Genomic DNA, 57,322 nt, shown 5'->3' with positions numbered 1-57,322 from the left:
TGTCGATGTCCTATTGCGTCGGCATGGTGTCGCGCGCGGCGATCCGCCCGTGGGTCGTGCTGACGACAACCGCCGTGCTGCTCGCCCCGACGCTCGTCGCCGGGTTGATGCGCCCGGAGCTGCCCTATCAGCTCGGGGCCGTCCTGCTGGTGCTGTTCTGGTTCTCGATCCGCGAAGCCTCGCGCCATCTCAGCACCGCGTTCATCGAGCGGCTCGAGGCCAAGCACGCGCTGGCCCGCCAGGCCAACCATGATTTCCTGACCGACCTGCCCAACCGGGCGGCCTTCCTGGCTGCGCTTGAACGCACGACCGGGACTGTCGCGATCGTTGCCATCGATCTCGATGGCTTCAAGCCCGTCAACGACCGCCACGGTCACCACGCCGGCGACGACCTGCTGCGTCAGGTCGCAGCCCGGCTGTCGAGCTGTGTCGGCCGGGGCGGTCTCGCCGCGCGCTTCGGCGGCGATGAGTTCATGCTGCTGAAGCCGGTGGCGAGCGGCGCGGACGGACGCGACGAGGCGCTGGCGCTCGCGCGCGAGGCGGTCCGCTCGCTGTCGATGCCGTTCCTGCTGTCCGACATTCCCGTGGTGATCGGCGCCAGCGCCGGCCTGCTGGTGAACGACCGGCCGCTCACGGACGAGTCCACGGACGAGGTTCTGCGCCAGGTCGACAGCGCACTCTACGCCGCCAAGCGCGCCGGGGGCGGCTGCTGCACCTGGGCCGAAGCTGCGGACGGCGCGTTGCGGCAGGCGGGCTGACGCGCGGCCTTCGATCTCAGGCGACGATCACCTCGCGCAGCAGCGCGTCGATCTCCCCGGCGTCGAGCTCACCTTCGCGTCCGATCAGCACGAGCTGCGCCGTGAGGCCATCGGCGGGCGACACCGGCGACGGCGCCAAGGTGCCACGCGTCGCCACCGACTGAAACAGGATCGGCTGTCCCGGATGGTCGGTGAACAGCAGGATGCCCTTGATGCGCAGGGTGCGCGGCGCGAGCTTTCCGATCACCTGCTGGAAGCGGGCCAGCGACAGCGGAGCACGGGAGGTCCAGGTGAGGGTTGCGAAAGGTTGCGACATCGTCGGCACCTGCTTGGGTAGCTCTCGCGGCGCGCGAATGTCGCGGCTGAACAGCAGGTCCGGCGCGACGACGCCATGCGATATCTCGAAGATCGCCGATTGCGGCTTGATGCCGCCGACGACGCCGCGGACCGCATCGAGCGCGGCGCGGTCGAGCAGATCGGCCTTGGTCAGCAGCACGAAATCGGCGGCGCGCAGTTGCGAGCGCCACAGCGCGTCCTGCTCGATCCCGGGATCATCGCGCAGCCGCTGCGGATCGACCAGCGTGACCACGGTCTCCAGCGGCGCGACCCTGAAGATCACGGGATCCATCAGGCTGCGGATGATCTCGGCGGGATCGGAGATGCCCGATGTTTCGATCACGATCGCATCGGGTGCCGGATCGCGCTTGATGACGGAGGACAGCGTGCGCAGCAGGTCGCCCTGCAGCGAGCAGCAGATGCAGCCGTTCTTGAGGCTGATCACGCCTTCCGTCACGGTGCCGAGAAGCTGCGCGTCGATGTCGACCGCGCCGAAGTCGTTGACGACGGCGGCGATGCGCCGCCCGTCCGGATTGGCGAGCAGATGATTGAGCAGGGTCGTCTTGCCGGCGCCGAGCGATCCGGCGACCAGCAGGACCGGGACGATCATGACAGGACCGGACGGCGCACCGCCTGCCCCGGCCGGACGTCGCGAACGAGCTCGCCATCGGTGATGACGGCGCGGCCATTGACGAGCAGATGCCGCACGCCCTCGGACGGCCGGTTCATGTTGAGGAAGTCGGCGCGGTCACGCAGGCCGGCGAGATCCAGCACCGCGATGTCGGCGTCGCAGCCGGCCTGCAGCCGTCCCTTCTTGCGCATCGCGGGCGTCGACGGTTCCAGAATCCGGGCCGGGATCAGCGTACACTTGGCGAGACCCTCCATCAGCGGCACCGCCTTGCGGTCCAGCACCCATTCGCGCAGGAATTTGGTGAAGGTCGCCGACGAGCGCGGATGCGACACCGCGTCATCCGGCAGCGGCCAGGCGTCGCCGGTGTAGTCGGTGCCGTTGGACAGGATCCACGGCATCGCATCGGAGGCGATGGCGCCGCCCGGAAACAGCACGGAGACGTCGAGCAGGTCGCGGTGGCGCTGGTTGACGGCGACATCGAGGAAATGGATCAGCACCAATGCGCCGGGATCGTCCTGCTGCCGCGCCAGCAACTCGTCACGGCTGCCGAGCCGGTGGCGCTCGGCGACCATCTCGATCGCGTCATAGCCGGTGCCCATGCGCTGGCAGAAGGCGGGATCGGCGAAGAAGCCGGCCCCGACCACGGTCGAGCCGGTGCCGTACGGATAGGCTTCGGTCGTGACCTTCAGGCCCTGCTTCTGCGCGGTCTGCACCAGCTCGGCGCAGCGCTCGACATCCTGCAGGCTGGTGCTGTTGAAATGGCAGATGTGCATGTGGGCGCCGGTCGAGCCGGCCAGCCCGATCAGCCGCGTGTAGGCATCGACCGAGCTGCGCGGATCGACGTTCGACATGTAGGCGATGTGCGTATAGGTCGGCACGTCGTGCCTGGCCGCCAGGCTGCACAGCTCCGACAGCTCCTTCATGCCGGTGCCGGGCGCGTAGGCATTCGGGAAGGCGATGCCGAGACCGCCCTGCTCCAGACCCTGCCGGGTGCGCTCGACGATCTCGGCGGTCTCGGCCGCGGTCGCGACCTCCTCGACCCATCGCTTGTCGCGCATCGCCTCGCCCATGCCGGCGATGTTGGACGCGGTCTGCTGGGTCGTCATCGTCGCGATGCGCGCGAACACCCAGCCCGACGCTGCGCCGTAATTCAGAAGGCGGCCGATCGCCGCCTGCTCGTCATACCAGCGCGCCACCGGCATCACGCCGATCTCGAGCTCGAGCGTCGTGGTGACGCCGTCGAACGCCTGCATGCGGTCCGCCGGCAGCGACTGGCCGTGGGCGTGCAGATCGATGAAGCCGGGTACGACGGCGAGGCCGGCCGCATCGACCACCTGATCGGCAGCCCCGCCGACATCGCCCACGGCAGCGATTGCGCCATCCTTGATGGCGACATCGGCCGTGGCGTCGAGCTTCGTTTCCGGGTCGAGCACGCGACCGCCGCGAATGATCAGATCGTAGTGAGGCATGAAATCAGCTGGGCTCGCGAAGTGGAACTGCTGAAAGCCCTAACACAGATGCGCGACGATGAGAACGCGGCGGGAGAGATCGATTCTCTCCGAGCCATGCGTGGCGCACTTATCAGTTCGTCGAACTGCCGCCCCCGCTCTTCCCCTTGCGCAAGCGATCGGTCAGGATTGCGAAAAACGACCTCTCGGCATCCGCCGTTCGACAGAGGAGACCCGAATGGATTCGCCCACACGGCGCATCGCCGACTTCACCTGCGAGAAGCAGCCGGCGACCGGCGCGCGCGGGATGGTCGTCACCAACCATCCGCTCGCCTCCAGCGCCGGCGCCGAGATGCTGATGCGCGACGGCAACGCGATCGATGCCGCGGTCGCCGCACTGTTCGCGCTGACGGTGGTCGAGCCGATGATGGTCGGCATTCTGGGCGGCGGCCTGTCGCACATCCGACTTGCGGATGGACGGCACATCGTGCTCGACGGATTGAGCACCGCGCCGCGGCGCGCCACGCCAGGAATGTATGATCCGGTCTCCGACGAGATCGCGCTGGCGCGCGAGACGCGCGGCCGCCGCAATGTCGCAGGCGCGCTCGCGGTCGCCGTGCCCGGTGCGCTGAAGGGATGGTGCGAGGCCCTGTCGCGCTTCGGCCGGCTGCCGCTGGCCGAGGTGATGGCGCCGGCGATCCGGCTCGCCGAGCACGGCTTCATCGCCAGTCCCTATCTCAACGATTGCGTGCGGCTGGTCGCGGACGACCTCGCGCGCGATCCGCATCTCGCCGCGCTGTTCCTGCCGGACGGCACGCCGGTCAGGCCCGGCGCCCGCGTGATCCAGGCCGACTATGCCCGCTCGCTGCGGCTGATCGCGGAGCACGGTCCGGACGCTCTCTATGGCGGTCCGCTCGGGATCGCGCTGGCCAACTACATGGCCCAAAGTGGCGGCCTGATCGATGCGGCCGACCTCGCCGCCTACGCGGCGATCGAGCGCGCGCCGATCCGCGGGCTCTATCGCGGCCATGAGATCATCGGCCCCCCGCCGCCCTCGTCCGGCGGCGTGCACATCGTGCAGATGCTGAACATCCTCGAGGGCTTCGACGTCGGCGGGCTCGGCTTCGGCTCGGCCGACGGCGCCCATCTGCTCGCCGAAGCGCTGAAGATCGCCTTCGCCGATCGGGCGGTCGCCACCGCCGATCCTGCATTCGTCGACGTGCCGGTCGCGCGCCTGACATCCAAGACCTATGCCGCCGAGCGGCGGGCAGAGATCGACCTGCGCCGGGCACGGAGCTTCGGTCCTGGGCTTGCGCCGACGGAGTCCGCCAACACCACCCATGTCACGGTCGCCGATGCCGCGGGCAACGTCGTCGCGGCGACCCAGACCATCAACGGCCTGTTCGGCGCCTGCGTGCAGATCCCGGGCACCGGCATGACCGCCAACAACTACATGTATAATTTCGATCCGCATCCGGGCCGCGCGCTGTCGATCCAGCCGGGCAAGCGCGTCTTCACCTCGATGGCGCCGATGATGGCGCTGCGCGACGGCCGCTTGCGCTATGCGCTCGGCCTGCCCGGCGGCCTGCGCATCTTCCCCTCGGCTTTTCAGGCGCTGGTCAACCTGATCGACCACGGCATGTCGCTGCAGGAGGCGGTCGAGGCGCCGCGGCTGTGGACGCAGGGCGGCGTGCTCGAGCTCGAGCCGGCTTTCCCCGAGCACGTGGCGCAGGAGCTCGCCGCGCGCGGCCACGAGATCAAGCGCGAGCCGGTCGTGGCCGGCGGCATGAACGCGATCGCATTCGGCGACGACGGCACGCTGACGGGAGCCGCGTGCTGGCGCGCCGACGGCACGCCGATCGCGATCTCCGGCGGGCGCGCCCGCGCCGGGCTCCGCTTCGCCATCGCCTGAAGTCTAATAGCGCTTTCGCATCATCCGCGCGATCGCCTCGCCGATCACGACGGTGGTGAAATGCGTGTTGGCGCGGCAGTCCGACGGCATGATCGAGGCGTCGGCGACGCGCAGGCCGGCGATGCCCTTCACGCGGCCGTCCGGATCGACCACGCCATCGTCGTCGGTGACGCCGCTCATGCGGCAGCTCCCCGCCGCATGCTGGATGTCGCCGGTGACCTGCCGCAGCAGCGCATCGAGCTCGGCATCGGGCAGCGCAGCCGCCTGCGGCAGCGTGAACTCCGTATCGCCGAGGCGAATCCAGTCGGCGATGTCGCGCAGCGCCGGCTGCACCGTGATCAGCGCCAGCCGCTTCACCGCATCGCGCATCCGCGCGATGTCGCGCGGATCGGCCAGCATGTTCTCCTCGACGATCGGATCCACGCGCGGATCGGTCGAGGCGAGCTTCAACGTGCCGCGCGAGAAGGCGTTGAACAGGCCGGCGCCGATCGCGCCGGGCACGCCGATGCCGCGATGGTTGAACGCGATCAGGATCATGTCGCGCTTGCCGCCGCCGGCGAGGCCCGACGAGTAGGTGACGCAGCAATTGGTGTGGCGGGTGTCGCGATCGGTCGGACGCAGCGCGTCGCGCAATTGAATGGTGGTGCGGAACAGCGGATGATCGAAGAAGTGCCGTCCCACGGGAAGATCGCGCAGCACGGCGATGCCGAGCGCCTGCAGATCCGCCGCGGGGCCGATGCCCGAGCGCAGCAGGATCGCCGGACTGTGGATGGCGCCGGCGCACAGCACGACCTCGCGCGCCGCGATGTCCATCACGCCTTCACCCTCGACATGGACGCGCACGCCGGTCGCCCTGCCGTCGCTGATCAGCAGCCGCTCGACCAGCGCCCGCCCGCGGATCTCGAGGTTCGAACGGCCGCGCGCCGGCTCCAGATAGGCCTCGTTGGTGGAGATGCGCCGGCCATTGCGGCTGTTGATCGGATAGCAGGCGACGCCCTCGCCGTCAGGCCCGTTGAGATCGTCGCACCAGGGATAACCGCTCGCCAGCGCGGCATCGCGCAGGCCGCGGTCGATCGGCCCCCATGTGTCAGGCGGTGCGCGGTAGACCGGAAGCGGCCCGCCGCGGCCGTGACCCTCGCGATCACCGAGCGCGAGATCGTCCTCGATCACCGCGAACAGCGGCATGATGTCCTTGGCCGACCATCCCGTGCAGCCATTGGCCGCCCATTCGTCGAACGCATCGGCCACGCCGCGGATCGCGATCTGGCCGTTCATCATCGAGCTGCCGCCCAGCCCCTTGCCGCGCCAGTAGAAGCGCATGTCCTGCCCGGCGACGCGGCGGGACATCAGCTGCGGCCACTGCCATGTCTCCTGGAAAGCGCGATCATGGATGATCGGAATCGGGTTTGGCGTCACGATCTCCCACGGCGCCTCGTCCGCCCGCCAGTCGGCGCCGGCCTCGAGCAACAGGACCCGCGTCCGGGAGTCTTCCGACAGGCGTGCAGCCACGGCCGCGCCCGCGGAGCCGCCGCCGACCACAATGACGTCATACATGGACTGAATTCCCGCTGTTCTCTGGCATCGCAATCATGACGGCCAGCTTGCGCTGCCGCGAGCGATCCGTGAAGCCCTCGAAAACTCAGGCCACCAGCGTGCCGACGCAGAGCTGCGGCGCATCCTCGGCCACGAGACAGGAGGCCACGGCGATCACCTCGCGCGCCGATTTCCAGGCGCCGCCGCCGCCGGCCGGGCCATTGGTGTAGAGCGTCTCGACCTCGTTGCCGATGCGGATCGCCTCCGCCATCGTCTCGGTCCGCCCGGCGACACGAATGCGCACCTCATGGGGCTCGGCACCCTCTGCGCGCTCGTCGCCATGCAGCGCATTCAGCCCGATCAGGTCGCAGCGCAGCTCGCTCACGGCCACGCCGGTGAGCGCGAGACGCTCGCGGACGATATCGAGCGCGAGGCGGCCGCGCGCGACCGCGCCAGGGCCGGCATAGGAGATCTGCCCCTCGCCGACATAGGAGTCGAGATAGCCGACCGAGGTCTTCAGCAGTCCCGTCTTCGGCCGGCCGCGGCCGCCGACCACCCTGACCCGGTCCGCACCGAGCTCCTCGACGGTCACCTGCGAGAAATCCGCCACGACGTCGGGCTGGAAATATTGCGCGGGATCGTGGATCTCATAGAGCAACTGCTCCTTCACCGTTGCCGGCGTGACGCAGCCGCCGGAGCCCGCGACCTTGGTCACGATCAGTTCGCCATCCTCGCGCACCTCACCGATCGGAAAGCCGAGCCGGGCGAGATCGGGAACGTCCTTGAGTCCGGGATCGGCGAAATAGCCGCCGGTGATCTGGCCGGCGCATTCGAGCAGATGACCGACGACGGTGCCCTGCCCCAGCCGGTCCCAATCGTCCAAAGCCCAGCCGAACTCATGGATCAGGGGGCCGAGGAACAGCGCCGGATCGGCGGCGCGCCCGGTGATCACGACATCGGCTCCGTCCGCGAGCGCCTCCGCGATCGCGCCCGCGCCGACATAGGCGTTGGCGGAGACGACGCGATTGCCGAGGGCATGGATCGTGTCGCCGGTGTCGAGCACGACATCCGCTGTCTTCAACGGCTCCAGAACATCGTCGCCGGTCACGGCCGCGATCTTCAGCCCCGTCAATCCAAGCTGGCGCGCGATGGCGCGGGTGGCTTCGGCCGCGGCGACCGGATTGGCGGCGCCCATGTTGGTGACAATGCGGACCTTGTTGGCGCGGCAGATCGGCAGCACCGCCTGCATGCGCGCGGCCAGCAGCGGATCATAGCCGGCGGCCGGATCCTTCATGCGCGCCTGCTGCGCCAGCGCGATCGTGCGCTCCGCAAGGCATTCGAACACGAGATAGTCCAGGCCGCCCCTCGCCGCGAGCTCCACCGCGGGCTCGATCCGGTCACCGGAATAGCCCGCGCCGGCGCCGATCCTGATGCTTCGCATCGGCCGCTCCTCCTGACATCATGCGCCGTTCGTCGGCTTCTGCCGGCCACATTAGCGGCCGCGGTGCGACCTTGCCAACGTCCGCATCAGACGATCAGGCATGCTGCTCATCCGCGAACGCCCGCGTCGGGGCGTCGCAGCTCGCCGTGCATGCGACGGCAACGGCCATGTGCTCGTCGGCCCAGCACCAACGCCGGCCGCCGGCACGCTTGGCCGCCGGCTCAACTTGCCCAATTGTCTCGGAATTCACCGAACAGCGTGATGCCGCCGCAGGCATAGATCGTCTGTCCGGTGATGTAGCTCGCCTCGGACGAGGCGAGAAAGGCGAACACGCCGGCGATCTCTTCCGGGCTCGCTACCCGCCCCATCGGAATGTGGGACTCGACCGCCGCGCGCTTGGCGGGGTCATCGGTCCAGGCGGCGTTGATCGGCGTGTCGACCGCGCCGGGCCCGACCGAATTGACGCGGATGCCTCGGCCGGCGAATTCGAGCGCGAGGGTCCGGGTGAGGCCCGCCATCGCGCTCTTGCTGATCGAATAAGCGAGATAGCCGGGCTTCGGAATGATCTGGTGCACGCTCGACGTATTGATGATGTTGCCGCCGCCGCGCGCGACGAAATGCGCCAGCGCATGACGCGCGCACAGCACCGCGCCGTTGAGATTGACATCGAGGATCTTGCGATAGGCGTCGACGTCGAGCGCCTCGCTCGGCGATTCCCGCTGGAAGCCGGCATTGTTGACCAGGCAGTCGAGCCGGGGCCAGCGCGTCAGCACGGTCTCGAACATCTCGGCGATCTCGGCCTCGACGCCGATGTCGGCCTTCACGGCGAAATGATCGCGCGCGCCGTGACCATGCGCGGCGGAGGCCGCGTGCACCAGCGCCAGGGTCTCATCGCCCGATGGCGACGGACCGCCGAAATTGATCGCGACCTGCGCGCCCTCCTCGGCAAAGCGCACCGCGATCGCGCGGCCGATGCCTTGGGCCGCACCGGTCACCAGCGCGTAGTGCCCGACCAGGCGCGACGCCCGTTCGGCTGGTTGGTCAGATGGCTCCATGTCTCGACTCCCTGAAAATGAGCTCGCCTCGCTCGCGCTACGATGACTTGCGTTCGGATGACAAGGCTATCAGGAGTCTGGTATCGCTCCACTCCCTATCCGTCACTGCGCACGCACGCGTGAGACGTCATGTATCTCGGCATCGATCTTGGAACATCCGCGGTCAAGACGATCATCGTCGATGATGCGCAGCGCGTCGTTGCGAGCAGCAGCCACGCCTTGACGATGGACGTGCCGCGACCCGGCTGGGCCGAGCAGGACCCCGCCGCCTGGATCGCCGCGGTGTTCGCCACGCTCGATGCGCTCAAGGCCGATCATCCCGGCGCGTTGGCGGCGGTGGACGCCATCGGCCTGTCGGGCCAGATGCATGGCCCGGTGCTGCTCGATGCCGCGATGAAACCATTGCGGCCCTGCATTCTCTGGAACGACGGGCGGTCGGAGCGGGAATGCGTCGCGCTGGAGCAGCGCTGGCCCGCCTTGCGCACGATCACCGGCAACAAGGGGATGCCTGGTTTTGCCGCGCCGAAGCTGATGTGGATCGCGGCGCACGAGCCCGGGATCTTCGCGGCCACGCGGCTGGTTCTGCTGCCAAAGGCCTATGTCCGGCTGGTGCTGACGGGCGACGCGATCGAGGACATGTCCGATGCGTCCGGCTCGCTCTGGCTCGATGTCGTCGGGCGCGACTGGTCGGACGAGGGCCTCGCCGCCACCGGCCTGACGCGTGCGCAGATGCCGCGCCTCGTCGAAGGCTGCGCGCCGGCGGGCCGGTTGCGCAGCGACCTCGCGGAACGCTGGGGCATGACGAAGCGTCCGGCCTTCGCGGGCGGCGCGGGCGACAACCCGGCCGGTGCCGTCGGCATCGGCGCTGTCAGGCCGGGCGCCACTTTCATCACGCTCGGCACGTCCGGCGCCGTGATCACGCCGGTCGACGCCGTCACGGCCAATCCCGAGCGCGTCGTTCACACCTTCTGTCATGCCGTCCCTGCGATGTGGCTGCAGGCCGGCGCGATGCTGTCGGCGGCCTCATGCCTCGCCTGGATCGCGCGGCTGCTCGGCGCGAGCGAAACGGAGCTGCTTGCCCCGCTGGGCACACGGCCCGCCGCGCCGTCGCCGGTCAGCTTCCTGCCCTATCTCGCGGGCGAGCGGACGCCGCATGACGATCCCCATGCCCGCGGCCTGCTCGACGGCCTGAGCCATGCGACAGATCGCAGCGTCATCGTCCAGGCGGTGCTCGAGGGCGTGGCCTTCGCCCTGGCCGACTGCCGCGACGCGCTGAGGGAAACCGGCCTCGTGATTGCCGAAGCGGATGCGATCGGCGGCGGATCGCGCTCCGACCTCTGGCTGGCGATCCTGGCTGATGTCCTCGGCATTCCCGTTCATCGGCTGGCCGAGGGCGAGACCGGCGCCGCCTTCGGCGCGGCCCGGCTGGCACGTCTTGCCGTTACCGGCGAGGACATCGGCGCGGTCTGCACGCCGCCGGCGCGCGTGCGGACCTTCGCGCCGGACGTCGCGCTGTCGGCAGCCTATGCCGAGCGGCGGCCGCGCTGGCAACAGCTCTATCGTCGGCCGAGCTAACCCGATCTCCGAAAGGCATTCGTCGCGGCGACGCGTTGCAGCGGCGTCTCTTTCATATTGTATTCGGCAACAGCCTCTAGTTTAATGGCTACCCCGCGCCAGCGATCAACGAGCCGCGGACGACAAGACGACGTGCATTGGGAGGCACGATGAGCGGTCCGATCCTCGAGATGCGAGGGGTGTCGAAGTCATTCTTCACCATCAAGGCCCTGCACAAGGTCGACCTCACCGTCCATGCCGGCGAAGTCCATGCGCTGATGGGCGAAAACGGTGCCGGCAAATCCACGCTGATGAAGATTCTCTCCGGCGCCTATCGCCCGGATCCCGGCGGTGAGATCCGCATCGAGGGCCGGCCGGTGCGCATCGAAGGGCCGATGGGCGGCCGCAACGCCGGCATTTCGATCATCTACCAGGAGTTGTCGCTGGCGCCGAACCTGACGGTCGCCGAAAACATCTATCTCGGGCGCGAGCTGTCGCAGAGCGGCCTGCTCGCGCGCAGCACCATGCGCGAGGGCGCTGGACCGATCCTGGACCGGCTCGGCGCCGATTTCACCGCCTCCACCTTGGTGGCCGAGTTGTCGATGGGCCAACGCCAGCTGGTGGAGATTGCCCGCGCGCTGCATGCACGATCCAAGATCCTGATCATGGACGAGCCGACGACCTCCCTGTCAGCCGGCGAGAGCGAGAAGCTGTTCGCGCTGATCCGCCAGCTGCGCGCCGAGGGGCTCGCCATCATCTACATCTCGCATCGCATGGACGAGGTCTATGCGCTCGGCGACCGCGTCACCGTGCTGCGCGACGGCCGGCTGGTCGGCTCGCTCGACAAGCCGGAGATCCGCGCCGACAGCATCGTCCGCATGATGGTCGGCCGCGACGTGTCGTCGTTCTACAAGAAGGATCACGACCCGCACGCCAAGCGTGACCGCGCAGTGCTCAGCGCCGTCGATCTCGGCGACGGCCATCGCGTCAAGAACTGCTCGCTGACCGTTCATGCCGGCGAGGTGGTCGGCCTCGCCGGGCTGATCGGCGCCGGACGCACCGAGCTCGCGCATCTCATCATCGGCGCCGCGCCGAAGACGACCGGACACATCGAGCTCGACGGCGAGAAAGTCAGCATCGACACGCCGCGCGATGCGCTCGATGCCGGGATCGCCTATCTGACCGAGGACCGGAAGGCGCTGGGCCTGTTTCTCGACATGTCCTGCGCCGACAACATCAACCTCGCCGTGATCGGACGCGACGCGAAGCTCGGCGGCATTCTCGATCGCGACAAGGCGAAGACGCGCGCCGACGAAGCATTCGCCGCGCTCGGCATCCGCGCCCCCAATCCCGGCGTCACCGTCGGCGGGCTGTCGGGCGGCAATCAGCAGAAGGTGCTGCTGTCGCGCCTGCTTGCGACCGCGCCGAAGGTCCTGATCCTGGACGAGCCGACGCGCGGCGTCGACGTCGGCGCCAAGTCCGAGATCTATTCGATCATCGACAATCTCGCCAAGTCGGGCACCGCGATCCTGGTGATCTCGTCCGATTTGCCGGAGATCCTCGGCATCTGCGACCGCGTGCTGGTGATGCGCGAAGGGCACCTGGCCGGCGAGCTGCAGCAGAGCACGACATCACCCATCACCCAGGAAGACATCATGGCGCTGGCCACCGGGACGGAGCACGTCGATGCCTGACAACAGTTCGTCGCAAGCCAAGACCGCGCCTTCATCCGGCCTGCCGTCCGCGTCGGACAACAAGCAGCAGCGGCTGCGGCTGATGATCCGCGCCGCCGGCATGCTGCCGGTGCTGCTCATCCTTTGCGTCGGCTTCCACCTGCTGTCGGAGGGACGCTTCTTCACCGGACAGAATCTCGGCATCGTGCTGCAGCAGGCCGCGGTCAACACCGTGCTCGCCGCCGGGATGACCTTTGTCATCCTGACCGGCGGCATCGATCTCTCGGTCGGCTCGATCCTGGCCGCCGCGGCGATGGCCGGGCTGACACTGTCGAAGATGCCCGATCTCGGCGCGCTGTGGCTGCCGGCCGCGGTGCTGACGGGCCTTGCCTTCGGTGTCGTCAATGGCGCGCTGATCGCGCTGTTGCGGCTGCCGCCGTTCATCGTGACCCTCGGATCGCTCACCGCGGTGCGCGGTCTCGCCCGCCTGATGGGTGGCGACACCACCGTGTTCAACCCGTCCATTCCCTATGCCTTCATCGGCAACGCCTCGCTGACGATCATTCCGGGCGTCGTCTCGATCCCCTGGCTGTCGGTGATCGCGTTGCTCGTGATCCTCGGCTCCTGGCTGATCCTGCGCCGGACCGTGCTCGGCGTGCACATCTATGCCGTCGGCGGCAATGAGAGCGCGGCGCGGCTCGCCGGCATCAAGGTCTGGGCGGTGCTGATCTTCGTCTACGGCATGTCCGGCCTGCTCGCCGGCCTCGGCGGCGGCATGCAGGCGGCGCGGCTCTATGCGGCGAACGGCCTGCAGCTCGGCCAGTCCTACGAGCTCGACGCCATCACCGCGGTCATTCTCGGCGGCACGTCGTTCGTCGGCGGCATCGGCTCGATCTGGGGCACCTTGGTCGGCGCGCTCATCATCGCGGTGTTGTCGAACGGGCTCATCCTGGTCGGCGTGTCCGACATCTGGCAATACGTCATCAAGGGCCTCGTGATCATCGGCGCCGTCGCGCTCGACCGCTACCGGCTGCAGGGCTCGGCCCGCACCTGAGACGACATGGCGGGCTCCACCGGGGCCCGCCGCAACGCATTCTTCCACGGCCACTGGTCCGCCGTGCGTAGACGAACAGGAAGGGCCAGGGAGGAAACCAATGTTGAAGTCGGTTTTGTTTGCCGGTACCGCGCTTGCGCTCGTGATGAGCTCCGCGCCGTCGTCGGCCAAGGAGCTGAAATCGATCGGCGTCTCACTGGGCTCGCTCGGCAATCCGTTCTTCGTCGCGTTGTCGAAGGGCGCGGAGTTCGAGGCCAAGAAGACCAACCCGAACGTCAAGATCACCGCGGTCGGCTTCGAATACGATCTCGGCAAGCAGGTCACCCAGATCGACAACTTCATCGCCGCGGGCGTCGACATGATCCTGCTCAATCCGGGTGATCCGAAGGCGGTGGGTCCTGCGATCAAGAAGGCGCAGGCCGCCGGCATCATCGTCGTCGCGGTCGACACCGCGGCCGAGGGCGCCGACGCCACCGTGACCACCAACAACGTGCAGGCCGGCGAGATCTCGTGCCAGTACATCGTCGACAAGCTCGGCGGCAAGGGCGACGTCATCATCGAGAACGGACCGCAGGTGTCGGCCGTGATCGACCGCGTCAACGGCTGCAAGAGCGTGTTCGCCAAGGCTCCTGGCATCAAGGTGCTGTCGAGCGACCAGGACGGCAAGGGTTCGCGCGAGGGCGGCCTCACGGTGACGCAGGGCTATCTGACGCGCTTCCCCAAGATCGACGCGATCTTCGCCATCAACGATCCGCAGGCGATCGGCACCGATCTCGCCGCGCGTCAGCAGGGGCGCACCGGCATCGTCATCACCGCGGTCGACGGCGCGCCCGACATCGAAGCCGCGCTGAAGGATCCGGCCTCGCAGCAGATCCAGGCCTCGGCCTCGCAGGATCCGTTCTTCATGGCGCGCCGCGCCGTGCAAATCGGCGTCGGCCTGCTCAACGGCCAGAAGCCCGCCTCGACCGTCGAGCTGCTGCCCTCCAAGCTGATCACGCGCGACAATGTCGGCGAGTACAAGGGCTGGACCTCGGAGCGGAAGGAATAGACTTCGGTCGTCGACCTGCATCTGATTGAAAGCAATGAGAAGCGCCGCCCTCTCCGGGGCGGCGTTTTGCTTGGAACCACATTCTGTCTCGTCGGCGAGCCTTCAACGACCGATCGCCGCGGAGCTGGCGGATGGATGCCGATGGCTGCCAAGCTCGACGATCTCGACCGCGGGCTGGTGCGGGCGCAGGGCCTGTTCATTCCACAGCAGGAATTCCTCGCCGCGCTCGGCCGCGAAAAGGACCGCGCTCATTCAGCGTGGTTGTCGCGTTTGCGACAAGGCTCCTCTGTTTGTCCCGATTTTGCGCTGGTCCGGAACTTGCGTGAGCCGGCCTGACGGCATCAATCAGCAGGCGATCCGATGGCTTTTACCGCAGTCTGTCCGACAAGCGCCATGGCTGAAGGCGGCATGGGCCTGTACCAGGTCGGCAAGAAGAGCGTGCTGCTGCTCTGGCCCCGTGGCGGAGAGCTGAAGGCCTATCGCGGCCGCTGCCCGCATGCCGACGTGCCGCTGACGGAAGCGACCTTCGACGGCAAGACGATCACCTGCCCGCACCATCAATGGGGCTTCGACGGCGTGAACGGCAAATGCGTCACCCATCTGGTCCGCAACGCGCTGCACGCCTACCCGCTGCAGGTCGAGGGTGATGAGATCCAGGTCGATGTCGGGCCGGTCAAGCCGGCTATCCGGTCGCCATCAGCCGCTTCATGAACTGGTCGACCTCGCGACGCAGCGTCTCGACCTCGCCATGGACCCGCTCGGAGGCATTGTTGACTCGCGATGCGATCCGGCCGGTGTCGGCGGCAGCGCTGCTGATCGCGCCGACGTCTGACGCGACCCGTGCCGTGCCGGACGAGGCTTCCTGAACGTTGTGCGCGATGTTCTGCGTCGCCGCCGCCTGCTGGTCGACCGCGGCCGAGATGGTGGACGCGATCTCGTCGATCTCGGCGATCGTCCGCGCGATCGCCTCGACCGCCGCGACCGACGTCGAGGTCGAGTGCTGCATCTCGTTGACCTTGGCGCTGATCTCCTCGGTCGCCTTGGCGGTCTGGTCGGCGAGACTCTTGACCTCGGCCGCAACGACGGAAAAGCCGCGCCCGGCATCGCCGGCCCGCGCCGCCTCGATCGACGCATTCAGCGCCAGGAGGTTGGTCTGTTCAGCGATCTCGCTGATCAGCTTGACCACGTCACCGATCCGGACCGCCGCATCGGCAAGCTCGCGGATCTCGCCGCCGGCACGGTTGGCCTCACCGACCGCACGCCCCGCGCTTTCGGTGGAGCGTGAGACCTGCCGGCCGATTTCGGCGATCGAGGACGCGAGCTGATCCGCCGCGCCCGCCGCCGTCTGCACATTGGACGACGCGCGCCCCGAAGCCGCGATCACATCCTCGGTGCGGCGGCTGGTTTCCGTCGCGGCCGTCGCGACGTGGCCGGCGTCGGACTCGAGATCCCCCGCCGCGCCGACGAGGCTGACGACGATCTGATCGAGCTGCGTGCCGAACTGCCGTGCCAGACCCGCAATGTCGACCACCCGGCGGCCGAGGCCGTCGGTGCCCTGGTTGATGATCGCCGCCGAGCGGCGGAATGCGCCAGGCAGGCCCCGCACCATGATCTTGCGGAAATGCTTGCCGCGGCTGGCATAGTCCATCGACGCCGACGCCTCGCGCACGAAGGCGTCGGTGATGTCGAGCATGTCGTTGATCGATTTCTGCAACAGACCTATGTCGCCGTGCTGGCGCCGGCTCAGCAGCCGCGGCTCGAGATTGCCCTTGGCTGCGCTGTGACAGACCTTGGCCGCCTCCGCGATCACGGCAGATGCCACCCGCAGTTGCCACAAGCCAAGGCCGAGCAGCAGCGCAACAGCGATGAGCAGCGCTCCGCCTGCGGCGGGCGGGGTCGCGCCGGCGACGACGAGCCAGGCCAGCCCGCCGAGTGCCAGCAGCGCCGCGGCCGCGATCGCGATCTGGGCCTTAGAGAGAGAGCACGAACTCATCATAATCAACGCCTTGTTGTTTGATCGCCGAGACCATCATGTCAAAGCTTGCGCGCAGGCCGTCCTTGGCATTGGCGTGGCGCGCCTCCTCGTCGCACAACGTCTTGTAGATCGGCTTGAGGCTCTCGATCGGCCCACGCTCGGGTCTGCGGCGGTTGGAATGGTAGCCGATGATATTGCCCTGGTCGTCCAGCGTCGGCGTCACATGGGCGAGCACCCAATAATGGCTGCCGTCCTTGGCCAGGTTGACGACATAGGCGAAGATCTCGCGCTTGGCCTCCAGCGTGTCCCACAGCAGCTTGAAGACGCAGCGCGGCATCTCGGGATGGCGGATCAGGCTGTGAGGCGCTCCCAGGAGCTCGTCATAGCTGTACCTGGCCATGCGAACGAAGACGTCGTTGGCGTAGGTGATGCGTCCCTTGCGGTCGGTCTTCGAGACGATCAGGTCTTCTTCGCCGAGCATGTGCTCGATGCCGGTCGGTTTCACAATGTGGGCCATGACTGGTCCTCCTTGCGGTCATCACGATGCGGGGCGGACAGACGGGATGGCCCGGCCCGTACGGCCGGTCCGGTCGACGCGCGGGCACAACCGGCGCCGCCCGGCGTGCGGCCAGGTGTCGCCAGGACCCCATCGGCCGGCTTTCGCCGGGCCCAGGAGAAGGCTGTCCGCCTCCCGGCCTCAATCTGACGTTAACTGTGAAACATCGCGTTAACTGGGAGCCCCCGCCAGAATACAGGTGGCGCCCGCGGCGGGGACGGGGCGCGCCGGCTCGATGGCCGGCGATCGGTGCGGACCGCTGGCCGGAGGATCGCGTCGGCCGTCGCCTTGTTGGAAGATGTGGCACAAGGACCAGGAGGTGCGTACGTGACGCCCCGCAACCTCATGAGACGCGCACGGGCCGGTCGGGGCGCTCATGCCCGACCGGCCCGGCGCCCCCTGCCTCAGAAGAAGCCGAGCTTCTTCGGGCTATAGCTGACCAGCATGTTCTTGGTCTGCTGGTAGTGGTCGAGCATCACCTTGTGGGTCTCGCGTCCGACGCCGGACTGCTTGTAGCCGCCGAATGCCGCATGCGCCGGGTAGGCGTGATAGCAGTTGGTCCAGACGCGCCCCGCCTGGATGTTGCGGCCGAAGCGGTAGCAGGTGTTGGCGTCGCGGCTCCACACGCCGGCACCCAGGCCGTAGAGCGTGTCGTTGGCGATCGCCAGCGCCTCGTCCTCGGTCTTGAAGGTCGTGACCGAGACCACGGGTCCGAAGATCTCCTCCTGGAACACGCGCATCTTGTTGTGCCCCTTGAACACCGTCGGCTTGACGTAGTAGCCGCCGGCGAGATCGCCGCCGAGCACATTGCGCTCGCCGCCGATCAGGAGCTGCGCGCCCTCCTGCTTGCCGATGTCGATGTAGGACAGGATCTTGGACATCTGCTCGGAGGAGGCCTGCGCGCCGATCATCGTCGCCGGATCGAGCGGGCTGCCCTGCACGATCGCCCCGACGCGCTGCAGCGCGCGCTCCATGAAGCGCTCGTAGATCGACTCGTGAATGAGCGCGCGGCTCGGGCAGGTGCAGACCTCGCCCTGGTTGAGCGCGAACATCACGAAGCCTTCGATCGCCTTGTCGAGAAAGTCGTCATCTTCGGCGCAGACGTCCTTGAAGAAGATGTTCGGCGACTTGCCGCCGAGCTCCAGCGTCACCGGGATCAGGTTCTGCGAGGCGTATTGCATGATCAGGCGCCCCGTCGAGGTCTCGCCGGTGAAGGCGATCTTGGCGATGCGGTTCGACGACGCCAGCGGCTTGCCGGCTTCGAGGCCGAAGCCGTTGACGACGTTGAGCACACCCGGCGGCAGCAGGTCGCCGACGATTTCCATCAGCACCAGGATCGAGGCCGGCGTCTGCTCGGCCGGCTTGAGCACGACGCAATTGCCGGCGGCGAGCGCCGGCGCGAGCTTCCACGCCGCCATCAGGATCGGGAAATTCCACGGAATGATCTGGCCGACGACACCGAGCGGCTCGTGGAAGTGATAGGCGATGGTGTCGTGGTCGATCTCGGCGATCGAGCCTTCCTGGGCGCGGATCACGCCGGCGAAATAGCGGAAGTGGTCGATGGCGAGCGGGATGTCGGCGGCCGTCGTCTCGCGGATCGGCTTGCCATTGTCCCAGGTCTCGGCAAGCGCGAGCTTGTCGAGATTGGCCTCCATGCGGTCGGCAATCCTGTTGAGGACCATCGCGCGCTCGGTCACGCTGGTGCGCGCCCAGCCGTCCTTGGCAGCATGCGCGGCGTCGAGCGCGGCCTCGATGTCGGACGCATCGGAGCGCGCGATCTGGCACACCGGCTGGCCGGTGATCGGCGAGATGTTGTCGAAGTACTTGCCGGCGTTAGGGGCCTTCCAGGCGCCGCCGATGAAGTTGTCGTAACGCGCAGCAAAAGGCGGCTTGAGCGCCGCATTGACGTCAACCTTGGTCATCTCTCTCTCCCATTCACGCCGATGCACACGGCGTTGGAGAGAGGCTCGATCAAACCGGCGCGACAGACCAGAGGCCGGAACGAGCGCGTCCGAGGAAGTGTCGCAGTTCTGCGACATGTTGGCTGCGATTCGACAGCCACGGCGCGTTCACCGCTCGAGCCCGAGCCGCTTCATCTTCCGGTGCAGGGTGGCGCGCGACATGTCGAGCTCCTTCGCGGCCTTCGAGACGTTGCCGCCGGCGCGCGCCAGCGCGCGCTTCAGCACGGCGCGCTCGGCGGCGTCGATGTCGTCGCCTCCGGTGGTCGCGTCCTTGATCAGGTCGCCGGCCGGCAGCGGGCGCGTCAGCGCGGACGGAGACAGGTTGAGCGCACGGCGCGCCGCCCGCGTGGCACCGATGACGAGGTCGTTGCGATCGACCGCCAGCAGCGAGTTGATCTCGCGTTCGCTGTCCGGCGTGAGCACGATGCGGGCGTGCGGGAAGGCCTGGCGGAAATTCTCCGCCTCGATCAGGCGCGCGGCATCCGCGACGGTGGTCGCGATCAGCCGGCTGAAGCCCTCGGTGAGATCGGCACGACAGGAGGAGACGTCGAGCGCGGCCTTGAGCTGGCCATGCTCGTCGAAGATCGGCGCGGTGGTGCAGAACAGGCGGGCGTTGCGCGACAGATAGTGCTGATCGCGGTCGATGGTCAGCGGCCGCTTCTCGACCAGGCAGGTGCCGATCGCGTTGGTGCCCTCGTGCCGCTCGCTCCACACCGCGCCGGTCCACAGGCCCCAGGATTCGAAAGTGGCGTCGTCCCCGCGGGCGCCGCGGCGCTCGAGCACGGTGCCGTCGGCATCCGCCAGCAGCACCGAGCAGCCGACACCCCCGACCGCCAGGAACAGCCGGTCAAGGCTCGCCTGCGCGATCGCGAGCAGCCGTCCGAGCCGGGCGCGCGCGTCTGCGACCTCGGCGGCCGTCAGGCGGGCCGGCAGCTTCGGCGTGGCGGGATCGAGCGCATGGAGATGGCCGGAGCGTCGCCATGAGGCCGCGAGCGCCGAGACCGCCGGCGCGCCTCTGTCAGCTCCGTGATCGGCCTTGCCGTCAGCGTCAGCCTTCGCATCCCCCTTGGCCAAGGCCTCCAGGATCCGATCCGAATGGGCATTCCCGGGCGAACGCCCCATGTCCCTCCTCCCGGCTTTCCCGCCGCGGTTGGCGCAGCTTGTTGCTAGACTAGCGCAACTACAGCACCGCGGTTTGACCGGCGTCAAGGAACGCGGAGCTGGAGTGCCCCCTCCCTTCGGAGGGCCAATTGCGCCGGCACCTACGCCCCGGATGACTACGGGGGTGTCGCAACGCTGCGACACTCCCTCGCCCGAACTGGTCCGTGCGCCCTGGAATCGAGCCGGTGCCTTAAAGCGCATTAATCCCGATTCCGGATGGTTCCCGCACGCGCTTCGCACCGATGAACGTCATTGCCGGTCCCGCGAGGCAACCACGAGAGGGAAACATGCGCCTATCCTTTGCGACAATACGCTCCATCCAGACCAAGATCGCCTTGATCGCCGGCTTCTGCCTCGCGCTCACCTGCGTCATCCTGATCGGCTACGGCCTGTTCTCGACGCAGAGCATGAACCAGTACGTCAACCACGAGGTCATGCAGCTGGTCGATCGCCAGACCAAGGAGAGCCTGATGAATCGGGCCTCCACCGAGGCCAACGTCATCAAGGCCGAGCTGGAGGTCGGGTTCGACGCGGCGCGCACGCTGGCGCAGTCCTTTGCGGTTCTGGCCGATGCCAAGACCGGGACCGCCGCGAGCGCACGCCGCGCGCAGCTCAACGCCGTGCTGCGGCGTGTCCTGGAGCTCAATCCCGCCTTCAACGGCACCTACTCGGCCTGGGAGCCCGATGCGCTCGACGGCAACGATAGCACCTTCAAGGCCAACAAGGAGATGGGCTCCGATCACACCGGCCGCTTTCTCCCTTACTGGACGCGAAGCGCCGGCGGCGCGATCGCCGTCCAGCCGCTGGTCGAGTACGACAGCAGCGAGCGCCATCAGAATGGCCTCGTGAAGGGCGCCTGGTACATCAACCCGAGCACCACCGGGAAGGAGAACATTCTCGGGCCGCTGCCCTACATCGTCCAGGGCAAGCCGGTGTTCCTGGCCACGATGTCGGTGCCCGTCATGATCGACGGCAAATTCCGCGGCGTTGCGGGCGCCGACTACAATCTGGACTTCGTGCAGAGGCTGGCGGTCAAGATCAACACCTCCCTGTTCGACGGCAAGGGCAAGGTCGTGATCCTGAACGACACCGGCCTCGTCGTCGCCGACAGCGCCAATCAGAACGTCATCGGCAGGCCCGCCGCCGAGGCCGACTCGCGCTGGACCGACAGCGCCGCCATCGTCCGCACCGGCAAGGGCACCGTCCTCGACGAGCCCAGCAATCCCAATGTCGACATCTACGCCCCGATCACATTCGGTCTCACCGACACGCCCTGGTCGGTCGTGATCTCGATCCCGCGCGACGTGGTACTCGCCTCGGCACGGCAGCTCGACGCCTCGCTCAGCGGCCGTTCGACCAGCAACACGCTGTGGCAGCTCGGGGTCGGAGCGGTGATCACGGCGCTTGCGATCTTCCTCATCTGGGTCGCGGCACGGGGCATTGCCCGTCCGATCCGGGATTGCGCCGTATTCGCCAATGGCATCGCCAAAGGCGACTTCAACCAGACCCTGACCATCGAGCAGGCGGATGAGGTCGGCGCCCTCGCCACCTCCCTGAAGGCGATGCAGGGCGACCTGAAGCAGAGCATCGCGCAGCGCGCCGAGGACCAGGCGGCCGCCGACGCCCAGCGGCGCCACGCGATGAACGCGATGGCGGATCAGTTCGAGGCGTCGGTCGGCGGCATCGTCGAAACCGTGTCGGCCGCCTCGGGCACGCTGGAGACGTCGGCCGGATCGTTGAGCGCGACCGCGGAGCGGGCGCAGTCGCTCGCGACCACGGTCGCTGTCGCCTCGGAACAAGCGTCGACCAACGTGCAGTCCGTGGCGTCCGCCACCGAGGAGATGGCCTCCTCGGTGACCGAGATCAGCCGCCAGGTGCAGCAATCCGCGCGCATGGCCAACGAAGCCGTGACGCAGGCACGCTCCACCACCGGACGGGTCGGCGAGCTCTCGAAGGCGGCGGCGCGCATCGGCGACGTCGTCGAGCTCATCAACAGCATCGCCGGCCAGACCAACCTGCTCGCCCTCAACGCCACCATCGAGGCGGCGCGGGCGGGCGATGCCGGACGCGGCTTCGCCGTGGTCGCCACCGAGGTCAAGGCGCTCGCCGAGCAGACCGCGAAGGCGACCGGGGACATCGGCCAGCAGATCGCGGGCATCCAGACCGCCACTCAGGAGTCCGTCGGCGCGATCCGCGAGATCAGCGAGACCATCGAAAGGCTGTCGGAGATCTCGGCCACCATCGCCGCCGCCGTCGAGCAACAGGGCGCGGCGACGCAGGAGATCTCGCGCAACGTCCAGCAGGCGGCCCAGGGCACGCAGCAGGTCTCGTCGAACATCACCGACGTGCAGCGCGGCGCCAGCAACACCGGGACCGCGTCATCCGAGGTGCTGTCCGCGGCCAAGCTGCTGTCGCGCGACAGCGGCCGACTGAGGGAGGAGGTCGGCAAGTTCCTGACCTCGGTGCGCGCCAGCTGAACGCCGGCCGACAAAAGCGAAAAGGCCGCCTGGACGATCCAGGCGGCCTTTATCGTGTTGGATGCGATGCGTCCGCCACTGATCTCAGCGGCCGCCGCGCGACAGCATCTCGAAGCGGTAGTTGACGCCGATCATCGCCGTGTGGAGCTGGGTCTTCTGGCTGACGACGTTCGGCCCGCCGGTGATCGCGGCGGCGCCCGGCAGCGTGCCGGTCACCGTGCCGAAATCGGCGTAATCATACTCGGCGAAGGCCGACCAGTTGCGCGCGAACATCCACTCGACGCCGGCGCCGACCGTCCAGCCGCTGCGGTTGAACGCCACGCTGGCGGACTGTCCGGTGGCGGTGTTGACGACCGAAACATTGGTCCGTGTCCACGCCGCGCCACCGCGCACATAGGCCAGGATCTCAGGCGTCACGAGATAGCCTGCACGCACCGTGGCGGTGTAGAGGTTGCTGGTTCGCGTGTTCATCGTCAGCGCCGGTCCGAGCTGGCTCGACGCGTTGATGATGCCGAGATCGGCCATCGCCTGGATGCCGACGACGAAGCGGTCCATCTGGTAGTCGCAACCGAGCTGCAGGCCGCCGACGACGTCGCTGCCATTGCTGGAGATGGCGGTCGGAATCTGCACGGCCGCGACGGGCAGCGGCGCCACGTTGCCGCCGCCGGCCACCGGCGGCGGATTCTGCGCCGGCGGATTGCCATTGTTGCCCTGTGGCGGCGGGTTCGGCTGACCGCCGCCATTGTTCGGCGGCGGATTCTTCGGCGGCCAGGGCTTGTCCGGATGATGCGGCCATCCGCCATGATGGTAGTTGCCGCCCTGCTGCTGCCAATGATCCTTGTCGGGCTGCTTGTCGCCATAGCCGCCCTTGCCGTCGTCATTGTCGTGCGGCTTGCCGCCCCAGCCGTAGCCGCCATGCTTGTCGTCGTTCCGGTCGTCCGGCTTCATCCAGGCGTAGCTGTCACGCTCGCTCTTCATCGGCTGCTTCGACCAGCCGAAGCCAAGCGGCTTGTCGGTGCCGTCGTCCTTCTTTCCACCCCATCCGGAAGCCGGCTTGTCGTGATCGTCCTGCCGATCACGGTGCAGCCAAGCCGATCGGTCGGAGTAGCCGCTCGAATGCAGCTGCGACCAGCCGCTCGACTTGCCATGGTCGTCGTCGTGAGGCTTGTCGAACCAGCCGCTGCCATATTTGACGTCGTTGTAGTTGTCGTCCTTGTTCTTGGATGGAGCCGACGGCCAGGAAGACTTGTTGTCGCCGCCTTTCGATCCAACCTGTGGCCAATGATGACCACCGTCGTGATCGGGCTTGTAGGACGGCTTGTCGTTCGGCCAGCCGTGATCCTTGTCGCCATGATACTGCTTGCCGGGCTGCCACCAGCCCTTGTCGTTGCGCTCGCAGATCGGAGGCTTGCCCGGCGGCTTATGCGGCGGCGGCTTCCATCCGCCGTTGTTCCCGCCGGGGTTGTTCGGCGGCGGCGAGTTCGGCGCGGGGTTTGCAACCACAGGCGGCTTGACCACCGGCGGGTTGTTTGCGTTGCCGACCGGCTGCTGCACGGGCTGAACCGGCGCGGCGGCGGCATTGGCGACCTGGCTCCACGTCTGCTGCTGACGCGACCAGGCCATCCCGGCGTTCGCGCCGGCATGGCAGCCACTCCACCTGTAGGCGAAGACGTCGGGCGGCGGGAGCGGGGGAGGCAAGGCGAGATCAGTCGCCCAGACCGATGTCGTACTTCCTGCGAAAGTAGATAGGCAAAGGCATACGCCAAATACGCGACGCATCGAACTCACAACTCCTGAACACGTGCCGCAACAAACGGCGGCCGCATCAGGAGGGTGAGATTGTGTCGCGAACTGAATTGAAAAATGTCATTCGGAAGGAATGCAGATCGCGACGCCGACGCGATCGAAATTCGGCTTTGACTGTTGCACGCAAGATGCAGGATTCTGGCAAAATGAAGCAGCGCGCGACACGATTGCGACAAACGGCGCGAGACGCGATGCCGCAGCGGCTCATGAGTTCGTAGTAGACGAACGTCCGCACCGAACTCACAGCAAGCGCAGAGCGCGCTCGGCGGCATGCGTCCTGATCGCGCGCACCTCGCGATCGTCGGCCTTCACATCAACCACACGCTCCGATTGCACTACAGCGAAGAGGGCGGTACTTGGTCTGTGCGGTCGCCTTCGCCGTCGACGCGCCGACGCTCGGCTATCCATGCGCGTCGACAAGTCCTGCCCTTGGTTTCGCCGCTATTGCGCAGCCAGCGCGACGTCATCGATCAGAAGAGAAAGCGGCAAAGGCCGCCGCAATCGCACCGAATGGGGCGGACCTTCGTCGACGTCGCGGCAATTCATCGGAGCAGCGCGCCGCGAAACATCCATGATTGCGGCCGGATGTGGCGCGGCGGCGCGCGGCCGATTTCGTGTCATGCCATCGGCATCACGGATTGCGCCGCGAGAACGAGATGGCATAGGCGCCGTTGCGGATGTCGATCATCGGATCGTCGGAGGCCTCGATGCCGTCGGTGAGCTGGCCCGGCAGGAACAGCAGCTTCTTCTGCGCCGCGTCACTGTCTTCGACCGCCTTGTCGATCGTCAGCACGCCGAGCTCGACCAGCTTGCGATCGTCAGGCCACGGCTTTGCCGGATCCCTGGTGTCGTCGCCGGCCGCGGCGAGCTGCGCCTTGAAGCGGAACGTCACCGGCCCATGCTTCAGCCGCGCCGGCAGCTCGGCCATCAGGAAGTCCGGCGCGCGTTTCGCCGCGTCCTCCTTGTCGATATGCACGACCTTCTCCGGCAGCATCTGCCAGCGCACCGCCTGCTTCTCGCCGGCCTTGTTGACGAGGACGAAGGCGTTGACGCCGAAATAGGCCTCGTCGGCAAGACTGTCCGGCGTCGCGATGGTGCCGAGCGCCGCCGGCACCGAGGGATGGCTGGCGATGAACTGCTCGAGCCTGGTCGGCTTGGCCGCACTCGGTCCGGAGTCCGCGATCGCCAGGAACAAATCGCGTAACTCCGCCCCCGTCGAGACAGGGAAGAATTTCAGCGAGTTGATCACGAGGTCCATGTCGCTGCCGTCGGCGAGATGAAACTTCACCGCCATGCCGTGCGGATTGGCGTCGCCGGAGCCGTCCGGCAGGTTCGGCACGCCAGTGGAGTCCGAGAACCGCACCGTGACCGGAACCTCGCCGCCGCTGAACAGCGACGCCTTGCTCAAGGTCGCCGCCTCGGCCGACGGCTTGAACTTGCCCTCGACGACGACGCCCTTGGCGTGATTGGCGCGAAAGCCGGCGTGCACGCCGAACACCTTGTTCATCGCATTGACGAGCTGCTCCTCGACCGGCGGCTCCTGCGCGAGGGCAGCGGCCGGCAACGCGAGGGCAATCCCGGCCAGCGCGGCAACGAGTGTGCGTGTCGTCATGAGCGGCGTCCTCCTTGTATGAGGGATGCAGCATAGCAGCATGAATTGACGCGCGAGCGACTTTCGAGCGCGGCCGATGGGCGCCCCTCACCGCATGATCCACCTTGCCGTCTGACAGGAGCCATTACGCCCCGTCACCCGCTCCTTGCGGCGAGATGGCGAATGTCTCTATTGTAGTCGCGCGTGTCCGGTCTGCCTCCCTCCGCGGTGCGGATCGGGGGATCGTGCCCCCTCCGACCCTGACGCCGGACGGCGCGCCCACGACGGAGTTTCGACTGTGTCCGCACCGGAAAGCTTCCCCATCGACAGGATCCACGTCCCCGACAAGAAGCGCAAGGCGCTGAGGCAGGACGCGGTCGACGCGCTGGCCGAAAGCATTTTGGAGGCCGGCCAGCGCGAGCCGATCCTCGTCCGCCGCGACAAGGACCATTTTGTCCTGGTCGAAGGTCTGCACCGCCTCGAAGCCTGCAAGGCCCTTGGCGAAAGCGCCATCATGGGTCTGCTGATCTCCGCCGAGGAAGCCCGCCAGCGCGAGCTGCCACCGCCGCCGGTCGATCCGGAGCGCGAGAAGATGGAGCGGCTGCGCAAGCTGCGGCTGGAGAAGGAGGAAGCGGAGAAGCTCGCAACGGCCCCGAGAGGCGTCTCGGGCGCCCATGCCGCGACGCGCCCGCGCGGGCCGACCGAGACGACGAACCGGAGCAACAGGACTGCCACCGCGAAGCCATCGCGCCCCGGACAAGGATCGTCGCCCCGGACCTTGTCGGATTGGATCAAGCAACAAGAGCGCAGCGGCGGGCGATACTGACGGTTTCAACGCGCGAGTGCCCCCCGGCCTCGGTCTGATTGAGCGGCAGTCCGTCTGGCGGATCAGCGCAGCGTGATCCGCCGCCTCGCGTCGCAGTTCAGCACAGTCACGTCCATCCCCGCACATGCGCGCAGCAGCGCTGGACCCCGGCCCGCGCAGGGGCAGTTTGACGCGCCTCTCGCGGCGATCCGTGGGGAACGCGCCCCGTGGCCATACGTTGCCGACACTCGCGGGAACGAAATCCGCAAAGCCGGCGCGGCGTTGCCGTGCAGCCAAGCCGACCCGCGTCCTTCAACCGGCACAACCCAGCCTCGACAATGAATTGGAGCCCCTGATGCGAGCAACCATCGTTGCACTCTCCGCCATCCTTCTCGTCAGCTCCGTCGGAGCCTCGGCGGCGCCGATGGCCGCCGCGGCAGATGAGGGCGAAGCGGCTGCTTCTCCGATGCGCCTTGCGCAGCGGGATCACGGCAACGGAGACGGTCGCTGGGAGCACGAGCAAAGACGTCACGGCTATCGCGGCCACGACGGACGGCGTCACGGTCCTCCTGCCGGCTGGCACCGCTATCGCTTCCGCCCGCACGACCATCACCGCCGGGGCTGCATGCAGATCGGACCGGCCTGGTTCTGCCCGTAGGCGCCGCGTGTCCGTCCCGCACGTTGCTCCGCGGAGGACAGTGCTGGACGGGCTAGGCAACTCCGATCACGCCCGTCCGACTCAGCGCGATGCGACGGGCGCGGCAAGCACTGCGAGCATGCCAATGGCAGCGACGTTGGCCGCCACGTCCCTCCGTCGCAGCCGCCTTCGGCTGAAATAGCCTATTCTCGGAGCTGTCGCCGCGTTCGCGGCGCAAATGGCGCGGCCGACTGGACGGCGGCGAGGTCGCGATCGCCGGCAGGCGCATCTTCATCCCTCCGCCCGCCCCGCCGTTAGCACGTCTTTAGGCGATGTCCGCCTTCATCAGGTCGCGCAGCGCTTTCGGTATCGGCTGCGCCCTGCCGCCGCTGATGAACGCGACTCTCACGTCGGCCTTGACGAGCACCTCCTCGCCGCGCCTGACCTCCTGCGCCAGCGTGATCGACGCCCCCTTCACCGCCACGGGCCAGGTGACGACGTCGAGCACGTCGTCCATACGGGCCGGCCGCAGGAAGTCGAGCGTCATCGAGCGCACCACGAAGGCGAAACCCGGGGCTTCGCTTGCCGCCTCCGCGAACAGCGCGTGCTGCTCGGCGCCCATCAGCCTCAGGTGATTGGTACGGCCGCGCTCCATGAAACGAAGGTAGTTGGCGTGGTAGACGATGCCTGAGAAATCCGTGTCCTCGTAGTAGACGCGGACCTGCATGTGGTGACGGCCGTCGCGGATCTCGCCGTCGAGATGATGATGGGTCAAGGGACGCCCTCGATAGCCGGACATGGCGATCGTTTCGCCCAGTTCAACGGCCAGCGCAAGAGCAGGCCGGCGAGAGCAGCCTAGGACGTCACCTCGACGGGTTCCCTGCCGACAGTGACCAGCACGATTTCCGGCGGCATGCCGATCCGGACTGGCATGATGCTGCAGCCGAGGCCGCCGGAAACGATCACGTCGCATTGGGTGCGGATGTGGCCGTAGGCCAGATTGACACCATTGCGCGCGGGCACGGCCGGCGACCAGCCGAGCAGGCGGATCTGGCCGCCATGCGTATGCCCCGACAGTTGCAGCGCCACCCGCGGCGGCACGCGGAGCGCGACGTCGGGCTCGTGCGCCAGCAGAATGACCGGGGCGCTGTCCGTCACCTTGCGCAGCGTGCCTGCGAGATCATCGATGCCGATCCGTGGCATCGGCCGAAAGCGGCGCGCCGGCATGTAGGCCAACTGATCGCCGAGGCCGGCAAGCCAGAAGGCATGGCCGTTCTTGGCGAGGCGCACGACGTCGTTCTCGTAGACGGGAATGCCGGCGGCCTCGAGCGCCTTCTGGGCATAGGGCGCGCCGCGGCCGTCGCGCTGCACGGTTCGATCATCCCAATAATCATGATTGCCCAGGATGGCGTGCACGCCCAACGGCGCCTTCAGGCCGCCGAGCACCGGCGCCCAGGCGGCGGCATCGATGTGTCCGATGTGATGACGATGACCGGCGACGTAGTCGCCGAGCAGGACGATCAGATCCGGCTGCAGCGCATTGGCACGCTGGACGATCCCGTCGATATGCACCAGCGACATCCACGGATCGCAGGCATGGATATCGGCGATCGCTGCGATCTTCAGTCTCAGCCCAGCGGGCCAGTTGTGCGGATGGATGTGATAGTCGGTGACGCCGAGACGGAGCGGCTCGACGCCGACGCCATAGGTCGCAGTCGAAAAACCGGTCGCGGCAAGACCGCCTGAGAATGACAGAAAGCGACGGCGTGACAGCATCGATAAACTCCTCGCAGCGGCTCCCTTCTCCCTGATCATTGCAACCGATTTCGGGTGCGTCTGTGCAGATTGTCAGCAGTTTCGTTAATCATCGTCCTCATTGCCGAACAGGCCGAACTGGCTGGGATCGCGGTTCGGCTCGGCCAGGCCGAGATGCTTGAACGCGTGCGTGGTCAGCAGCCGGCCGCGCGGCGTGCGCTGCAGATAGCCGCATTGGATCAGATAGGGCTCGATGATGTCCTCGATCGCGTCGCGCGGCTCCGACAGCGCCGCCGCCATGGTCTCGACGCCGACCGGGCCGCCGCCGTAGTTCAGCGCGATGGTCGAGAGATAGCGCCGGTCCATCGCGTCCAGCCCGGCGGCATCGACCTCCAGCGCGCTCAGCGCGTGATCGGCGATGGCGCGATCGATCGCGTCCGCGTTTGCCGCCGAGGCGAAGTCACGCACACGGCGCAGCAGCCGGCCGGCGATGCGCGGGGTGCCGCGGGCGCGCCGCGCGATCTCGTTGGCGCCGTCCGCGGTCATGCCGACTCCGAGCACGCGGGCACCGCGCGTGACGATGCCTTCGAGCTCCTCGACGGTGTAGAAGTTCAGGCGGATCGGGATGCCGAAGCGGTCACGCAACGGATTGGTCAGCAGGCCCGCGCGGGTGGTGGCGCCGACCAGGGTGAACTTCGACAGATCGATCTTCACCGACCGCGCGGCCGGTCCCTCGCCGATGATGAGGTCGAGCTGGAAGTCCTCCATCGCGGGATAGAGCACCTCCTCGACCGCCGGGCTGAGACGATGGATCTCGTCGATGAACAGCACGTCGCGCTCTTCGAGATTGGTCAGCAGCGCCGCGAGATCGCCGGCCTTGGCGATGACCGGACCCGAGGTAGCGCGGAAGCCGACACCTAGCTCGCGCGCCACGATCTGCGCCAAGGTCGTCTTGCCGAGGCCGGGCGGGCCGACGAACAGCACATGGTCGAGCGCCTCGCCGCGCTTGCGCGCCGCCTCGATGAAGATCGACAGATTGGCGCGCGCCTGCTGCTGGCCGACGAACTCCGACAGCTGCTGCGGACGCAGCGCGGTGTCGCCGACATCATCGGAGCGCCGCTCCGGACTGACCATGCGCGCAGGCGGCTTCATTCGTTGCCGCGCCTGTACTTGTTCGGCAGCAGCTCGCCGATGGTCACCGCCGCAGGCCCCTTGCCGTTCGACGGCACGATGACGCGCGCCTTGGCATCATAGTCGTGGATCAGCTCGCGGCAGGTGCCGCAGGGCGAGACCACGGCGACCTCGCCGGGCTCGCCGGGCTTGGGATGGCGCACCGCGACGATGGTCTCGATGCCGTGGTCGCCGTACTCCGTGATGGCGCGGCCGATCGCGATGGCCTCGGCGCAGACGGCGTTGCGGCCGAGATAGGCATCGATGTTGACGCCCGTGATGATGCGGCCGTCGCGCGTGCGCATGGCTGCGCCGACCTCCTGCCAATCGTTGCGATAGCGGCTCTTCACCGCTGATGCGGCCGCCTCGATCAGCTCCTTGTCCTTCTTGCTCACCATGGTGAAGATCGTTGTCCTTCTGCTCGCCCGGTGCGGCGACCTACTTCGCCAGCTCCTTGAGGCCGAGGCGGATGAGTTGGGCGGTCTCGGCCTTGTCGCCGGCCGTACGCGAGGCGGCGGCGATGGCGGCGGCCGCCTGCGGCTGGCCGTAGCCGAGATTGATGAGCGCCGAAATCGCGTCCGCAATCGGCTGCGGCGCGCGGGACTCCTCGATCGCGCCGGACAGCCGGACCACGCCGGGATCGACATCGGCGAACGCCGGCGCCTTGTCCTTCAGCTCGGTCACGATGCGCTCGGCGACCTTCGGACCGACGCCCGGCGTGCGCGCCACCGCGGCCTTGTCGCGCAGCGCAATGGCGTTGGCGAGATCGGCCGGCGGCAGAGTGCCGAGGACGGCGAGCGCGACCTTGGCGCCGACGCCCTGCACGGTCTGCAAAAGGCGAAACCATTCCCGTTCGACATCCGAGCGAAAACCGAACAGCTTGATCTGGTCCTCGCGCACATAGGTCTCGATCGACAATGTGGCGGCTTCACCGGGCGACGGCAAGGCCTGCAAGGTGCGCGCCGAGCAGTGCACCTGGTAGCCGACGCCGCCGACATCGAGGATGACGAAGTCCTCGGCATAGGAGTCGATCAGCCCCTTCAGCTTGCCGATCATAGCCCGGCCACCTTCATGCGCAGCGCCTGGCCCTGGCGGTGATGGGCATGGGTGATCGCGATGGCCAGCGCGTCCGCCGCGTCGGCCGACGGCGGCTCGGCCTTCGGCAGCAGGATCTTCAGCATCACCGCGATCTGGCCCTTGTCGGCGTGCCCGGCGCCGACCACGGTCTTCTTGACCTGGTTGGGGGCGTATTCGGCGACCGAAATTCCGAACATCGCTGGCGCCAGCATCGCGATGCCGCGAGCCTGGCCGAGCTTCAGGGTGGCGACGCCGTCCTTGTTGACGAAGGTCTGCTCGACCGCGGCCTCCAGCGGCTGGAAGTCATTCAGGACCTTGGCGAGACCCTCGTGGATGGCGAGAAGTCTGTTCGCCAGCGGCAGGTCGTCCGGCGGCTCGACCGAGCCGCAGCCGACATAGATCAGGCGGTTGCCCTCGCTCTCGATCACGCCCCAGCCGGTGCGGCGGAGGCCAGGATCGATCCCGATGATGCGGACGGCTGCGCGAATCGGCTGGGCTTTCATGGGTTCAGAGATAGCCTTGCGCCGCACCGATGGAAACATAAACGGAACGCACGAACGACGTGGTCAAGCGTCCGTCAACCGCCCATCTTCGCCATCAGCGCGTCCGAAATCTCGAAATTGGCGTAGACGTTCTGGACGTCGTCGTGCTCGTTCAGGAGGTCCATCAGCTTCAACAGCTTCTCGCCGGTCTCGTCGTCGACCGCCACCGTGTTCTGCGGCTTCCAGGTCAACGCCGCCTTGCGCGGCTCGCCGAACTTGGCCTCGAGGTTCTTGGCGACCTCGTGGAAACTGTCCGGCGAGGCATAGACCTCGTGGCCGCCCTCGCCCGAGATCACGTCATCCGCGCCGGCCTCGATCGCGGCGTCCAGCACCGCGTCGTCAGAGGCGACGCTGCGGTCGAACTCGATGATCCCGACGCGGTCGAACATGAACGAGACCGAACCCGTTTCGCCGAGATTGCCGCCGGACTTGGTGAAATAGGAGCGAATATCGGAGGCGGCGCGGTTGCGGTTGTCGGTCAGCGCCTCGACGATGACGGCGACGCCGCCCGGGCCATAGCCCTCGTAGCGGATCTCGGCATAATTGTCGCCCTCGCCGCCGAGCGCCTTCTTGATGGCCCGCTCGATATTGTCCTTGGGCATGTTCTCGGCCCGGGCGGCGACCACGGCGGCGCGCAGCCGCGGGTTCATAGCCGGGTCGGGCGTGCCGAGCTTGGCGGCGACGGTGATTTCGCGCGCCAGCTTGCCGAACAGCTTGGACTTCATCGCATCCTGCCGGCCCTTGCGATGCATGATGTTCTTGAATTGGGAATGGCCGGCCATGCGAGGTCTCTTGCAATCGTAGGGGATCAATGGGGGAAGCGCGGCCTTATAGGCCGGGAATCGGCAAAATCAAAGATTTGAGGTGGATTCTGCGGTGGCTGCCCTCTTCGGGAAGCCGGACGGGTGCCCTGCAGCATAAGCCAATGTTAACCATGGCTTCACAGTCAAGTGCAACGATCCCGCCCCTCTGCACCTTTTCACCCGCACCGGGGCCCACCCCATGGCGTTTGGTTTCCTTGCAAGACGACCCTCTGCGCCCGATCCGGTGGCCGAACCGAAGCCGGTGGCCGCGCCGGAGCCGCCGACGTCGTCGGATGCCGATTCGGCCAAGGCCATTCTCGACCTGCTGGAGCTGGAACTCGGCGGCATGATTCGCCAGCTCGAGCGCGCCGCCGATGCGGTCGCCAGCGGCGCCGAGGCGACGGCGGGGACGCTGACGGACATTCGCCAGCGCGCCGATGCGCTGAGCGGGCGCAGCAGCGCCGCGCAAGGAACGGCGGCGACGTTCGCCCACGCCGCGGAGAAGGTGACCCAGTCCGCCCACGGTATCCGTGCCCAGGTCCAGGACGCCGGCCAGCTCGCCGACCAGGCCAGCGCCGCCGCCACGGAAGCCCAGGCCAACGTCGACCGCCTGCGCGAATCCTCGGCGGCGATCGGCAACGTCGTCAACCTGATCTCCCAGATCGCGCGCCAGACCACCCTGCTCGCGCTCAACTCGACCATCGAGGCCGCCCGCGCCGGCGAGGCCGGCCGCGGCTTCGCGGTGGTCGCGACCGAGGTCAAGGCCCTCGCCGTGCAGACCCAGAACGCGACCGAGGAGATCACGCGCAAGATCGAGGCACTGCAGAAGGACGCCGCCGGCTCGGCCGACGCCGTCCACCGCATCGCCCAGGCGATCGAGGCGATCCGCCCCGTCTTCACCAACGTCAACGGCGCCGTCGCCGAACAGAACCAGACCACCGGCGAGATGTCGAACAATGCGGCCCAGGCCTCGCAGTTCATATCCTCGGTGGTCGACAGCGCCGCCGACATCGGCAGCGCCACCCAGCAGGCCGAGAGCTATGGCGAGCGCGTCACGAACGCCGGGCGCGCCGTGACCATGTACGCCCAGAAGCTGAAGGCGCGCTGCGCCGTGCTGCTGCGGCAGGGCGATCGGCCCGTGCGCAGCGGCAGCGAGCGTCTGCCCTGTCACCTCAAGCTCGAGATCAAGTCGGGCGCACGTACGATCGATGCGCCGGTCTATGAGATTTCCAACGACGGCCTTCTGATCACCGGCCCAGATGCCAGCCGCCTGCCCGTGAACGAGCGTCTCGACGCCGTGCTGGAGGACGTCGGTCCGTGCCGCCTGCGCGTCACCGAGCAGGTCAAGGCCGGCGCCCAGGCGCGGTTCGATGCGCCAAGTGCCGAACTGCGCGAGAAGATCGAGGACAAGCTCTGGGCGCTGCACGAGGAGAACAACGAGTTCGTCACCCGCGCCATGGAAGCCGGCACCGAGCTGAACCGGATGTTCGAGAGCGCCGTCGCGCGCGGCGAGGTCACGATCGAGGACATGTTCGACACCAACTATGTCGAGATCCCCGGCACCAATCCGCAGCAGCATCGCAGCCGGATCCTCGACTGGGCCGAGCGCGCGCTGCCTGCGTTCCAGGAGGCCTTCCTGGCCAAGGACCAGCGCTTGGCGTTCTGCGTCGCGATCGACCGCAACGGCTATCTGCCGGTGCACAACAAGATCTATTCGCATCCGCAGCGGCCGGGCGATGTCGCCTTCAATACCGCCAACAGCCGCAACCGCCGCATCTTCAACGATCCGGCCGGGCTCGCGGCCGGGCGCAACCAGCGGCCCTATCTGATCCAGAGCTACGCGCGCGACATGGGCAACGGCAACACCATCATGATGCGCGAAATCGACGTACCGATCCGCGTCCGCGGCCGGCACTGGGGCGGCTTCCGCACCGCCTACAAATTGTGAGCCAAGCGGCGATTTTCTGATCCTATCAAGCCCGGGAGTCTGGACATGTCGGTCGCGCAACGCGCCATTCTGGAAAGTCACGACGCGCGCACCGGCGCCGAGCGGCTGATCGACGAGATCGCCGACCGCATCGGCGGCCTTGGCGTCGAGCTCGCCGACGTCGCCGGCAACGTCCAGGAGGTCGCCAACCGCGTCAGCTACCAGTCGCAGCGGTTCGGGCATCTGCAGGCCACGGCCAAGACCATGGTCGCGGCCAATCACGACATCGCCACCGCCTCGCAGGCGGTGCAATCGGCCACGACCGCCGCGGTCGGCGACATCACCCAGTCGCGCAACGTGGTCGACACCGCGGTGCGGCACATCGCCGAACTGGTCGAGTCCGTCGAGCGCATCGAGCAGCGGCTCGGCTCGGTCGGCGATGCGCTGTCGCAGGTCGCCAAGGTCTCGGTGGCGATCGAGGCGATCGCCAAGCAGACCAACCTGCTGGCGCTCAACGCCACCATCGAGGCCGCGCGCGCCGGCAGCGCCGGCCGCGGCTTTGCCGTCGTCGCGAGCGAGGTGAAGTCGCTCGCCGAGGCGACCCGCCAAGCCACCCAGGAGATCGGCGATACCCTGCGCGGGCTCGACTCGCAGGTGAAGAGCCTGCTCGGCGAGAGCGGCCAGGCCTCGTCGCGCGCCAAGACAGCGGGTGAAGGCGCCCAGCAGATCGGCGGCATCATCGTCCGCGTCCAGGACGGCTTCACCAGCGTCGGCCAGGAGATCGACGGCGTGGCGAAGGCCGCGACCTCCAACCTCGCGCATTGCGACGCCGTGATCAGCGAGCTTGCCGAGCTCGCCAAGGGCGTCGACCAGTCCTCGGTCGAGCTCAAGCAGGCCGACAGCCGGATCGCCAAGCTGCTCGATCATTCCGAGGCGCTGATCGGGCTGATCGCCGAGAGCGGCGTACAGACCACGGACGCGCCGCTGATCAAGACCGTCGTCGACACCGCGCGGCAGATCTCGGCGACCTTCGAGGCGGCCATCGATCGCGGCGAGATCACGCTCGCCGACCTGATGGACGAGAGCTATCGCGAGATTCCCGGCACCAATCCCAAGCAGTACATGACGCGCTACGTCGAGTTCACCGACCGCGTGCTGCCCGCGATCCAGGACCCGATCCAGGGCAGCGACCCGCGCATCGTGTTCTGCGTCGCCTGGGCGCGCGGCGGCTATCTGCCGACGCACAATCCGAACTACCGCAGGCCGCAGGGGCCCGATCCGGTCTGGAACAACGCCAACTGCCGCAACCGCCGGCTGTTCGACGACCGCGCGGTGAAGAAGGTCGCCGCCGCCAGCAACAAGCCGTTTCTGCTGCAGACCTACCGCCGCGACATGGGCGGCGGGCAGTTCGTGCTGATGAAGGACCTGTCGGCGCCGATCGTCATCAAGGGACGGCATTGGGGCGCGTTCCGGATGGGCTTTCGCCTCAAGGCCTGACGCAGGCTCTCATCCTCCCCAGAACGCCGGCCTCGTCTGCGACAGCCGGCCGCCGATCCGCACCGGCGCGACCTTGATCGCAAGCCCGGTGCCGTTGTCGGTCTCGACCGCCACCCCGCTCAACGTCGCCTCGCCCGTCGCCGGCTCGAACCGCGCCGACGGGATGCCCGACTGGAAGCGCCGCAACGGCTCGTCCTTCTGCATGCCGATGATGGAATCGTAATCGCCGGTCATGCCGGCATCGGTCATGTAGGCGGTGCCGCCGGGCAGGATCTGGTGATCGGCCGTTGGCACATGCGTATGGGTGCCAACGACGAGGCTGGCGCGGCCGTCGCAGAAATAGCCCATGCCCTGCTTCTCGCTGGAGGCCTCGCAATGCACGTCGACCACAACAGCATCCGCCGCCTCGCGCAGCGGGCAGGCGCCGAGCTCGCGGCCGACAGCCGCGAACGGATCATCGAACGGCGTCATGAACACGCGGCCGAGCACGTTGACCACCAGCGCGCGGGCGCCGTTCTTGGCATCGATCAGCGCGGCACCACGGCCGGGCGTGCCCGCCGGATAGTTCGCGGGACGCACCAGGCGCGGCGCGCGCTCGATGAACACCAGCGCCTCGCGCTGGTCCCAGGAGTGGTTGCCGAGCGTGACCGCGTCGGCGCCGGCATCGACCAGCTCCTGATAGATCGCCTCGGTGATGCCGAACCCGCCGGCCGCGTTCTCGCCATTGACGATGACGAGATCGAGCGCCCAATCGCGGATCAAGCCCGGAAGGTGGTCCGAGACGGCGCTGCGGCCGGCCCGGCCGACGACGTCGCCGACGAAGAGAATTCGCAATTCAATTGCTCCGGAAATCCAAGGTCTCGCGCTCGGTTAGCACATAATCCAGCGCCGCGTCGTGGGCCAAGGCCGGGATGGCCTCGGTTTCCTGCACGGCAAAGCCGAGCCCGACGCCGATGAGATGATGTGTCTTCCGCAAGTGCGAGAAGGTGTAGTCGTAGTAGCCGCCGCCATAGCCGATGCGGTGGCCGGTGCGGTCGAAGGCGGCGAGCGGGACCAGCATCACGTCCGGCACCAGCTCGGCCGCGACCGGCGACGGCTCGGGGATGCCGAGCGAGCCCAATGTCAGCCGATCGCCCGGCGACCACGCCCGGAAAGAGAGCGAATGGCCGCGCGCCAGGATGACCGGCAGCGCCAGCCGCGCGCCCTTCGCCGCCAGCACGCGCATCAGCGGCACCGGATCGAGCTCGTTGCGAATCGGCGCATAGCCCGAGACCACCTGGCCCGGCTCCAGCGCGAAGGGCAGCCCGCGCACCGCGATGGCCTCGGCGGCGGCGCTGCGCGCCTCGTCGCTCAGCGCGTCGCGCGCGGCCAGCGCTGCAGCCCGCAGCTGCTGCTTGGTGTGCTGGACGGCCTTCATCGGCATGCGGCGGGACCTCCGTCAAGAGCGCGCGGACGCGGGCACTCCAACGTTCTCAGAAACGCAGCAGGTCGGCAATCAAGGGGACAGACTCGAAGGGGACGGACTCGAAGGGGACAGAGGAGAGATACAAGCGCGAAGCCGCAATCGCCGTTGAAACGCTCGATCCCGGAGTTCCCTACGAAAGTAGGTGGGCACCATATGTCCAGGTCCACGGACCTGGCCAGGGACAGTTCCCTAAAGGATCGATAAGGCCCCGGGGATATGTTGGTTCCGGACGCGCGTCGCAGCCTCGCCGGCGCAATGTAACCATCGCGGGGTGATTTTGCCAGCGGTGCCGACGGATTGGGACGGGACGCCGTCGCCCATCCTCGGTGTCGTCGCCCGGCTTGACCGGGCGACCCAGTCCGCCGTGACGGCAGTGGCTCAGCCGAGAGGCCGCGGCGTACTGGATCGCCCGCTTTCGCGGGCGACGACAGCGGTGGGGTGGCGGCAGCCGGGCTGATCCCTGCTGAGCCGATTGCCGCGGGGCCTTTCATTCCAGTGCAGATCACGGTGGATTCGGCGTCGGCCATGGCTTCGACTCCTCGCGGCGCGTAGCGCCCGAGCTGTTGAACTTCGATCGCCCTCCGTGAACAGAGGGCACAGGGAAGGCCGGGCGTCGGCTGACGCCCGTGGCCCGCCTGCTCAAAAAATGCAGGCGGCAGGTACCACAGGTGCAGCCGGAAACACCCGGCCTTCCCTGCGCGACGGTTGGAACGGCTGCTTCGCGATCTCCCTGGTGCGCCGGGCTTGTTGGCCACCATGCTCCGCGCGACGCCTCAAGCGTCGTCGCAAAGGGAACACCAGCATCGGGGTGTCAGGACCACGCGACTTGACCGTACGTGCATCGCCGTTCGTCCGCGCGATGTGACTCACGCTGCGGCAATCCACGCCCATCGCATCCCACTGCCAACGTCTCGTGACGGTCGCGACACGCCCCTCATGCGGCAGCAGGACGAGCGGAAGCATCCGCCTGATTTGCCCGACGAGACAAGTGACGCAGCCTGCGACATCGTAACGCGACGGGCAGTTTGCGCAGGGCGCGTATGCGCGGATTGCCCGTCGTGCGGCAGAGGAAAGCAGTTGGCGGAGAGGCATCCATCCGGCGAGGGTGCGAGACGCAACCAAATAGCGGCGGGCTTGGCGACGGCGGAGGTCATCGCGCCTCTTCAATCCCAATCGTCATCCACATCAATGCCAGACATCCCTCTCATCTCCGGCATTGCCGTCATCATCACCGCCCTCCTCGCCGCATCACGGCGCTCCCGCGGCAGCGCATAGTCTTGCCACGATTCAGGCCCATCGACTGGGAGCTGAGGTTGTGGCAGATCATGCCCACATCCCAATGCCCTGTATCGTACATCGGAGTCCTGGCATGCGCTTCAATCTCACAACTGTCATGGCCGCCTGCGCGCTGCTGATCGCGCCGGCTGGAGCGGGCCTCGCCGCCGACGTCAAGATCCATCGCGTCGCGATCCAGGTCGATCAGAACGATCCGGCGATCATGAATCTGGCGCTCAACAACGCCACCAACATCATGGAGACGTTCAAGGAGAAGGGCGAGGAGGTCGAGATCGAGCTCGTCACCTATGGACCCGGGCTGAACATGCTGCGCGAGGATACCTCGCCGGTGAAGGACCGGCTCAAGCAGATCGCCGAGCTGAGCTTTCCCGCCAAGATCAAATTCTCCGCCTGCAACATCACCAAGCGCGGCATGGAGAAACGCGAAGGACATCCGATTGCGATCGTCGCCGAAGCGAGCCTGGTGCCCTCGGGCGCAGTGAGGCTGATGGAATTGCAGGAGAGCGGCTGGAGCTACCTGAAACCTTAAGTAGTTCTTGCCCCAAAACTGCCAGGTTTAGGGCTCATTGAGATACGATCTTGGATTGATCTGTGTCATCAGTCTGCTCGGGGGAATGGCGAGCAGACGCGATCGGGGACTAGTCACATGCACAGAGTACTCGCCCGGCCGGCGCTGCTGGCGCTGGCAACGCTTTCGGCTGCCTTGCTCACCCCCGTCGGCGCGGTGCGCGCGCAAGAGCAGTCCGCCGCTCCGCTCTCGATCAAGCCTGCGCGCGCGTCGGAACGGCGGACCGTCGAGCCTCGGGTCTCAGAGTCCCGCGAGCCGCGGAGCGCCTCGGACGAAGCCGCCATCAAGACGCGCATGAACCAATGGACCGTCGGCCTGGCCGCGGGCCTGCCCGACGGCGGCTTCGTGCGCTTCGCCAGCGAGATGGCGCGGACGATGGACGATGGCGACAACATGCGCCTGATCCCGATGGTGACGCGCGGCACCACCTCGAACATCGCCGACCTGCTCTATCTGCGCGGCGTCGACGTCGCGATCACCTATGCCGACGCCTTCGACTTCTACGCCAGGCAGGCCGGTCTTTCCAACATCAACGACCGCATCCGCTACGTGCTGCGCTTCTTCATCTCCGACGTGCACATCTATGCGCGCGACGAGTTCAAGACGCTGCAGGACCTGAAGGGCCAGAAGGTCGCGGTGGGCACGGCGGGCGTCGCCGCCGCCCACACCGGCCCGCTGATCTTCCGGCGCCTCGGCATCGACATAGAGCCGGTCGCGGTCGGTGGCCCTGTCGCGCTGGAGAAGCTGCACAAGGGCGAGATCGCCGCGATGGTCTATGTCGCCTCCAAGCCCGGCGAGCTGTTCAGCGGCAAGAAGGCGGATCCCGGATTCCACTTCGTGCCGGTGCCGTACACGCAGCAATTCTCGGATTTCTACTATCCGACCAGCATCAAGGCCGACACCTATCCAGGGCTGGTCGCACCTGACACCGCCGTGGAAACCATCGCCGTGCCGTCGGTGCTGGCCGTCTACAACTGGAAGCCGGGCAGCGACCGCGCCGACCGCGTCAACCGCTTCGTCGACACGCTGTTCACCAACCTCGCGCGGCTGCAGCAGCCGCCGTTCCATCCGGGCTGGAAGGATCTCAATCTCGAGGCCCAGGTGCCGGGCTGGCAGCGCTATCCGTATGTCGACGCCGTGCTGGAACGGATGAAGAAGGAGGCCAATGTCGGCCTGGCGCCCGCCGCGACCGGCGGTCTCTCGCAACAGGACCGCTTCGAGGCGTTTCTCGAATCGCAGGCCAAGGCGCCGACCTCGAAGGCGGAGAAGGAGGAGCTGTATCGCTCGTTCCTGGACTGGAGCCGCAAGCGGCAGAGATGAGGGGGACCGCCAATAGCGGCTCGGGCAGTCGGCTCCCTCTCCCCGTTCTTACGGGGAGAGGGTTGGGGTGAGCGGCCGCCACACGGGAAGTGTGAGTTGGGGCAGACGCGCAGGGAGCGTCCTTGGTGAGACCTGTACCCCCTGACCCGGATTGCATCTGACGATGCAATCCGACCTCTCCCCGCAAGCGGGGCGAGGTACACCGAGCCAGCCGCGTGAGCGATCGCGCAAACTTGCTTGCAATCAACTCAACAACAACTTCATCCCCGGATCGCCCTTCTCCATCGCCCGCTGATAGGCCGGGCGGGCGGCGATGCGTGACAGATAGGCGCGGATGTTGGGGAAGGGGCTGAGATCGTAAGGCAGGAAGTAGCGCATCGTCGTCAGCGAGAACACGGTCATGATGTCGGCGGTGGTGAGCGCCGCCCCCGCCAGGTAGTCCGCCTCGCCGCAGCGCGCCTCGACGGCCGCGAAGGCGCGATCGACCCGCGCCCGCATCGCGCCGAGCATGGGATTGTCGTCGGGCAGATCGAGACGGTTGAGGATCATCAGCCGGCCCATCGCCGCCTGCAAGGTGCCGTTGGCGAAGTGGAACCAGTAGAGGAATGGCGCGAAGTTCGGATCATCGGGGTCTGGCCGCAGCCGGCCCTGGCCGTATTTGGAGATGATGTAGTCGACAACGGCGCCGGATTCGGCGAGCACCAGATCGCCGTCGGTAATGACCGGCGCGGCGCCGATCGGGTGCAGCGCCTTGTACTCCGCGGGCGCCAGGACCGTCCTGGCGTCGCGCGTGTAGCATTTCAGCTCGTATGGGATCGCCAGCTCCTCGCAGAGCCAGACGATGCGCTCGGATTGGGACTTCCCCAGATGATGGATTGTCAGCATGCGCTATCTTACCTCACCATCGCGCCGTACACGATGTCCTGCACCTGCTCGCGATAATATTTGCGCAGGTCGCCGGGCGCCGCGGTGCCGACCACCACGACGAGGCGCTCCTTCGGGTCGCAGAAGAACTGCGTGCCATAGGCGCCGTTCCAGCTGAACTCGCCGGGATTGCCGGGCACGGCCGAGAGGCCCTCGCTGACGCGCACCGCGACGCCGAGCCCGAAGCTGAAGCCGGCGCGATGCGGCTCGACATTGGCGACGGTGTTCTTGATTTCCGGCCCGAGATGGTTGGAGGTCATGTGGTGCACCGTCTTCGGACTCAGGATGCGCGCGCCATCGAGCTCGCCGCCATTGAGCAGCATCTGGCCGAAGCGGACGTAGTCGCCGATGGTGGCGAAGGAGCAGGCGCCGCCGCAGTCCGACTTCGTCGGCGTATCCAGCAGCTTGATCGCCTGCGGCTTGCCGGTCAGCGGATTGTTCGGAAACGGATGCGCCAGCCGCGGGCGTTGTGCGTCGGTCGGCGCGAAGGTCGCGTCGACCATGCCGAGCGGCTTCCAGACATTGGCTGAAAGATATTCGCCGAGCCGCTGCTCGCTGACCTTCTCGATCACCGCGCCGAGCACGTCGATGGAGAAGCCGTATTCGAACTGCGTGCCAGGCTGGTGCGCCAGCGGCAGCTTGGTGATGCGCTCGATGAAGGCCTGGGTGTCGCCCTCGATCGCAGGCGCGGTGCCGTCGGGATAGAGCCGCGCCACCGGGCTCGAGCTGTCCGGCCGGCCGCCATACATCAGGCCCGAAGTGTGGCGGTAGAGATCGTGGATCAGGATGGGGCGGGCCTGCGGCACCAGCAGCAGCGCGCCGTTCTCCTGGGTGACGCCGACCTTCATGTCGGCGAAGGCCGGATAGTAGTCGGCGAGCCTGGCCTGCAACGGCAGTCGCCCCTGCTCCATCAGCGTCAGCCCCGCCACCGCGGTCATCGGCTTGGTCATCGAGGCCAGGGCGAAGATCGCGTCGAGCGGCATCGGCGTGCCCTTCACCGGATCGAGCTGGCCGTAGGCCTTGTAGTGCACGAGCTTGCCGTCACGCGCGATCGCCACCACCGCGCCGGGGACGCGCTTGGCCGCGATCTCGCGGGCGAAGAAATCATCCATGCGGGCGAGACCCGCCTGCGAGAAGCCGACTTCGTCGGGCCTGGCCTCGGGCAAGGGCGCGGCGGCGAGCGGAGTCGCGAGCGCGGTGAAGGCTGCGGCGGCCGCCGCGAGGATCAGCTTGTTCAAGAACACCTCCCTGACGCGAACACGATCCCGCTTGTGGTCACGGGATTCGATGATGTCCGCCTCCCCAAGCAGTAGGGCAGCACGCAGCGAACGACAAGCGCTCGCAACACGACCGCATCGCGACGATGTGATCTGTTCGCTGCCGCACAGCGGGAGGCCGGCGAGACCAATCAATGGGGACGGGTGAGACCGCTGATGCGCGAGGTCACGCATGCTGAGGACGATCGGACTCATCCTTCACACGCTCTGGGCCCTTTGTACGCTCGCGACGGGAGCCCTCGCCGGTGCAACCGTCGGCTTTCATTCGGGGGGCTGGATCGCTGCCGTCGTCCTCGGCCTCGTCGGCCTGGTCATCGGCGCAGTGGCTGCTGCATTGCCGTTGGAGACCATCGCGCTGATCTTGGAAGGTCTTTGATTTCTGGTCGGAACCGTTGCCCTTGCGAGAGGTTGCCTGCTCTCGTTCGAACGGACCCAGCGCCATGACCGGACCCGAACTCGCCAATCACTATCGCGCCTACATCGTGTGCCTGAATGCGCAGGCATGGCCGGTGCTCGGCGATTTCGTGCACGAGCATGTCGTCCACAACGGCCGGCAGATCGGACTTGCCGGCTATCGCGACATGCTGATCGGCAACTTCGCCGACATCCCCGACCTTCGTTTCAACATCGGCCTGCTGCTATCCGACCCGCCGCGCGTCGCGAGCCGGCTGGATTTCGACTGCATGCCGCGTGGCGCGTTTCTCGGGCTGCCGGTCAACGGCCGGCGGGTCGCCTTCACGGAGAACGTGTTCTACGAATTCCGCGACGGCAGGATCGCGGAGGTGTGGTCGGTGATCGATAAGGCGGCGATCGAGGCGCAGCTTGCGCAGATGTGAGCGAGACTGCGTAGGGTGGGCAAAGGCGCCGCCCGTGCCCTGCATTGTCTTAGTCGGTTGCCTGAACGCGGCGTGCCCACCATCCGCACCACCGATGGAAGGCGGTGGGCACGGCGCACGATGCATCCATGTCTGACGCAACACCGTCGTTCGCGCCTTTGCCCATCCTACGGCTATGAGCGTTGTCGCTAGAGGCGTAGGTTGCGCTTGTGCACCAATACTTATTCCACGGCGATGGCGACGAAGTAAGAGGACCGCAGTTTGATCAAGATATCACGGTCTGGAGCCAACAGATCGCCGGTGGTCGTGTTCGGGCCATGGGCCTTTAAGTTTGCGCGGAACAAATACGGACGCCGCTGCAATCAATTCGAAGCGCACTTGTATCGGAGTTGCACGGAGCAACAGCGTAAATCGCTTTGTCCGGCAATCTGGGTATCGCCCAATGGATTACTGTTGATTATGGCTGCAGCCCAAAAATTACGAACGCCGATGTCGCTATTGCAACTCAACGAGCATTATCGTGAATGGGCCGAGTGTCCGTTCGAACCCGGACCTCAAAATTGGGGTATCTACCAAGGGCGGCCCGTTGCTATCGACTATTCGGCAACTGCGCCTGAAGAGTAAACGACAACTCACTTCACCCAATCGCCACACCGCCGCCGATGGTGCGGTTCAACACCTGCGTGGTGCGCTCGATGCGCTCGGCGGCGGCGTTCAACGCCTTGGCCACCGCGACTTGCGTGGCGCGGGCGCGGTCGCTCGCCTGGTTGCGCACGTTGCGCAGGCCTTCCAGCTCCTGCTCCAGCATCTGCACGCGCTGATTGGCGTCGATCAGCTCATCGCACACGGTGAGCGCAGCCATCACGGTCAGGCGGGCGTCGCCGATCTCGCCGAACTTGCCGCGCAGATTGGTGATGCGCGATTCCAGACTCTCCGCGAGCTTCAGCAGCCTGAGCTCCTGGCCCTCCTCGCACGCCATGCGATATTGGCGGCCGTTGATGGTGACGTTGATGTGGCTCATTCCTCGTCCTCATCGTCTTCAGCGGCGCCCTGCCCGTCGCCGCCAGCGAGCACGGCGCGGATGGTGCCGATCGCGGTGTCCAGACGTTCGGCGATCTCGCGATTGGTGCGCTCGAGCCGGCGCGTCTTCATCAGGGAGCCGTCGAGCTCGTCGGCGAGACGCGAGCGGTCGGCGCCGAGCGCCTGGATACGCGTCGCCAGCTCGTCCTCGTCACGATCCGCCTCACGCCGCCGCTCGACCGCGCTCTCCAGCGCGTCGAGTGCCGTCATCAGTCGCCGCGTCGCCGCCTCGAGATCGGCGGCGCCGGGTTCCACCTGGCCGGCAAGATTGGCAGGGTGATCGTTCATGGCGCGGATGCGAGGCCCTCGGAGCAAGCGGGACGCGACAAAAGCGCTGTCCGGCAAGCGGTTACGGGCAAAATCTTACGTGCTGGGCGAGCCGAGCGCAACGCTCGGCCGAAACTATGCACTACTAAGCAACTTTTGGGACGTCCGGGACGTTGCATTGCCTTTGATTCCCGGAACCGAGGTGCTAATCAGCCCGCAAAATCCCGGCCCGCCAGCAATACCGGCGGCGTCCCTGTCATCAGCATTTCACGTTTGGACGGATTCCAGCATGACGCAGGTCGATCATTCCCGCATGGCCAACGCCATCCGCGCGCTCGCAATGGATGCCGTCGAAAAGGCGAAATCGGGCCATCCCGGCCTGCCGATGGGCGCCGCCGACGTCGCCACCGTGCTGTTCACCCGCGTCCTGAAATACGATGCGGCGGCGCCCGCCTGGCCGGACCGCGATCGCTTCGTGCTCTCGGCCGGCCACGGCTCGATGCTGCTCTACGCGCTGCTGTATCTGACCGGCAACGAGGAGATGACGCTCGACCAGATCAAGCGCTTCCGCCAGGTCGATTCGCTGACCCCCGGCCATCCGGAGAATTTCCGCACCAAGGGCATCGAGACCACCACCGGCCCGCTCGGCCAGGGCATCTCCACCGCGGTCGGCATGGCGCTGGCCGAGAAGATGCTGCAGGCGGAATACGGCAAGAAGATCGTCGACCACCACACCTACGTGCTGGCCTCCGACGGCGACCTGATGGAGGGCATCTCCCAGGAAGTGATCGCGATGGCCGGGCACTGGAAGCTCAACAAGCTGATCGTGCTGTGGGACGATAACGGCATCTCGATCGACGGCCCGCTGTCGATCGCCGACTCGGTCGACCAGGTGAAGCGCTTCAAGTCGGCCGGCTGGGCCGCCGAGCTGATCGACGGCCATGATCCCGAGGCGATTGCCGCCGCGATCGCGCGGGCGCAGAAGTCCTCCAAGCCGTCGCTGATCGCCTGCAAGACCACGATCGGCTATGGCGCGCCGACCAAGGCCGGCACCTCCAAGGTGCATGGCGAGGCGCTGGGAGCAGAAGAGCTGAAGGGCGCCAAGGAGAAGCTCGGCATCTCCTTGGAGCCGTTCTCGGTGCCCGACGACGTGCTCGCCGCCTGGCGCGAGGCCGGCCGCCGCGGCGCGGCTGCGCGCACGGAGTGGGAGACCCGGCTCGGCGAGATGGGCCCGCGCAAGCGCGCCGAGTTCGAGCGCCGGCTGCGCCACGAGCGCCCGGCGTCGCTGGCGAAGGCGCTGAAGGACCACAAGAAGGCGCTGCTGGAGACCCCGCTCAACGTCGCCACCCGCAAGTCCTCGGAGGCCGCGATCGAGGTGATCGCCGCAGCGATGCCGTTCGAGTTCGTGGCGGGCTCGGCCGACCTCACCGGCTCCAATAACAACAAGGCGAAGTCCGCGACCTCGTTCTCGGCCAAGACGCCGAAGGGCCGCTTCATCCATTACGGCATCCGTGAGCACGGCATGGCGGCGTGCATGAACGGCATCTTCCTGCATGGCGGCTTCGCGCCGAACGGCGCCACCTTCCTGGTGTTCTCGGACTACGCGCGCGGCGCAATGCGCCTGTCGGCGCTGATGGGCGCCGGCGTCGTCTACGTGCTGACCCACGACTCCATCGGCCTCGGCGAGGACGGCCCGACGCATCAGCCGGTCGAGCATCTCGCCGCGCTGCGCGCGATGCCGAACATGCGCGTCTTCCGCCCGGCCGACGCGGTCGAGACCGCCGAGTGCTGGGAGCTGGCGCTGAACCGCACCAACGGCCCGACCGTGCTGGCGCTGACGCGGCAGAACCTGCCGCAACTGCGCACGTCCGCGCCGGCGGACAATCCCTGCGGCCGCGGCGGCTATGAGCTGGTCGCGGCGCAAGGCGAAGCCAAGGTGTCGCTGTTCGCCACCGGCTCGGAGGTCGAGATCGCGGTCGCCGCGCAGAAGCAGCTCGCCGAGCGTGGCATCCCAGCCCGCGTCGTCTCGGTGCCGTCGCTCGAGCTGCTGCTGGAGCAGCCGGCCGAGACCCGGGCCGCGATCATCGGCAAGGCGCCGGTCAAGATCGCCATCGAGGCCGCGGTGCGCTGGGGCTGGGACGCGGTCATCGGCCAGGATGGCATCTTCATCGGCATGCATTCGTTCGGCGAGAGCGGCCCGGCCAAGGAGCTCTACAAGCATTTCGGCATCACCGCCGAGGCGGCTGTCGAGGCCGCCGTACAGCGGCTGGCGTAAGGCCTTCGGTCCCCCGCGCGGCCGTCCATCACGTCTGAGCGACCGGACAGCCGCGCTGGCGGATCCCTGATTCGCGACGGTTGAGCGAGCGCAAAAAAAGGACTACGAAAGGGCCATATCGTCCGCTCCCGCCCGGCAGAACCGGGCGTCAACAGGTCCAAACCCTCGTAGAGCCCTTGCCAGGGGCCGGCTACGAGGGACGAGAAACGTCATTGAACGATAAACGTCATTGAAGGAGACGAAAATGGCAGTCCGGGTCGGGATCAACGGGTTTGGCCGCATCGGCCGCAACGTTCTGCGCGCCATCGCGGAATCGGGCCGCAAGGACATCGTGGTGGTCGGCATCAACGATCTCGGCCCGGTCGAGACCAACGCCCACCTGCTGCGCTTCGACAGCGTGCATGGCCGCTTCCCGCACACCGTGACCGTCGACGGCGACACGATCGATATCGGCCAGGGCAAGATCAAGGTCACCGCCGAGCGTGATCCGTCGAAGCTGCCGTGGAAGGATCTCGGCGTGGACATCGCGCTGGAATGCACCGGCATCTTCACCTCCAAGGACAAGGCCTCCGCGCACCTGACCGCCGGCGCCAAGCGCGTGCTGGTCTCGGCCCCGGCCGACGGCGCCGACGCCACCATCGTCTACGGCGTCAACCACACCTCGCTGACCAAGGAGCATCTGGTCGTCTCCAACGGCTCCTGCACCACCAACTGCCTGGCGCCGGTCGCCAAGGTGTTGAACGACACCGTCGGCATCGAGACCGGCTTCATGACCACGATCCACGCCTACACCGGCGACCAGCCGACGCTCGACACCATGCACAAGGATCTCTATCGCGGCCGTGCGGCGGCGATGTCGATGATCCCGACCTCGACCGGTGCGGCCAAGGCGATCGGCCTGGTGCTGCCGGAGCTGAAGGGCAAGCTCGACGGTGTCGCGATCCGCGTGCCGACGCCGAACGTCTCGGTGGTCGATCTCAAGATCGTCGCCAAGCGCAACACCGAGCCGAAGGAGATCAACGAGGCGATCAAGCGCGCCGCCGAGCAGGAGCTCAAGGGCGTGCTCGGTTACACCAATTCGCCCAACGTCTCGATCGACTTCAACCACGACCCGCACTCGTCGACGTTCCACATGGACCAGACCAAGGTCATGAACGGCAACCTCGTGCGCGTGATGTCCTGGTACGACAACGAGTGGGGCTTCTCCAATCGCATGGCCGACACCGCCGTCGCGATGGGCAAGCTGCTGTAACAAAATTGACTGTCATGGCCGGGCTTGTCCCGGCCATCCACGTTTTACGCCCATAGAAGGACGACGTGGATGCCCGGCACAAGGCCGGGCATGACGCCTGGGAGGCACCGCATGAAACAATTCCGCACCCTCGACGACGTCGATCCCAAGGGCAAGCGCGTGCTGCTGCGCGTCGATCTCAACGTCCCCATGGAGAATGGCCACGTCACCGACGCCACGCGCCTGGAGCGCGTCGCGCCGACCATCAATGAGCTCGCCACCAAGGGCGGCAAGGTCATCCTGCTCGCGCATTTCGGCCGGCCGAAGGGCCGCGACGCCAAGGACTCGCTGAAGCCGGTCGCCGCCGCGCTCTCGCAAGTGATCAAGCGCCCGGTCGCCTTTGCCGACGACTGCATCGGCGAGCCGGCGGCGACCGCCATCGCCGCAATGAAGGACGGCGACGTGCTGTGCCTGGAGAACACGCGCTTCCACAAAGAGGAAGAGAAGAACGATCCGGCCTTCGTGGCCGAGCTCGCCAAGCTCGGCGACATCTGGGTCAACGACGCCTTCTCCGCCGCGCACCGCGCCCATGCCTCGACCGAGGGCCTCGGCCACAAGCTGCCGGCCTATGCCGGCCGCACCATGCAGGCCGAGCTCGACGCGCTCGACAAGGCGCTGGGCCGCCCGGCCAAGCCGGTGATCGCGATCGTAGGCGGCGCCAAGGTCTCGACCAAGATCGACCTGTTGGAGAACCTCGTCACCAAGGTCGATGCGCTGGTGATCGGCGGCGGCATGGCCAACACCTTCCTGCATGCCCAGGGCGTGCAGATCGGCAAGTCCCTGGCCGAGAAGGATCTGGCAGCGACCGCGCTCAGGATCATGGAGAAGGCGGAAGCCTCGAACTGCGCCATCATCCTGCCGGTGGACGCGACCGTCTCCTATCACTTCGCAGCCAACTCGCCGTCCTTCGCCTATGGCCTCGACGCGATCCCGCCGGACAGCATGATCCTCGATGTCGGCCCGCAATCGACCGCACGCATCCATGCCGCGATCGACGATGCCGCGACGCTGGTCTGGAACGGTCCGCTCGGCGCCTTCGAGCTGACGCCGTTCGACCGCGGCACGATGGTCGCCGCCAAGCACGCAGCGGAACGCACCAAGACCAAGAAGCTGGTCTCGGTGGCCGGCGGCGGCGATACCGTCGCGGCCCTCAACCAGGCCGGCGTGGCCGCCGACTTCAGCTACGTCTCGACCGCCGGCGGCGCCTTCCTGGAATGGATGGAAGGCAAGCCGCTGCCGGGCGTGGAAGTGCTGAAGGCCTGATCCTCAGAGCTTGTCGGCCATGGATGTTTCTGTTATGTTCCATTCATGGCTGACACTCCGACAGACGCCGTGCACTCGATCCTGATCAAGATTCAGGAGAGCATTGCTGCGTTCCGATCGGAGTTTGGACAGTTCAGACAATCGACCGAGACGCGGCTCGATAGCTTGGAAACCTTGATCCGCAAGCAGCGGCGTGATTCCGCCGGCATGCTGGTCATGATGCGCGCGGCCGCCAGCGACTTCGACGAGCGTGTCACCGAGGTCGAAGAGCGCATCGCGGCTCTCGAAGCCAGGAAGAGCTGAGCCAGCTCTTACGTGCTGTCCGTTGCGACGGATTTGGCTGATAACCTATGAATGGCCGCTGACAGCGCGGTCTGGTGGCCTGCGTCGCCCGCAACCCTTGGAATCTCCCGACCACCGCGTTATGCACGGTGCAGCAGTTTCGACACGTGCGCATCCTGCCGCACGGTCCAATTCTTAATCAGGGAGTTCCAGCCATGGCTCGTATCACGTTGCGTCAATTGCTCGACCACGCGGCGGAAAATGACTACGGCGTCCCGGCCTTCAACATCAACAACATGGAGCAGGCACTGGCGATCATGGAGGCGGCCAATGCGGTCGACGCTCCGGTGATCATCCAGGCCTCGCGCGGCGCCCGCTCCTATGCCAACGACGTCATGCTCAAGCACATGATGGACGCGGTCACCGAGATCTATCCGCACATTCCGGTGTGCGTGCATCTCGACCATGGCAACGGTCCCGACACCTGCATGACCGCGATCCAGTCCGGCTTCACCTCGGTGATGATGGACGGATCACTGAAGGCCGACGGCAAGACGCCGGCTGACTGGGACTACAATGTCGGCGTCACCAAGACGGTCGCCACCATGGCGCATCTCGGCGGCATCTCGGTCGAGGGTGAGCTCGGCGTGCTCGGCTCGCTCGAGACCGGCATGGGCGACAAGGAGGACGGCCACGGTGCCGAAGGCAAGCTGTCGCACGACCAGCTGCTGACCAACCCGGACGAGGCCGTGAAGTTCGTGCGTGAGACCCAGGTCGACGCGCTCGCGATCGCGATGGGCACCTCGCACGGCGCCTACAAATTCACGCGCAAGCCCGACGGCGACATCCTCGCCATGAACGTGATCGAGGAGATCCATCGCAAGCTGCCGAACACGCATCTCGTGATGCACGGCTCGTCCTCGGTGCCGCAGGACCTGCAGGAGATCATCAACGCCTATGGCGGCAGGATGAAGCCGACCTGGGGCGTGCCGGTCAGCGAGATTCAGCGCGGCATCAAGAACGGCGTGCGCAAGATCAACATCGACACCGACAACCGCATGGCGATGACCGGCCAGATCCGGAAAGTTCTGTCGGAGCACCCGGAGGAATTCGATCCGCGCAAGTACCTGAAGCCGGCGATGGAGGCGATGGCCAAGCTGTGCAAGCAGCGCCTGCAGGAGTTCAACACCGCCGGCCAGGCCTCCAAGATCAAGCGCGTGCTGACCACGGCCGAGATGGCCAAGCGCTACGCCAAGGGCGAGCTGGCTCCGAAGGTGGCGTGAGGCAGCTGCCGCCGCGCTGCGTTGAGCTTCTCGACCCCAGCAGCCGCCGCAACGGCGGTAAGCTCCCCTCCCCCTTGCGGGGAGGGGTCGGGGGGGTCCGGGGCGTACTATCAGTGATGAGATCGAAGGCGCATATCGACCATCGCGCTTGCGATTGAAGTGGCCGAACGCGTGCGCGCGACAGCGTTCACCACTTACGATCTCAACGCGTAACTCACTGAGTTCAGTGCGTGTGGACCCCCACCCCCAACCCCTCCCCGCAAGGGGGAGGGAAGCCGACCACCGGTGACGTGATCGCTTGCTCCGATCAGCAACCTCCCCTTCACCTCTTCGAGAGTCCGCCTCACCGGCGGCCAATGTTTGCTCGGCATCCGCCCGAGAACCGTCTATTTTGATGGGCAGGGCAGGTGCGTCTGGAGCCAAGCATGAATCTCTCCGCACTGAACACCACGGCCCTTGCCATGGTTGCACCGGGCAAGGGCATCCTCGCCGCCGATGAATCCACCGGGACGATCAAGAAGCGCTTCGATGCCATCAAGGTCGAATCGACCGAACAGAACCGCCGCGACTATCGCGAGATGCTGTTTCGCAGCGAGGGCATGTCGTTCATCTCCGGCGTCATCCTCTATGACGAAACCATCCGGCAGCATGCCGCCGACGGCACCCCGCTGGTGAAGCTGATCGAAGCGGCCGGCGCCATTCCCGGCATCAAGGTCGATGAGGGAACACAGCCGCTGTCCGGCTGCCCCGGCGAGCGGGTCACGGTCGGCCTCGACAGGCTTGCGGATCGGCTGGCGACGTACTACGCGCTGGGTGCGCGCTTCGCCAAATGGCGGGCCGTGATCGATATCGACAAGGACAACATCCCTTCGATGACAGCGATCCATGTCAACGCGCATGCGCTCGGCCGCTATGCCGCCCTGTGCCAGGCAGCGAACATCGTGCCGATTGTCGAACCGGAGGTGCTGATGGACGGCGATCATGACATCGGTCGCTGCTTCGACGTCACGCGCCGCGTGCTGAACGAGGTGTTTCGTGAATTGCGCATCCAGCGCGTCGCGTTGGAAGGCATGATCCTGAAGCCCAACATGGCGGTCGCGGGCAAGCAGTCGCCGGACCAGGCCGGGGTGCAGGAGGTCGCCGAAAGGACCGTCCAACTGTTGAAGGAATGCGTGCCTGCGGCGGTGCCCGGCATCGCCTTCCTGTCCGGCGGACAATCCGACGAGAGCGCGACCGCGCATCTCGACGCGATGAACCGGCTCGGACCGCTGCCCTGGAAGCTGACCTTCTCCTACGGCCGCGCGCTGCAGGCGGCGCCGCAGCAGGCATGGGCAGGCAGGGCGGCGAACATCCCCGCCGGCCAGCGCGCCTTCACCCACCGCGCCCGCATGAACGCGCTTGCCAGCCGCGGCCAGTGGACCGCAGCGCTCGAGAAAGAGGCCGCCTAGTGTCCGGCAAGACGACATCCGCGCGGCCCGCGCCGCGCCTCTATCTGGCAACGCCGGTCGTGACCGATGCGGCGGCGCTGGCCGCCGGCCTGCCCGCGATCCTCGCCAGCGCCGACATCGCTGCGGTGCTGGTGCGGCTGAAGGACAGCGATCCGCGCAGCATGATCACGATGGTCAAGACGCTGGCGCCGGCGATCCAGGGCGCCGGCGCAGCGCTGCTGATCGACGGCCATCCCGACATCGTCGCCCGCGCCGGCGCCGATGGCGCGCACCTGACCGGCATCGCCGCGCTGGAGGAGGCGCTGCCCGGCCTGAAGCCGGACCGCATCGCCGGCTGCGGCGGCCTGTCCACACGCCATGATTCGATGCGCGCCGGCGAGCTCGGCGCCGACTATGTGCTGTTCGGCGAGCGCGATGCGCAGGGACGGCGGCCCTCGCCGGATGCCGTCAACGAGCGCCTCGCCTGGTGGGCGGAGCTGTTCGAGCCGCCCTGCGTCGGCTATGCGATCTCGCTCAAGGAGGCCGCGGACTTCGTCGCGGCGGGAGCCGATTTCGTGCTGGTCGACGACCTCGTCTGGAACGACGCCCGCGGCCCGGCCGCGGCGCTTGCTGAGATCAGCACCGCGATCCGCAGCGCCCATACGGCCGCGCCAGCCGACGCGCCAGGACAGAGCTGAACGGCGGCCGATGACGATCCTGCGCCTGACATGTGTCGTTGCTGCGCTCGCCATGGCGATGCCGGGCGCACGCGCGCAGATCTCGTTGACGCCGCCGGCCCTGCAGCCGGCCCCGGCGGAAAAGCCCAAGCCGGTCGAACGGCCGGCGGAGAAGGCGGCCGAGAAGGCCAAGCCGCCGGCAACGTCCGCGGCAAAGAAGCCGGCCCCCGCCCCGTCGGCCAAGCCGGCCGCTCCAGCGCCGGCCGCGACGCCACCGCCCGCCACCAATGATCCCAATGTCGACCTGGTCTACGGCGCCTATCAGCGCGGCCAGTACAAGACCGCGTTCGATCTCGCCACGCCGCGGGCGCAGGCCGGCGATCCCAAGGCCATGGCGATGCTCGGCCAGCTCTACGAAAACGCCCAGGGCATCCGCCGCGACTACGACAAGGCGGCGATCTGGTACAAGCGCGCCGCCGAGGCCGGCGACCGCGAGGCGATGTTCGCGCTGGCGATGATGCGGCTGGCCGGGCGCGGCGGCCCTGTCGACAAGCTCGAGGCGGTCAAGCTGCTGGCCTCCGCCGCCAAGCTCGGCGAGCCCAAGGCGGCCTACAATCTCGCGCTGCTCTATCTCGACGGCCAGACCTTGCCGCAGGACCTCAGGCGCTCGGCCGAGCTGCTGCGCCTGGCTGCGGATGCCGGCAATGCCGAGGCGCAATACGCGCTGGCGACCTTCTACAAGGAAGGAACCGGCGTGCCGAAAGACCTCGAGAAGGCCGCGCAATTGCTGAAGGCGGCCGCGATCGCCGACAATATCGACGCCGAGGTCGAATACGCCATCGCGCTGTTCAACGGCACCGGCGTGCCGAAGGACCAGCCCGCGGCCATCGCGCTGCTGCGCCGGGCCGCGCGGCAGAACAGCCCGGTCGCCCAGAACCGGCTGGCGTGGGTGCTGCTGTATGGAATCGCCACCCCGATGGACAAGGTCGAGGCCTACAAATGGCACCTGGTGGCCAAGACCGCCGGCAAGGGCGATCCCAAGCTCGACGAGAAATTCGCCGACATGCCCCCCGAAGACCGCGCCAAGGGCGAACAGGCCGCCAAGCACTGGCTGGGCACCATCAAGTGATCGGCCGCTGATCCGGCCTTGACGCGGCCGCCCCGGCAGGGCACCCACAGCCAGCCATTTCACCCGCCTTCGTCCGCTTCCGGGGAAGGCGCGCACCGCGAGGTGCGGTCAGCCCAGCGCATCGAGCTCATGATCCATTCCGCCCTCATCAACGTCATGGTCAAGGCCGCGCGCCGCGCCGGCCGCAACCTCAAGCGCGATCTCGGCGAGATCGAGCACCTGCAGGTGTCGCTGAAGGGGCCGGCCAATTTCGTCTCCCGCGCCGACAAGAAGGCCGAGGAGATGCTCTACGAGGATCTCTCCAAGGCCCGGCCCGGCTACGGCTTCCTCGGCGAGGAGGGCGGCAAGCGCGAAGGCAGCGACAAGTCGCACACCTGGATCGTCGACCCGCTCGACGGCACCACCAACTTCCTGCACGGCATCCCGCAATTCGCGATCTCGATCGCGCTGCAGCGCGAGGACACCGTGATCGCCGGCGTGATCTACAATCCCGCCAATGACGAGCTCTACATCGCCGAGCGCGGCAAGGGCGCGTTCCTCAACGACCAGCGGCTGCGCGTCGCCGCGCGCAAACAGCTGCATGAATGCGTCATCGCCTGCGGCCTGCCGCATATCGGCCGCGGCGATCACCAGCTGTTCCTGCGCGAGATGACCTCGCTGCAGGTCAAGGTCGCAGGGCTCCGCCGCTTCGGCGCCGCCTCGCTCGACCTCGCCTTCGTCGCCGCCGGCCGTTTCGACGCCTATTGGGAGCGCGACCTGCAGCCCTGGGACATCGCCGCCGGTATGATCCTGGTGCGCGAGGCTGGCGGCACCGTGTCCGGCATCGACGGCAAGGAGGACGCGCTGGCGACCGGGCACGTGGTGTGCGGCAACGAGGTCATCCACCGCGAGCTGGTGAAGGTGCTGAAGGCGGCGGCGTAGCTTTGATTCTGCGCGGCCACCGGCCGCCTTCTTACGGTTTGCCAAACCGCTCGCCTCACATGCGGTGTCGTCCCGGCCTTGAGCCGGGACCCATAGCCACCGGCCGTTTTGATCGAGCAAGATGGGTCGACCAGAATGCCTCACACGTCTCCCTGGGGTTATGGGTCCCGGATCGGCGCGCGCGTGACGCGCGCTTGTCCGGGACGACACCGAGGGTGAGGCTGGCCGCGCCTAGTATCGCCGTCCGCTGGTGAAGGCCTGCGGCGTGGCGCCCGGCAATGCCGGCGAGTTGATGTCGCTGTCGATACGGTCGGACGACTGGCCGGCGTAGCTGAAGCCGAGCGACAGGCTGACATTGGACGTCGGCTTGAACTCGACGCCGCCGTTGATCGCGTAGGCCGGCGTAGACGTCGAGCGTCCGTCGAACGTCGCGAACGGGCCGCCCAGGCCGGGATTGTATTTCAGCGTGTCGAAGCCGCCGTAGAGGCTGACCCCGCTCTTGAACGTGTAGCCGTATTGCGCGCCCTCGGTGGTGTACGAGCCGAGCGCCCCATAGCGATTGACGATGTTCGAGCTCAGGCCGACTCCCGAAAGCGCCGCCCAATTGTTCGTCACGCTGTAGCGCCGCGCGAAGAAGCCGCTGTCCTTGCCGCTGCCCGTGAAGCTTGGAAAGTCGCCGTAGGAATCGAGGCTACCGGAGTCGCTGAAGCCGACCGGCCAGCCCGGCAGCCAATATTTGACAGGATCGGATTGGGCGTGGGCGGCTGTCGTGCCGAGACCAGCGAACACCAACGCGAGAACAGATTTGCGAGAGACCATCGACATGCCGTACCCGTCACGTGTCGTCGCAGCATACACGGACGGACCAAGAAACTCCAGTCGCGGGGATTGCAGCATCATGTCCCAGCGCCGGCGGTGCTCTCCCCTACCCCTTGCGGGGAGGGGTCGGGGGTGGGGGTCCGCGAACTCCGAACGCCGATAAGGGAACATATCTTCGGGCGCCCACGAATGAGCAAGCGGCTTGCGTTTCTCGCTCAAGCAAATGAGCGGCGTCGTGGATGGGAGTAGATTTCATCACATTGAGCGGGACTGGTGGACCCCCACCCCCAACCCCTCCCCGCAAGGGGGAGGGGAGCGCACCGACGGCTTGGCGAGATTGCGGCTCGCTTGATCGAGCGAGGTAATTCGATCGCCTACGGCTTCGCCGGCGCCGGCGGCCCGTACACCTCGCGCCCCGCCGCGGGCTCCGTCTTCTCCCGATCGCCCGCGAGCACGCGCTGCACGGACACGAAGAACACCGGCACCATCAGCAGCGCCAGGATCACCACCGCGATCATGCCGCCCATCACGTTGGTGCCGAGCGCCTGCTGGCTGGCACCGCCGGCGCCCGTCGCCATCGACATCGGCAGCACGCCGCAGACGAAGGCAAGGCCGGTCATGATGATCGGGCGGAAACGCAAGGAGCAGGCCTCGATCGTCGCCGCGACCAGCGGCTTGCCGTGGGCGCGCAGATCCTTGGCGAACTCGATGATCAGGATCGCGTCCTTTGCGGCGAGGC

General features: G+C 67.2%; 52 protein-coding genes and 1 other RNA gene (2 of these 53 cut by a window edge). 26 read left to right on the top strand and 27 right to left on the bottom strand.

The features are described 5' to 3' along the window. Positions 1-758: the 3' portion of a GGDEF domain-containing protein gene (locus QW845_RS28480; RefSeq protein WP_315804821.1), read on the top strand. Its footprint begins 379 nt before the window's first position; the window shows 758 of its 1,137 coding nt (coding positions 380-1,137); its start codon lies beyond the left edge, outside the window; it ends in the stop codon at positions 756-758. A gap of 16 nt (positions 759-774) precedes the next feature. Here QW845_RS28480 and QW845_RS28475 read toward each other — a convergent pair whose 3' ends face one another. Continuing rightward, positions 775-1,704 carry a GTP-binding protein gene (locus tag QW845_RS28475; RefSeq protein ID WP_315804820.1) on the bottom strand — a complete coding sequence of 310 codons (930 nt, stop codon included), beginning with the start codon at positions 1,702-1,704 and terminating at the stop codon, positions 775-777. Then, on the bottom strand, positions 1,701-3,194 hold the full coding sequence (locus tag QW845_RS28470) for an amidohydrolase family protein (RefSeq protein ID WP_409997976.1): 1,494 nt from the start codon (positions 3,192-3,194) through the stop codon (positions 1,701-1,703). The genes QW845_RS28475 and QW845_RS28470 overlap by 4 nt, the downstream gene beginning before the upstream one ends. A 217-nt stretch (positions 3,195-3,411) precedes the next feature. On the opposite strand from QW845_RS28470, the gene ggt reads away from it, so the two are divergent. Next, positions 3,412-5,085: a gamma-glutamyltransferase gene (gene ggt, locus QW845_RS28465; RefSeq protein ID WP_315804819.1), complete on the top strand. Its 1,674-nt coding sequence runs from the start codon at positions 3,412-3,414 to the stop codon at positions 5,083-5,085. Positions 5,086-5,088: 3 nt separating this feature from the next. Here ggt and QW845_RS28460 read toward each other — a convergent pair whose 3' ends face one another. The 3 genes from QW845_RS28460 to QW845_RS28450 form a co-directional block, all read right to left on the bottom strand. Continuing rightward, the gene (locus QW845_RS28460) at positions 5,089-6,639 is read right to left on the bottom strand and encodes a GMC family oxidoreductase (RefSeq protein ID WP_315804818.1); all 1,551 of its coding nucleotides are present in this window, start codon (positions 6,637-6,639) and stop codon (positions 5,089-5,091) included. Between the two features lie 85 nt (positions 6,640-6,724). Continuing rightward, positions 6,725-8,059: an acyclic terpene utilization AtuA family protein gene (locus QW845_RS28455; RefSeq protein WP_315804817.1), complete on the bottom strand. Its 1,335-nt coding sequence runs from the start codon at positions 8,057-8,059 to the stop codon at positions 6,725-6,727. Between the two features lie 221 nt (positions 8,060-8,280). Further along, positions 8,281-9,114: an SDR family oxidoreductase gene (locus tag QW845_RS28450; protein WP_315804816.1), complete on the bottom strand. Its 834-nt coding sequence runs from the start codon at positions 9,112-9,114 to the stop codon at positions 8,281-8,283. A gap of 129 nt (positions 9,115-9,243) precedes the next feature. On the opposite strand from QW845_RS28450, the gene xylB reads away from it, so the two are divergent. The 6 genes from xylB (at position 9,244) to QW845_RS28420 (ending at position 15,154) form a co-directional block, all read left to right on the top strand. Continuing rightward, on the top strand, positions 9,244-10,689 hold the full coding sequence (xylB, locus tag QW845_RS28445) for a xylulokinase (RefSeq protein ID WP_315804815.1): 1,446 nt from the start codon (positions 9,244-9,246) through the stop codon (positions 10,687-10,689). A 149-nt stretch (positions 10,690-10,838) separates the two neighbouring features. Continuing rightward, a complete protein-coding gene (locus QW845_RS28440) occupies positions 10,839-12,362 on the top strand; it encodes a sugar ABC transporter ATP-binding protein (RefSeq protein WP_315804814.1) in 1,524 nt (507 codons plus the stop codon). Then, entirely contained in the window at positions 12,355-13,395 is a 1,041-nt protein-coding gene (locus tag QW845_RS28435) for an ABC transporter permease subunit (RefSeq protein WP_315804813.1), read from the top strand. Before QW845_RS28440 ends, QW845_RS28435 begins: the two co-directional genes overlap by 8 nt. A gap of 100 nt (positions 13,396-13,495) precedes the next feature. Beyond that, positions 13,496-14,443: an ABC transporter substrate-binding protein gene (locus QW845_RS28430; RefSeq protein WP_315804812.1), complete on the top strand. Its 948-nt coding sequence runs from the start codon at positions 13,496-13,498 to the stop codon at positions 14,441-14,443. A 141-nt stretch (positions 14,444-14,584) separates the two neighbouring features. Further along, on the top strand, positions 14,585-14,779 hold the full coding sequence (locus tag QW845_RS28425) for a hypothetical protein (RefSeq protein ID WP_315804811.1): 195 nt from the start codon (positions 14,585-14,587) through the stop codon (positions 14,777-14,779). A gap of 24 nt (positions 14,780-14,803) precedes the next feature. Further along, entirely contained in the window at positions 14,804-15,154 is a 351-nt protein-coding gene (locus tag QW845_RS28420; protein WP_315804810.1) for a Rieske 2Fe-2S domain-containing protein, read from the top strand. On the opposite strand, the gene QW845_RS28415 is transcribed toward QW845_RS28420, so the two are convergent. From QW845_RS28415 to QW845_RS28400, 4 genes are all read right to left on the bottom strand, one after another. Further along, on the bottom strand, positions 15,126-16,436 hold the full coding sequence (locus tag QW845_RS28415; protein WP_315804846.1) for a methyl-accepting chemotaxis protein: 1,311 nt from the start codon (positions 16,434-16,436) through the stop codon (positions 15,126-15,128). The genes QW845_RS28420 and QW845_RS28415 overlap by 29 nt on opposite strands. After that, a complete protein-coding gene (locus QW845_RS28410) occupies positions 16,414-16,935 on the bottom strand; it encodes a PAS domain-containing protein (protein ID WP_315804809.1) in 522 nt (173 codons plus the stop codon). The genes QW845_RS28415 and QW845_RS28410 overlap by 23 nt, the downstream gene beginning before the upstream one ends. A gap of 443 nt (positions 16,936-17,378) precedes the next feature. Further along, the gene (gene adh, locus QW845_RS28405) at positions 17,379-18,896 is read right to left on the bottom strand and encodes an aldehyde dehydrogenase (RefSeq protein ID WP_315804808.1); all 1,518 of its coding nucleotides are present in this window, start codon (positions 18,894-18,896) and stop codon (positions 17,379-17,381) included. A gap of 147 nt (positions 18,897-19,043) precedes the next feature. After that, positions 19,044-20,057 (bottom strand): helix-turn-helix domain-containing protein, encoded by a 1,014-nt coding sequence (locus QW845_RS28400; protein ID WP_315804807.1) that lies wholly within the window; start codon positions 20,055-20,057, stop codon positions 19,044-19,046. Positions 20,058-20,383: 326 nt separating this feature from the next. On the opposite strand from QW845_RS28400, the gene QW845_RS28395 reads away from it, so the two are divergent. After that, positions 20,384-22,573: a methyl-accepting chemotaxis protein gene (locus QW845_RS28395; protein WP_315804806.1), complete on the top strand. Its 2,190-nt coding sequence runs from the start codon at positions 20,384-20,386 to the stop codon at positions 22,571-22,573. An 84-nt stretch (positions 22,574-22,657) separates the two neighbouring features. Here the strand turns inward: QW845_RS28395 and QW845_RS28390 are convergent, their stop codons facing one another. Next, the gene (locus QW845_RS28390) at positions 22,658-24,196 is read right to left on the bottom strand and encodes an outer membrane protein (RefSeq protein ID WP_315804805.1); all 1,539 of its coding nucleotides are present in this window, start codon (positions 24,194-24,196) and stop codon (positions 22,658-22,660) included. 814 nt (positions 24,197-25,010) lie between these two features. Continuing rightward, the gene (locus QW845_RS28385) at positions 25,011-25,991 is read right to left on the bottom strand and encodes a catalase family peroxidase (RefSeq protein ID WP_315804804.1); all 981 of its coding nucleotides are present in this window, start codon (positions 25,989-25,991) and stop codon (positions 25,011-25,013) included. 277 nt (positions 25,992-26,268) lie between these two features. On the opposite strand from QW845_RS28385, the gene QW845_RS28380 reads away from it, so the two are divergent. Next, entirely contained in the window at positions 26,269-26,796 is a 528-nt protein-coding gene (locus QW845_RS28380) for a ParB N-terminal domain-containing protein (protein ID WP_315804803.1), read from the top strand. Between the two features lie 334 nt (positions 26,797-27,130). Next, positions 27,131-27,433, top strand: coding sequence for a hypothetical protein (locus QW845_RS28375; protein ID WP_315804802.1), 303 nt, complete (start codon positions 27,131-27,133; stop codon positions 27,431-27,433). Positions 27,434-27,737: 304 nt separating this feature from the next. Here the strand turns inward: QW845_RS28375 and ybgC are convergent, their stop codons facing one another. The 7 genes from ybgC to QW845_RS28340 form a co-directional block, all read right to left on the bottom strand. Then, positions 27,738-28,211, bottom strand: coding sequence for a tol-pal system-associated acyl-CoA thioesterase (ybgC, locus tag QW845_RS28370; protein ID WP_315804801.1), 474 nt, complete (start codon positions 28,209-28,211; stop codon positions 27,738-27,740). A gap of 56 nt (positions 28,212-28,267) precedes the next feature. Continuing rightward, a complete protein-coding gene (locus QW845_RS28365; protein ID WP_315804800.1) occupies positions 28,268-29,188 on the bottom strand; it encodes a metallophosphoesterase in 921 nt (306 codons plus the stop codon). A gap of 84 nt (positions 29,189-29,272) precedes the next feature. Continuing rightward, positions 29,273-30,319, bottom strand: a complete 1,047-nt coding sequence (gene ruvB, locus QW845_RS28360; RefSeq protein WP_315804799.1) for a Holliday junction branch migration DNA helicase RuvB — start codon at positions 30,317-30,319, stop codon at positions 29,273-29,275. After that, positions 30,316-30,735, bottom strand: coding sequence for a cytidine deaminase (locus QW845_RS28355; RefSeq protein WP_315804798.1), 420 nt, complete (start codon positions 30,733-30,735; stop codon positions 30,316-30,318). Before QW845_RS28355 ends, ruvB begins: the two co-directional genes overlap by 4 nt. A gap of 40 nt (positions 30,736-30,775) precedes the next feature. Next, on the bottom strand, positions 30,776-31,393 hold the full coding sequence (ruvA, locus tag QW845_RS28350) for a Holliday junction branch migration protein RuvA (protein ID WP_315804797.1): 618 nt from the start codon (positions 31,391-31,393) through the stop codon (positions 30,776-30,778). Beyond that, entirely contained in the window at positions 31,390-31,917 is a 528-nt protein-coding gene (gene ruvC / locus QW845_RS28345; RefSeq protein WP_012046730.1) for a crossover junction endodeoxyribonuclease RuvC, read from the bottom strand. Before ruvC ends, ruvA begins: the two co-directional genes overlap by 4 nt. 74 nt (positions 31,918-31,991) lie before the next feature. After that, positions 31,992-32,738, bottom strand: coding sequence for a YebC/PmpR family DNA-binding transcriptional regulator (locus QW845_RS28340; RefSeq protein WP_315804796.1), 747 nt, complete (start codon positions 32,736-32,738; stop codon positions 31,992-31,994). A 220-nt stretch (positions 32,739-32,958) separates the two neighbouring features. On the opposite strand from QW845_RS28340, the gene QW845_RS28335 reads away from it, so the two are divergent. Further along, positions 32,959-34,707, top strand: a complete 1,749-nt coding sequence (locus tag QW845_RS28335; protein ID WP_315804795.1) for a methyl-accepting chemotaxis protein — start codon at positions 32,959-32,961, stop codon at positions 34,705-34,707. Between the two features lie 45 nt (positions 34,708-34,752). Next, positions 34,753-36,183, top strand: coding sequence for a methyl-accepting chemotaxis protein (locus tag QW845_RS28330; RefSeq protein ID WP_315804794.1), 1,431 nt, complete (start codon positions 34,753-34,755; stop codon positions 36,181-36,183). Between the two features lie 9 nt (positions 36,184-36,192). On the opposite strand, the gene QW845_RS28325 is transcribed toward QW845_RS28330, so the two are convergent. The 3 genes from QW845_RS28325 to ssrS form a co-directional block, all read right to left on the bottom strand. Next, on the bottom strand, positions 36,193-37,017 hold the full coding sequence (locus QW845_RS28325) for a TIGR00282 family metallophosphoesterase (RefSeq protein WP_315804793.1): 825 nt from the start codon (positions 37,015-37,017) through the stop codon (positions 36,193-36,195). A gap of 1 nt (position 37,018) precedes the next feature. Further along, a complete protein-coding gene (locus tag QW845_RS28320; protein ID WP_315804845.1) occupies positions 37,019-37,600 on the bottom strand; it encodes a 5-formyltetrahydrofolate cyclo-ligase in 582 nt (193 codons plus the stop codon). A gap of 134 nt (positions 37,601-37,734) precedes the next feature. Beyond that, a non-coding RNA gene (gene ssrS / locus QW845_RS28315) (6S RNA) lies at positions 37,735-37,896 on the bottom strand. Between the two features lie 1,121 nt (positions 37,897-39,017). On the opposite strand from ssrS, the gene QW845_RS28310 reads away from it, so the two are divergent. Together QW845_RS28310 and QW845_RS28305 are read left to right on the top strand one after the other, a co-directional pair. Next, a complete protein-coding gene (locus tag QW845_RS28310) occupies positions 39,018-39,473 on the top strand; it encodes a DsrE family protein (RefSeq protein ID WP_315804792.1) in 456 nt (151 codons plus the stop codon). 117 nt (positions 39,474-39,590) lie between these two features. Then, a complete protein-coding gene (locus tag QW845_RS28305; RefSeq protein WP_315804791.1) occupies positions 39,591-40,832 on the top strand; it encodes a TAXI family TRAP transporter solute-binding subunit in 1,242 nt (413 codons plus the stop codon). Positions 40,833-41,075: 243 nt separating this feature from the next. Here QW845_RS28305 and QW845_RS28300 read toward each other — a convergent pair whose 3' ends face one another. Further along, the gene (locus QW845_RS28300; RefSeq protein ID WP_315804790.1) at positions 41,076-41,717 is read right to left on the bottom strand and encodes a glutathione S-transferase family protein; all 642 of its coding nucleotides are present in this window, start codon (positions 41,715-41,717) and stop codon (positions 41,076-41,078) included. An 8-nt stretch (positions 41,718-41,725) separates the two neighbouring features. Then, on the bottom strand, positions 41,726-42,994 hold the full coding sequence (locus tag QW845_RS28295; RefSeq protein ID WP_315804789.1) for a serine hydrolase domain-containing protein: 1,269 nt from the start codon (positions 42,992-42,994) through the stop codon (positions 41,726-41,728). A gap of 211 nt (positions 42,995-43,205) precedes the next feature. On the opposite strand from QW845_RS28295, the gene QW845_RS28290 reads away from it, so the two are divergent. Beyond that, a complete protein-coding gene (locus tag QW845_RS28290) occupies positions 43,206-43,409 on the top strand; it encodes a hypothetical protein (protein ID WP_315804788.1) in 204 nt (67 codons plus the stop codon). A gap of 64 nt (positions 43,410-43,473) precedes the next feature. After that, positions 43,474-43,869 (top strand): ester cyclase, encoded by a 396-nt coding sequence (locus tag QW845_RS28285; RefSeq protein ID WP_315804787.1) that lies wholly within the window; start codon positions 43,474-43,476, stop codon positions 43,867-43,869. 637 nt (positions 43,870-44,506) lie between these two features. Here QW845_RS28285 and QW845_RS28280 read toward each other — a convergent pair. Then, positions 44,507-44,890: a cell division protein ZapA gene (locus tag QW845_RS28280; protein WP_315804786.1), complete on the bottom strand. Its 384-nt coding sequence runs from the start codon at positions 44,888-44,890 to the stop codon at positions 44,507-44,509. Continuing rightward, entirely contained in the window at positions 44,887-45,237 is a 351-nt protein-coding gene (locus QW845_RS28275) for a DUF4164 domain-containing protein (protein ID WP_315804785.1), read from the bottom strand. Before QW845_RS28275 ends, QW845_RS28280 begins: the two co-directional genes overlap by 4 nt. 268 nt (positions 45,238-45,505) lie before the next feature. Here QW845_RS28275 and tkt point away from each other — a divergent pair, with 268 nt between their 5' ends. From tkt to QW845_RS28230, 9 genes are all read left to right on the top strand, one after another. After that, positions 45,506-47,491 carry a transketolase gene (gene tkt / locus QW845_RS28270; protein ID WP_315804784.1) on the top strand — a complete coding sequence of 662 codons (1,986 nt, stop codon included), beginning with the start codon at positions 45,506-45,508 and terminating at the stop codon, positions 47,489-47,491. 244 nt (positions 47,492-47,735) lie between these two features. Next, the gene (gap, locus tag QW845_RS28265; RefSeq protein ID WP_315804783.1) at positions 47,736-48,743 is read left to right on the top strand and encodes a type I glyceraldehyde-3-phosphate dehydrogenase; all 1,008 of its coding nucleotides are present in this window, start codon (positions 47,736-47,738) and stop codon (positions 48,741-48,743) included. Positions 48,744-48,854: 111 nt separating this feature from the next. Then, positions 48,855-50,045, top strand: coding sequence for a phosphoglycerate kinase (locus tag QW845_RS28260; protein ID WP_315804782.1), 1,191 nt, complete (start codon positions 48,855-48,857; stop codon positions 50,043-50,045). A 45-nt stretch (positions 50,046-50,090) separates the two neighbouring features. Continuing rightward, positions 50,091-50,348 (top strand): hypothetical protein, encoded by a 258-nt coding sequence (locus QW845_RS28255; RefSeq protein WP_315804781.1) that lies wholly within the window; start codon positions 50,091-50,093, stop codon positions 50,346-50,348. Between the two features lie 194 nt (positions 50,349-50,542). Continuing rightward, entirely contained in the window at positions 50,543-51,610 is a 1,068-nt protein-coding gene (fba, locus tag QW845_RS28250) for a class II fructose-bisphosphate aldolase (protein ID WP_315804780.1), read from the top strand. A 425-nt stretch (positions 51,611-52,035) separates the two neighbouring features. Next, positions 52,036-53,058: a class I fructose-bisphosphate aldolase gene (locus QW845_RS28245; protein ID WP_315804779.1), complete on the top strand. Its 1,023-nt coding sequence runs from the start codon at positions 52,036-52,038 to the stop codon at positions 53,056-53,058. Continuing rightward, positions 53,058-53,735 (top strand): thiamine phosphate synthase, encoded by a 678-nt coding sequence (locus tag QW845_RS28240; RefSeq protein ID WP_315804778.1) that lies wholly within the window; start codon positions 53,058-53,060, stop codon positions 53,733-53,735. The genes QW845_RS28245 and QW845_RS28240 overlap by 1 nt, the downstream gene beginning before the upstream one ends. Positions 53,736-53,745: 10 nt before the next feature. Next, positions 53,746-54,843 (top strand): tetratricopeptide repeat protein, encoded by a 1,098-nt coding sequence (locus tag QW845_RS28235; protein WP_315804777.1) that lies wholly within the window; start codon positions 53,746-53,748, stop codon positions 54,841-54,843. A gap of 129 nt (positions 54,844-54,972) precedes the next feature. After that, on the top strand, positions 54,973-55,764 hold the full coding sequence (locus QW845_RS28230; protein ID WP_315804776.1) for an inositol monophosphatase family protein: 792 nt from the start codon (positions 54,973-54,975) through the stop codon (positions 55,762-55,764). 231 nt (positions 55,765-55,995) lie between these two features. On the opposite strand, the gene QW845_RS28225 is transcribed toward QW845_RS28230, so the two are convergent. Together QW845_RS28225 and QW845_RS28220 are read right to left on the bottom strand one after the other, a co-directional pair. Further along, positions 55,996-56,589 (bottom strand): hypothetical protein, encoded by a 594-nt coding sequence (locus tag QW845_RS28225; protein WP_315804775.1) that lies wholly within the window; start codon positions 56,587-56,589, stop codon positions 55,996-55,998. 368 nt (positions 56,590-56,957) lie between these two features. Further along, positions 56,958-57,322, bottom strand: partial view of a multidrug efflux RND transporter permease subunit gene (locus QW845_RS28220; protein ID WP_315804774.1) — the final stretch only. The gene runs 2,791 nt beyond the window's last position; only the last 365 of its 3,156 coding nucleotides appear in the window; its start codon lies off the right edge, out of view — the gene reads right to left on this strand; its stop codon occupies positions 56,958-56,960.

Origin of the sequence: Bradyrhizobium sp. SZCCHNS3002 (assembly GCF_032377435.1) — a bacterium.
Classification (GTDB): domain Bacteria; phylum Pseudomonadota; class Alphaproteobacteria; order Rhizobiales; family Xanthobacteraceae; genus Bradyrhizobium.
Note: the sequence above shows the minus strand (reverse complement) of the source record. Positions and strands in the feature narration are given on the sequence as shown.

Coding starts and splice junctions, on each gene's coding strand:
- QW845_RS28475 (WP_315804820.1), bottom strand. CDS start 1,704: ATGATCGTCCCGGTCCTGCTGGTCGCCGGATCGCTCGGCGCCGGCAAG.
- QW845_RS28470 (WP_409997976.1), bottom strand. CDS start 3,194: ATGCCTCACTACGATCTGATCATTCGCGGCGGTCGCGTGCTCGACCCG.
- ggt (WP_315804819.1), top strand. CDS start 3,412: ATGGATTCGCCCACACGGCGCATCGCCGACTTCACCTGCGAGAAGCAG.
- QW845_RS28460 (WP_315804818.1), bottom strand. CDS start 6,639: ATGTATGACGTCATTGTGGTCGGCGGCGGCTCCGCGGGCGCGGCCGTG.
- QW845_RS28455 (WP_315804817.1), bottom strand. CDS start 8,059: ATGCGAAGCATCAGGATCGGCGCCGGCGCGGGCTATTCCGGTGACCGG.
- QW845_RS28450 (WP_315804816.1), bottom strand. CDS start 9,114: ATGGAGCCATCTGACCAACCAGCCGAACGGGCGTCGCGCCTGGTCGGG.
- xylB (WP_315804815.1), top strand. CDS start 9,244: ATGTATCTCGGCATCGATCTTGGAACATCCGCGGTCAAGACGATCATC.
- QW845_RS28440 (WP_315804814.1), top strand. CDS start 10,839: ATGAGCGGTCCGATCCTCGAGATGCGAGGGGTGTCGAAGTCATTCTTC.
- QW845_RS28435 (WP_315804813.1), top strand. CDS start 12,355: ATGCCTGACAACAGTTCGTCGCAAGCCAAGACCGCGCCTTCATCCGGC.
- QW845_RS28430 (WP_315804812.1), top strand. CDS start 13,496: ATGTTGAAGTCGGTTTTGTTTGCCGGTACCGCGCTTGCGCTCGTGATG.
- QW845_RS28425 (WP_315804811.1), top strand. CDS start 14,585: ATGGCTGCCAAGCTCGACGATCTCGACCGCGGGCTGGTGCGGGCGCAG.
- QW845_RS28420 (WP_315804810.1), top strand. CDS start 14,804: ATGGCTTTTACCGCAGTCTGTCCGACAAGCGCCATGGCTGAAGGCGGC.
- QW845_RS28415 (WP_315804846.1), bottom strand. CDS start 16,436: ATGAGTTCGTGCTCTCTCTCTAAGGCCCAGATCGCGATCGCGGCCGCG.
- QW845_RS28410 (WP_315804809.1), bottom strand. CDS start 16,935: ATGGCCCACATTGTGAAACCGACCGGCATCGAGCACATGCTCGGCGAA.
- adh (WP_315804808.1), bottom strand. CDS start 18,896: ATGACCAAGGTTGACGTCAATGCGGCGCTCAAGCCGCCTTTTGCTGCG.
- QW845_RS28400 (WP_315804807.1), bottom strand. CDS start 20,057: ATGGGGCGTTCGCCCGGGAATGCCCATTCGGATCGGATCCTGGAGGCC.
- QW845_RS28395 (WP_315804806.1), top strand. CDS start 20,384: ATGCGCCTATCCTTTGCGACAATACGCTCCATCCAGACCAAGATCGCC.
- QW845_RS28390 (WP_315804805.1), bottom strand. CDS start 24,196: ATGGCCTGGTCGCGTCAGCAGCAGACGTGGAGCCAGGTCGCCAATGCC.
- QW845_RS28385 (WP_315804804.1), bottom strand. CDS start 25,991: ATGACGACACGCACACTCGTTGCCGCGCTGGCCGGGATTGCCCTCGCG.
- QW845_RS28375 (WP_315804802.1), top strand. CDS start 27,131: ATGCGAGCAACCATCGTTGCACTCTCCGCCATCCTTCTCGTCAGCTCC.
- ybgC (WP_315804801.1), bottom strand. CDS start 28,211: ATGTCCGGCTATCGAGGGCGTCCCTTGACCCATCATCATCTCGACGGC.
- QW845_RS28365 (WP_315804800.1), bottom strand. CDS start 29,188: ATGCTGTCACGCCGTCGCTTTCTGTCATTCTCAGGCGGTCTTGCCGCG.
- ruvB (WP_315804799.1), bottom strand. CDS start 30,319: ATGAAGCCGCCTGCGCGCATGGTCAGTCCGGAGCGGCGCTCCGATGAT.
- QW845_RS28355 (WP_315804798.1), bottom strand. CDS start 30,735: ATGGTGAGCAAGAAGGACAAGGAGCTGATCGAGGCGGCCGCATCAGCG.
- ruvA (WP_315804797.1), bottom strand. CDS start 31,393: ATGATCGGCAAGCTGAAGGGGCTGATCGACTCCTATGCCGAGGACTTC.
- ruvC (WP_012046730.1), bottom strand. CDS start 31,917: ATGAAAGCCCAGCCGATTCGCGCAGCCGTCCGCATCATCGGGATCGAT.
- QW845_RS28340 (WP_315804796.1), bottom strand. CDS start 32,738: ATGGCCGGCCATTCCCAATTCAAGAACATCATGCATCGCAAGGGCCGG.
- QW845_RS28335 (WP_315804795.1), top strand. CDS start 32,959: ATGGCGTTTGGTTTCCTTGCAAGACGACCCTCTGCGCCCGATCCGGTG.
- QW845_RS28330 (WP_315804794.1), top strand. CDS start 34,753: ATGTCGGTCGCGCAACGCGCCATTCTGGAAAGTCACGACGCGCGCACC.
- QW845_RS28320 (WP_315804845.1), bottom strand. CDS start 37,600: ATGAAGGCCGTCCAGCACACCAAGCAGCAGCTGCGGGCTGCAGCGCTG.
- QW845_RS28310 (WP_315804792.1), top strand. CDS start 39,018: ATGCGCTTCAATCTCACAACTGTCATGGCCGCCTGCGCGCTGCTGATC.
- QW845_RS28305 (WP_315804791.1), top strand. CDS start 39,591: ATGCACAGAGTACTCGCCCGGCCGGCGCTGCTGGCGCTGGCAACGCTT.
- QW845_RS28300 (WP_315804790.1), bottom strand. CDS start 41,717: ATGCTGACAATCCATCATCTGGGGAAGTCCCAATCCGAGCGCATCGTC.
- QW845_RS28290 (WP_315804788.1), top strand. CDS start 43,206: ATGCTGAGGACGATCGGACTCATCCTTCACACGCTCTGGGCCCTTTGT.
- QW845_RS28285 (WP_315804787.1), top strand. CDS start 43,474: ATGACCGGACCCGAACTCGCCAATCACTATCGCGCCTACATCGTGTGC.
- QW845_RS28280 (WP_315804786.1), bottom strand. CDS start 44,890: ATGAGCCACATCAACGTCACCATCAACGGCCGCCAATATCGCATGGCG.
- QW845_RS28275 (WP_315804785.1), bottom strand. CDS start 45,237: ATGAACGATCACCCTGCCAATCTTGCCGGCCAGGTGGAACCCGGCGCC.
- tkt (WP_315804784.1), top strand. CDS start 45,506: ATGACGCAGGTCGATCATTCCCGCATGGCCAACGCCATCCGCGCGCTC.
- gap (WP_315804783.1), top strand. CDS start 47,736: ATGGCAGTCCGGGTCGGGATCAACGGGTTTGGCCGCATCGGCCGCAAC.
- QW845_RS28260 (WP_315804782.1), top strand. CDS start 48,855: ATGAAACAATTCCGCACCCTCGACGACGTCGATCCCAAGGGCAAGCGC.
- QW845_RS28255 (WP_315804781.1), top strand. CDS start 50,091: ATGGCTGACACTCCGACAGACGCCGTGCACTCGATCCTGATCAAGATT.
- fba (WP_315804780.1), top strand. CDS start 50,543: ATGGCTCGTATCACGTTGCGTCAATTGCTCGACCACGCGGCGGAAAAT.
- QW845_RS28245 (WP_315804779.1), top strand. CDS start 52,036: ATGAATCTCTCCGCACTGAACACCACGGCCCTTGCCATGGTTGCACCG.
- QW845_RS28235 (WP_315804777.1), top strand. CDS start 53,746: ATGACGATCCTGCGCCTGACATGTGTCGTTGCTGCGCTCGCCATGGCG.
- QW845_RS28230 (WP_315804776.1), top strand. CDS start 54,973: ATGATCCATTCCGCCCTCATCAACGTCATGGTCAAGGCCGCGCGCCGC.
- QW845_RS28225 (WP_315804775.1), bottom strand. CDS start 56,589: ATGTCGATGGTCTCTCGCAAATCTGTTCTCGCGTTGGTGTTCGCTGGT.